Source organism: Burkholderia sp. BCC1985 (assembly GCF_905339915.1).
In the GTDB taxonomy this organism is placed as follows: domain Bacteria; phylum Pseudomonadota; class Gammaproteobacteria; order Burkholderiales; family Burkholderiaceae; genus Burkholderia.
Genome location: NZ_CAJPGY010000045.1, coordinates 1 through 55094, shown reverse-complemented (window position 1 = coordinate 55094; position 55094 = coordinate 1). Strand labels below are relative to the sequence as shown.

Here is a 55094-nt window from a genome sequence, read left to right as displayed (position 1 = left end):
AACCGGTCGCTCTGAATGACGCGGCCGGCACCGGCCGCACCCGACACTGTCGACACACGCGCGTTCGGGCGCCCATCCCCGCCCTGAACGCGTCGCACGCGGCCGCCACCCGGCCGCGCACGTGCGTCCCGCCGCGCCCCACCCTGCGTGCGCGGCTCATGCGACGGACACCGCCACGCGGGCATCCGCCGCATCCCCTTGTTCGATGCATCGACGTACAACAACACTGGAGACACCTCAATGAAAAGCAGAATCGTGATCGGTTGCGCAGCGCTGGCAGGCGCGCTGGCCAGTAGCAGCGGCTTCGCGCAGAGCAGCGTGACGCTGTACGGCAACCTCGACGCCGCGCTGCTGTACACCAGCAAGACACGCGACGCGGCCACCGGCGCGAACGCCGGCCATCAGTTCGCGATGACCGATACCGGCATGACGCCGACGACGTTCGGGATGACCGGCACCGAAGATCTCGGCGGCGGCCTCAAGGCGAAATTCCAGCTCGAGAGCGGCTTCGCCGTCACCAACGGCGCGTTCGCGCATTCGAACGGCAACTTCTTCGGCCGCCAGGCGTGGGTCGGGCTCGACGGCGGGTTCGGCACGGTCAAGGCCGGCGTGCAGTATTCGCCGTTCCTGCTCGCGATCTTCGATTCGGATCCGCGCAGCTTCTCGCACTTCGGCAGCGGGCTGATCAACTACGTCGACAACGTGCTGGTGACGGGCCTGTTCAACCCGAACGCCGTGTCGTACACGAGCCCGACGATCGCCGGCCTCACCGGCAGCGCGATGTTCGCGTTCGGCGGCAAGGCCGGCGACTTCCAGGCCGGCCGCCAGTATTCGGCGAGCCTCAAGTACGAGCACGACGGCTTCATGATCGACGCCGCGTTCTACGATGGCAACGACGGCACCGACCCGACGCCGACGCCGAGCACCGTCGCGTTCGTCGGGCGCACGATCGGCGCCGCCTACCGCTTCGGCCCGGTCACCGCGAAGGCGTCGTTCACGAGCTACAAGGTCGGCGGCTCGTTCAGCAACAACGTGTACGGCGGCGGCCTCGACTACCAGGCGACACCGGCCGTCGACCTGAACGGCGGCGTCTGGTTCACCAGCGATCGCAACGACACGGCCAATCACTCGCTGCTCGCGGCGATCGGCACGACCTACAGCCTGTCGAAGGCGACCGCGCTGTACGCGCAGGTCGCGATGGTCAACAACCACGGTGCGATGAACACCGGGCTGGGGATCACCAACGCGCTTTACGCGGTCACCGGCACGACCGTCGGCGCGAACCTCGGGATCCGCCATATGTTCTGATGCACGGGCGGTGGAGACTGCATCGAACCACCGCCCCGATGCATTCGCACTCCGAATCGTTTTTCGCCGAGTCCGGCCTGCAGCGATGCATCCGGTTCCGGCGCGGCTTCCGTTGCGGGCGGATGCGCGTGCGACGCTCCGGCCGCCCGTCACGTCCGTCTTGCCCGTCACGCCGACACGCCCACACGATCCGCACCGTGCCGCATCCGTCCACGCCGTGATCGCGGCATAGACCGCCGCCGTCGCAACCCGTACCGCCTTGCCGCCGCACACGCGCCGCCGCGCGGCATGGCGACTTGCCCGCCTGCGCCATCCGTGTCGTTTTCGACCGGTTTCCGGGCGCATGACCGATAGTCCGTGTTCCCCGTTTCTCTACACTGATTCACACCAACCCACTTGCCTGGTGTCGCGTGCCGCGCGCCGCATCACCGACATCATGGCGATCCCGAGACAACCGCCTTCGTCCCCGACGGTCCCGCGCCCGCCTCGCCGCGCACCCACTCGGCCGGCCGCGAAGGCGCCTTCCAGGAGCGTTCATTGAGTTCATCGCAAGCGCACCCCGCGAAAGCCCGGTCTTCGCGCAAGGCCCTCAAGCTGGATGACATCACGATCGTCGACCCTGCCGTCCTCAAGCGTGCGGTCGGGGCCATGGCGTTCGGCAACGCGATGGAATGGTTCGACTTCGGCGTCTACAGCTATATCGCCGTCACGCTCGGCAAGGTGTTCTTCCCGTCCAGCAGCCCGTCCGCGCAGCTGCTCGCGACCTTCGGCACGTTCGCGGCCGCATTCCTCGTGCGCCCGCTCGGCGGCATGGTGTTCGGCCCGCTCGGCGACCGCATCGGCCGCCAGCGCGTGCTCGCCGCCACGATGATCATGATGGCCGTCGGCACCTTCGCGATCGGCCTGATCCCCAGCTACGCGTCGATCGGCATCATGGCGCCGATCCTGCTGCTCGTCGCGCGCCTCGTGCAGGGCTTCTCGACGGGCGGTGAATACGGCGGCGCCGCCACCTTCATCGCCGAGTTCGCGACCGACAGGCGCCGCGGTTTCATGGGCAGCTTCCTCGAGTTCGGCACGCTGATCGGCTACACGCTCGGCGCGGCCACCGTCGCGATCCTGACGGCGACGCTGTCGCAGGAAGCGCTGCTGTCGTGGGGCTGGCGCGTGCCGTTCTTCATCGCCGGCCCACTCGGCCTCGTCGGCCTGTACGTGCGGCTCAAGCTCGAGGAAACGCCCGCGTTCAAGAAGGAAGCCGAAGCGCGCGAAGCGGACGAACGATCGCGCCCGAAGCAGTCGTTCGGCACGCTGCTCGTCGAACAGTGGAAGCCGCTGCTGCAGTGCGTCGGCCTCGTGCTGATCTTCAACGTGACCGACTACATGGCGCTGTCGTACCTGCCGAACTACCTGTCGGCGACGCTGCACTTCAACGAGACGCACGGCCTGTTCATGGTGCTGCTCGTGATGGTGCTGATGATGCCGATGACGCTCTACGCGGGCCATCTGTCGGACCGGCTCGGCCGCAAGCCGGTGATGATGTTCGGCTGCGTCGGCCTGCTCGTGCTGTCGGTGCCCGCGCTGCTCTTGATCCGCACCGGCGGGATGCTGCCGGTGTTCGGCGGGATGCTGATCTACGGCACACTGCTGTCGACCTTTACCGGCGTGATGCCGTCCGCGCTGCCCGCGCTGTTCCCGACGCGGATCCGCTACGGCGCGCTCGCAATCGGCTTCAACGTGTCGGTATCGCTGTTCGGCGGCACGACGCCGCTCGTCACCGCGTGGCTCGTCGATCGCACCGGCGACCTGATGATGCCGGCCTACTACCTGATGGGCGCATCGTTCATCGGCATCGTGTCGGTGCTCGCGCTGCGCGAGTCCGCACGCCGGCCGCTGCCCGGCTCCGCACCGTGCGTCGCGAGCCGTGCGGAGGCGCAGGACCTGATCCGCCGCGGTGCCGACGCGGGCCGCGTGCGCGACCGCCAGTTCACGCCGGTCGGCGAACGCGCATGACGCGGTAACGTCGCAACGCAAGTCGTTGCGTCGTCACGCGATGCCGCGCGGCGCCCGCCGCCGGCATCGCGTGCGGCGTTCAGCCCGCCGCGAGCTGCTGCTCGTCGAACCAGTCGAGCAGCGTCCGCGTGACGAACGCGGGATTCTCCAGGTTCGAGATATGGCCGGCGTCCGGCACCAGCGCATGGCGGCAGCCGATCACGCTCGCCATCTTCACCGTCTCCGACGGCGGGCGCGCCATGTCGCCCGCGCCGCACATCAGCAGCGTGCGTTCGGCATCCAGCCCGGCGAGTGCGGCGAGCGTATCCGGCCGCCCGAAGATCAGCCGGCCGAGCGGGACGATCGATTCCCGCAGCCGGTCGGCCGGGAGGTTCGCAAGCGCCGCGCGAAAGGCGCGCGGCACCGGGTCGGCCAGGTTCACGTCCGGCCGGAAGAACAGCGGCACGATCGCATCGAGCAGCGGCGGCGCGATGCAGCCGGCGGCGGCGATCGCGTCGAGCATCCCGAAGTAGCGCAGCCGCGTCGCGTCGGGTTCGGCCTCGAGCGACGCGTCCATCAGCACGAGCGAGCGCACGCGCTGCGGTTCGCGCAACGCGAGCCGCGCGCCCCACATCCCGCCGACGCTCAGCCCCACGACCGCGCACTGCCCGATCTCCAGCGCATCGAGCAACGCGCTCGCGTGCGCGGCGAGATCGTCGAGCGTCTGCGTGCCGGCAGGCAGCGGGCCCGACGCGCCATGTCCCCACAGGTCCGGCACGATCACGCGATACCGGCTCGACAATGCGTCGATCTGCGGCGCCCACATCGCGGCATCCCACAGATAGCTGTGCCCGAACAGCACCGGAAATCCGCTGCCGTGATCCTGGTAATGCAGGGTGCTGCCATGAACGATGTGTGCGGGCATGTCGTCTCCGGATGTCAATGCGGTGGGCGGTGAGCGGCGGCCCGGCAACGGGCGTCGCGATCCGCGGCGTTCTGCGACGAACGCGAAGCGGCGAATCATCGCACAGGTTGCCGCCGTTGCGGGTGACTGCCGCGCGTGCCGCGACGCAGCGCATCGCGCACTTGCGCCGCGCGGCCGGCACGACGCCGATCGCGCGACGCGGCCGGCGCCGGTGCGGCCGCCGCGATGGCGCGCCACGCCGCGCGTGAAGCAACCGCCGACATGACTGCGGCGCCGGACGACCTCGGATCGTCCGGCGCCGCGACGGGTGAAACGCGCGCTCAGAACACCGCGTGCCCGCTGATGAGGCTCGGCAGCCAGGTGGAGAAGAACGGCATGTACGTGACGATGTTGATCGCACTGAAGATCGCGAGGTAATACGGCCACGCCATCTTCGTCGTCTCGCCGATCGACACGTTGCCGATCGCGCAGCCGACGAACTGCACCGAGCCGATCGGCGGGTGCACGAGGCCGAGCGAGCAGTTCAGCAGCAGCATGATGCCGAACTGCACCGGCCCGACGCCGCATGCCATCGCGATCGGCAGGAACAGCGGCGTCGTGATCAGGATGTGCGCGGCCATGTCGACGAACGTGCCGAGGAACACCTGGATGATGTTGATGTACAGCAGCATCAGCCACGGCGCGGCGGTCGACTGCTTGAGCAGCCCTTCGATCGCATCCGGAATCTCCAGGTACGACATCTGGAAGCGCAGCATGTTGGACACGGCGATCAGCAGCAGCACGACGCCCGTCGTGCGCGCCGCATGCGACAGCGCGCGCCGCAGCTTCTCGGCCGTCAGCGTCCGGTAGACGAGCGCGGTCAGCACGAGCGAGTACACGACGGCGATCGCGGCGGCTTCGGTCGCGGTCGCGATCCCCTTCGCGACACACACGAGAATGATCGCGATCACCATCAGGCCCGGCACCGCGCCGACGAAGCTGCGCAGCACCGCATACCAGCCCGGGAACGACGGCAGCGCCGACGAACCGTCCTCGCGGCGCGGATAGCCGTGGCGCACGGCCTGCCAGTATGCGGCCGCGAGCACGAAGCCCATCACCCACAGCACCGGCAGGAGGCCGGAGAACAGCAGGTCGCCGATCGACACGCCGCTCACCGGCTGGCCGTGCAGCACCCCCGTGATCCCCTGCGCGGCGAACGCGTAGATGATCATGTTGGTCGACGTCGGCATCAGCGCGCCGGCGAGCGACGCGTGGGTCGTCACGTTGACCGCGTACGCCGCGCTGTAGCCTTCGCGCTTCATCAGCGGAATCACCACGCCGCCCATCGCGGAGGTATCGGCCGTCGGCGAGCCCGACACGCCGCCGAACAGCGTGCACGCGACGACGTTGGCCATCCCGAGGCCGCCGCGGAAATGGCCGACGGTGGCCTGCGCGAAGCGCAGGATCCGGTCCGCGATGCCGCCGTGCAGCATCAGCTCGCCGGAGAAGATGAAGAACGGCACCGCGAGGAACGAGAACGCGTTCATCCCCGAGATCATCGCCTGCATCGCGGTCGCGATCGGCAGCCCTTCGACCAGGTAGGTCAGCACGCAGGAAATGCCGAGCGCGAACGAGACCGGTACGCCGAGCACGAGGAAAACCAGAAAACTGACGGACAGGATCGCGAGTTCCATGGCGTTATTGTCCCGACGAAGAACGACGAAGCGCGAGCAGGTGCTCGAGCGAGAAGAGGATGATGGCGATCGCCGCGGGAATCGTGATCAGGTAGCGCACGCCTTCGGGCAGCCCGATGATCGGAATGCGGTCGCCCATCGTCTCCGCGGCCATGCTGCCGCAGCCGACCATGATCGCGATCGCGAACGCGATCAGGCTCAGGTGCTGGATCGCGATCACCACGGTACGCGGGCCCGGCGACAGGCGCCGCACGAGCGAGTCGAGGCCGATATGGCCGCCGTCGCGCACCTTCATCGCCGCGCCGAACATCGCGATCACAATCACCAGCAGCAGCGCGATCGGCTCGACGAAGTCGGGCGCGTTCTCGAACGCATAGCGCATCACGACCGCGTAGAACACCAGCACCGTGAGCGCGGCGAGACACAGCGACGCGACCACGGCCAGCGCGCGGAACAACAGGTCGTTCATGCAGCGCAGGCGCGGCGCCGCCGCATGCGGCCGGCACGGCGCCGCACCGTCCGCGGCAGCCGCGTCCGATGCGCCTACGGTCGCCGCGCCGTTCAGGGAAGCGCGACGGGTCACTTGGTGGCCTCGATCTCGTCGACGATCTGCTTCATCTGCGGCGTCTTCTCGTACTTCGCCCACAGCGGCTGCATCGCCTTCACGAATGCCGCGCGGTCGACCTGCGCGGCCGGCAGGATCTTCGCGCCGCCCTTCGTCACCGTCTGCTGCGCCGATGCCTCGCGCGCGGTCCACAGCTTCTGGTAGTACGGCACCGAATCGGCTGCTGCCTTCCTGATCGCGGCCTGTTCCTGCGGCGACAGCGTGTCCCAGATCTTCTTCGAGAACACCAGCACTTCCGGCGTCATCGCGTGCTGCGTCTCCGAGTAGTCGGGCGCCACCTCGAAGTGCTTGGTTTCCTCGTACGACGGCAGGTTGTTTTCCGCCGCATCGACGAGGCCCGTCTTCAGGCCCGTGTAGACCTCGGCGAACGGCATCGGCGTCGGCGTGCCGCCCATCGCCTTGATCTCGTCGACCATCAGGTCCGATGGTTGCACGCGCACCTTCAGCCCCTTCATGTCGGCCGGCGTGCGCACCGGGCGCTTCGCGTAGATCGAGCGCGCGCCGCTCTCGTAGAACGTCAGCGCGATCATCCCCTTCGCCGCGAACGCGTCGAGGATCTTCTGGCCGGCCGGGCCGTACATCGCCTTGCGGAAATGGTCGACGTCGCGGAACAGGAACGGGAACGACGGGATCAGCGACTCCGGCACGATCTCGTTGAACGACGCGCCGTTCACGCGCGCCATGTCGATCGCGCCGATCCGCACCTGGTCGACCGTGTCCTTCTCGGAGCCGAGCGCGCTGTTGCCGAACACCTTGATCGAGTCCTTGCCGCCCGTCAGCTTCGACAGCTCGTCGCCCATGTACTTGACCGCCATGTTGGTCGGGAAGCTGTCGCCGTGCACGTCCGCCGAGCGGAACACGCGGGCCTGCGCGGACACCGCGAAGCCGGCCATCAGCGCGACGGCCAGGGCGGTACGGGAGCGGGTGAATCGGTGCTTCATCGTCAGTCTCCTTGATGGTTGTTCGTCGTCTGGCGGCGATCCGGGCGGCTTGCGCATCAGTCGGGGCACGGCCTTCGCTGAATCGCAGTCATACGTTGTATGACGTGTGGAAGCGAATGTACGTCGGTTAATCGTTTAACTCACTTGGTGCATACCCTATAGGCGCTTCTGTAGCGGGTTTTCGGCGAGGCAAAGGGAAAAGCCTTCTCTGTTCAGCGCGTAGCCGGCGAAACGTTTTCCGGAGATGAGGCTGCGTTTGACCCGGCGCGGTGACGTGTCGTTTTCCGGAGCCGGATACTCTCTTTCGTTTCTATTTCCATAGTCATAGGATGACTGACTGCCGTCGGCGATGGCTGGCTCGAGGCGGGCGCCGTCGTTGTAATGACGACGTGACGATGCCGATGCCCGCGGTCATGCGGAGCGTCGCGTCATCGTTGCCGGCGTGCCTGCTCACGCATGCTGGCGGCACCGCGCGTCGACCACGGCGCATGCCGTCGCGGCAGGCACGCGCGATGCGCGCTTGCCGCGACATCGAAAACACGCAAGGAGGTGTGCGATGCAGACGACCAGAACGCCGGCGGGACAGCGTCAGGACACGCCGTTGAATCCGGGCGACGAAGGGCCGCCCGATGCACCGGGCGTCGGCGAGGATCTATGCGGCGTGTGCCGCGGCACCGGGATGGTCGAAGGACAGCCATGCGCGGTGTGCGGCGGGACGGGCAAGGTATTGCAGGGGATCGGTGGCGGCTAGACGGTCAAACGGAAGCGATACGTGCAGGCCGCCTTCGGCGCCGTGGGGCGCCCGGACGAGCCACGGATCGCATGCGACCGTGCTGCAACGCCGCGATTGACCGGAATCGGGTATCCGCGCGGCGCGCGGCGCGCGAACGACCTCAACGCCCAAGCCGCCGGTCCCGCAGAAACGCATTCAACTCGCCACCCGCATGCTCGATGTGGCGCTTGAGCAGCGACGCCGCCGCGCGCGCATCGCCCTTGCGGCACAGCGCGACGAGTTCCGCGTGCTCGGATTCGGCCACGTCGCGCGCGGCCTCGGACAGCGACAGTTGTACGCGCGTGTAGCGGTCGGTCTGCTGCAGCAGCGACGCGACGATCGCCGCCGTCTTCGGCTGGTCGGCGCGCGACAGCAGCAGATGATGCAGTTCGGTGTTCAGTTCGCCCCAGCGGCCGGACTGGCTCGCGTGCAGCACTGCGCTGTATTCGTCGAGGATCGCATCGAGCCGCGCGAAATCCTCGGCGGTCAGCTTCGGAATCGACTTTTTCAGCAGCACGGGCTCCAGCAGCGCGCGCAATTCGAACAGTTCGGTGATGTCCTCCGGCGACAGCTCCGACACGATCGCGCCCTTGTGCGGCAGGATCTTCACGAGCCCTTCACTCTCGAGCTGCACGAGCGCTTCGCGCAGCGGGATCCGGCTGATGCCGAGCTCGGTCGCCAGCGCATCCTGGCGAAGCTGGTAGCCGTCGACGTATTCCCCCGTCAGGATGCGGCGGCGCAGTTCATTCGCTGCGGCTTCGGCGCGCGTGGCGTAGACAAGAGCGGGGCGTTTCTCGTTCATGTTGCGGTTCGGACTGGGGATGGCGGTCAGGCAAGCGCCGACGCGGCGCTGGATATTGCATACTTTCTACGATATTAGCAGAGCGGCCTTGCGGGCGAGCGTCGGCGGTCGCCGCCACAGGCGACGTCGGCATCGACGTCCGGTGTTCCCGCAATACGGCCACCGGACGCCGGCGCGCTTTCTCGAAGTCGGCACGGCAATGAACCAGGCTGCGGCCGCGCGCTGATCGAGCATGCGCCCTAGCATAAGCGCTCGACGATCATGACGTCCGTGTCGTCCCGCGCCCGCAACATGAGCCACGTTTCATCGCGAACGGCAACACCGTCGCGTTGCGCCAGCCTGATCGGCCCTACGTCCAGCCGGCCATGATCGACAACCAGATAAGCAGAACCGGGCATCGGCAACGCGTGCCGCAACGCCGTGCCTTCACGCAGCGTCGCGATACGCACGCGTGCATCGGCGTGAATCGGCAACGCGCCGGCGCGGACATCCTCCGGATCGCCGCTCGCCAGCGTCACGAATCGGCCCTCGCGACATCCGGACGAACAGACACGCGTCGCACAGCGCGGTGTACCGCCAGGTGTGCGCGGACGCAGCCGGATCTGGAAGTGCCGCGCGGGCATATTCTCGTCGTTGCGCTCGGCGTGATGGATCGCCGTGCCGGCACTCGTCACGTGGACGGAATCGGCGACCAGACGCACGCGATTGCCCGCGTCGTCTTCATGCGTGATGGCGCCCGACCGCACCCACGTGACGATCTCGACGTCGCGGTGGGCATGCGGGCCGAGGCCCGAGTGCGGCGCGAACTCGACGTCGCTCAACATGTAGAGCGGACCGAGCGGCGCATCGTCGGCGCGCCCGGATTCGCCGACGCGGAAATGCTGGCGAATGTCGACACGGCCGCGCCGGATTGCGCCAAGCACAAGAAAAGGCCGATGTTCAATCATGACGGAGCCCGGTTCGAGCACGCCGGGCGCGGATCGCGATCGTCGCAGACGGCGTCTTCCGCACCCGCGCGCCGTGGCTGCGCTCAGATCTGCTGCTGGCCGCCATCGACGAACAATTCGATGCCGTTCACGAAGCTCGCGTCGTCCGAGGCCAGGAACAGCGCCGCGCTCGCGATCTCGCCAGGCTCGCCGAGGCGCCCCATCGGGATCTGAGCAGCCAGATAATCGGCGAGACCCTGGCGCTGCGCGACATCGTCACCGGCGAGATCGAGCAGACCAGGCGTGCGGGTCGCGCCCGGGCTGATCGTGTTCACGCGGATGCCGCGTTCCTTGAGATCGAGAATCCAGCTGCGTGCAAAGGCCCGCACCGCTGCCTTCGAAGCCGAATACACGCTGAACGCCGCGGTGCCCGCGCTGCCCGCCGTCGAGCCGGTGAGAATCACCGAGGCACGCTCGGCAAGCAGCGGCAGCGCTTTTTGTACCGTGAACAGCACGCCCTTCACGTTGCGCTCGAAGGTGTCGTCGTAGTGTGCTTCGGTGATGCTGCCAAGCGGCAGCATCGAACCGCCGCCGGCGTTCACGAACAGCACGTCGAGGCGGCCCTGTTCTTCCCTGATCTGCGCATACAGCGCGTCGAGCTCATCGAGCTTGGTGGAATCCGAACGTACGCCGGTCGCCTTGCCGCCGGCTTCGCGAATGCCCTTCACGGCGGCATCGAGTTCGGCCTGTCGGCGGCCCGTGAGATAGACGTGCGCACCTTCGGCCGCGAAGCGCTGGGCGGTGGCGAGACCGATGCCGCTGGTTGCGCCGGTGACGAGTGCGATCTTGTTGTCGAGTTTGCGTGCCATGGTATTGCTCCTTTCGTTGGGTCGGTGTGGGGTTTCGTTGCATCGCGTACTGCGATGTGAGGAGAATATCGACGGCCTCATCTTTTCGAAATAGAATTGATTGCAAACAAACGTTGCAAAAATGCAAAGATGAGGGAAGATGGCTCAACTACCCGATTTCGAGGGGCTCGCGATGTTCGCGAAGGTGGCCGAGCACGGTTCGTTTGCCGCCGCGGCGCGCGCGACCGGCGTGTCGGTCGCGACCGTCTCGCGCGGCGTGGCCCGCCTGGAGGACCGGCTGGGCGCGCGGCTGTTCAATCGCACGTCGCGTCAGCTCTCGCTCACCGAGTTCGGCCGCACGATCAGCGAGCAAGCCGGCGAGATCTATCGCCAGGCCGAGGAGGCGGAAAGCTCGGCACGCGAAATGTCGGTGCGGCCACGCGGGCTGGTGCGTCTGGCCGTGCCGATGTCGTACGGGCTGCGCTGGGTCGCGCCGCTGCTGCCGGGCTTCTTTCGCGCGTATCCGGAAGTGTCGATCGACCTGCATCTGTCGGATGCGTCGGTCGATCTGGTCGCCGACGGGTTCGACGCCGCGCTGCGGATCGCCGCGCTTCCGGATTCGTCGCTGGTCGCGCGGCGGCTGTGCGCGGTGACGCAATTCGTGGTGGCGTCGCCGGAATATCTGACGCGTGAAGGACGGCCCGCCCATCCGCGGGAACTCGCGGATCGTCCTTGTCTCTCGTACGCGTACCGCGCGCGTAGCGCCGTATGGCGCTTCACGAACGACGCAGGCGAAGAAGAGCCGGTGATGCCGGCGGGCCCGCTGCGCGTGACGAACGCCGATGCGCTGTTGCCCACGCTGCTCGCCGGACTGGCGATTGCCGAACTGCCCGAGTTCATCGCGGGCGATTACCTGGCCGATGGTCGTCTTGAAGCGATCCTGACCGACTGGTCGCTGACGAAGGGCGGTGTTTACTTCGTCACGCCCTCGGCGCGCGCGCGGCCCGCGAAAGTCGCGGCGCTGTCGGATTATCTTGCCGAGCACCTTTCCGAGCCGACCTGGCGATGGCCGAAATGATGTGTCGGCGCGGTTGACCAGCCGGCGTCCATCATTGCATTCATGCAACGATGGTTTTCAAACGATTCCGTTTCGCAAATATTGTCCGGACCGTATTCTCCTTTCCACCGGCTGCACGACATCACGCTGCAAGCCGCCATGCAGCAGATGGCGACTGCGCTGACGACGCGCCTGCAATGAATCGCTTCCATTCACGCTTTTATCGAGCCGATCATGAACAACGCCAAACAACTGCTTTTCGCTTACCTCGAATCGATTCGCGATCCACGCGCGGCTGGCGCACTGTTTGCCAACGACGGTGTGCTGGAACTGCCGTATCTCAAGTCACTGGGTATCGACGCACGCGCGCAGGGGCCCGGTGCGATCGAAGCCTTCATTGCCTCGCTGCTCGCGAAAGTGCCGGATTTTGCGTTCAGCAATGTGCGGCTGCTGATCGAAACGCCCGAGCAGGTATTCGCCGAATATGAAGTCGAAGCGCTCGTTCCATCGACGGGGAAAATCTATCGCCAGTTGTACGCAGGGCGGCTGGTGGCGCGCGACGGCAAAATCCTGCTGTTGCGCGAAGCACTGGATACGATGGCCGCGGCACACGCATTCTCGGCGGCGCAATCCGCTTGAAGCGATGACGATGAAAGGCCGCTCGAGCAATCGAAGCGGCCTGCCGATGTTGCATCCCGACCGGCGCTTCTGGCCGGTAGACGTCACCGTCATATAGAATGACGCGCTTTGCCCGCACGCCTATGTGGTTCAAGAATCTTCAGCTTCACCGTCTTCCGGCACCGTGGGCCGTTACCCCCGATCAGATGGAAGCATGGCTCGCGCCCCACGCGTTTCAGCCGGGCACCAGCGTCGAGATGCAGCGCTCAGGATGGGCGTCGCCGCGTGACGACGGCGCGCTCGTGTATTCGATCAACCGGCAGATGCTGCTGACGTTTCGCGCCGAAAAGAAGCTGCTCCCGGCGTCGGTCGTCAATCAGGTGACCAAGGCCCGGGCGCTCGAGGTCGAGGAGCAGCAGGGTTTCAAGGTCGGGCGAAAACAGCTGCGCGAACTCAAGGAGCAGGTGACCGACGAACTGCTGCCGCGCGCGTTCACCATTCGCCGCGATACCCGCGTGTGGATCGATACGGTGAACGGCTGGCTCGTCATCGATGCGGCCGCACTGGCACTTGCCGACGACGTTCGCGGCCTGCTCGTCAAATCGATCGATCAATTGCCGCTCGCCGGCGTCCAGGTGGCGCTGTCGCCGGTCGCCGCGATGACGGACTGGCTGCTGTCCGGCGAGGCGCCGGGCGGATTCACCGTGGACCAGGACGCCGAGTTGCGCTCGAGCGGCGAAGGTGGCGCCACGGTGCGATACGTCGGCCACGCGCTGGAAGCGAACGACATGCGCCGGCACATCGAGGCCGGCAAACAATGCATGCGCCTCGCGATGACCTGGAATGATCGCATCTCCTTCGTGCTGACGCCGTCGCTGACGATCAAGCGTGTCACGCCGCTCGACGTGATCAAGGAGGCGTCGGATCCCACCGCGCAGAACGACGACGAACGCTTCGACTCGGATGTCACGCTGATGACGGGTGAATTGGCGCGGATGTTGACCGATCTCGTCGATATCCTGGGTGGCGAGCGGCAAGACTCGGTTCAAATCGCGGCGGCAGCCTGAACCTCGTCGGCTGTCGAGGATCGTCGCCGCGCTACGGCGCGGCTTCGCGCTGACGCGACCTGTCGGGGAGGACCGTCGCCGCTCTGGCGGCGGGCGGGGTGCGGCTGCGCGCCGGCGAAGCGCAGGCTCACCGTGGAGCCTCTTGCCGTTCGGCCCGGCGGGTTCGGAAAGTCAGCGGACAAGCTATCCGAACACCCGGGCCCATACCGCCCGAAGGCGTCGCGCGCGGTCTTCGAACAGATATGAGGCTGCCAGCGTCAAGAGACCTGAAATCGCACCCGTCACGATGTGCTCGACATAGGGGATACGGTAGTGACTCGTGTGCGAGTAGGCGTCGCCCAACGTCGTCAGGACGCCGACGATCACCGCATTGCCGTATCGATGCGCGTAGAGTTTCGCCGCGGGCGTGAAAGTCAGCAGTACAGCCAGGAGTCCGGTAAACAGACCGGTATGAAATGCAATCGACCAGTGGGCGAGGCTCATGATGTTGCCCCAGCTCCCCGGCATGCAGGTCATGCACGCACTGGTCGGCTGCCAGAAGCGCTGGATGAACAGTCTGACGCGCTGCTTCCACTCGGTTGACATGACGCACTCCCCTCAATGCCGTCGTCACGGCCGACGCCACCATACGTATCGTTGATGCAGCTTCCAAATCCTTTGACGAGCCTGCCGCCCTCGTCGCGGACGGGTTGGCTATGCGCCGTGGAGGCCAAGCCATAACCTGGACATGGTGGGAATACTACTCCACGATTCGACGGCCGCCGTTTCGACCGGCACCGCGCCGGTGCCTTCTCACGAAACCGGGAATCGCTGCGGATCGCGTACTGCAAATACGCGCATCTTCAATGGACGGAAATCACCGAGCCCATCGTGCAACCGCGCGTTCATCGACATGCATGCGCGCGCGGGTGGTTGATCTGGCTATATATCAGGACTTCTTATTGAAAGTCTTGAGCGCCCTGCAATCCATTCGTGGCCTGCGCTTGCTGAAACCTGTCGCCGGGCGTATGGTTTATTTCTCTATCGCCCTTTTCCGGGAGATACCAAAATGGCTGCCATGCAATCCGCGGCCACGCCCCTCTCCGACGAGGAAGCCCGGCGCCAGTTGCGCCGCGCCGTCATCGCCAGCACGATTGGCACCACGATCGAATGGTATGACTTTTTCCTCTACAGCACGGTCACCGGCCTGGTCTTCGCAAAGCTGTATTTCCCCCAATCCCATCCACTCGTCGGCACGCTTCAGGCGTTCCTGATCTATGCCGTCGGCTTTGTCGCGCGGCCGGTCGGCGCGGCGATCTTCGGCCACTACGGCGATCGCATCGGCCGCAAGGCCACGCTGATCGTGACCCTGTTGCTGATGGGGCTCGCGACGTTCGCCGTGGCCTTCGTTCCGACCTACGCGACGATCGGCATCTGGGGCGCGGTTCTCCTCACGGTGCTGCGCTTCATCCAGGGCGTCGGTGTCGGCGGCGAATGGGGCGGCTCGGTCCTGATGTCGATGGAGTGGGCGCGCACCAATGCGCATCGCGGCTTCGTCGCGTCGTGGCCGCAGTTCGGCGTGCCGGCAGGATTGTTCCTCGCCAACCTCGCCGTGCTGGCCATGAGCTGGTTGTCCGGCAGCAGTTTTCTCACGTGGGGCTGGCGCGTGCCGTTTGTCCTCAGCATCCTGCTGGTCGCGATCGGGCTTTATATCCGCCTGAACATTCTCGAGACGCCGATCTTCGCGAAACTGCTGGCCGAGCGCCGGATCGAGAAGGCGCCGATGCTCGAAGTGCTGCGCAAGCAGCCGACGGATATCGTGCTGTCGGCGTTCGCGCGGATGGCCGAACAGGCGCCGTTCTATATCTTCACGGCGTTCGTGTTCACTTACGGGATCACGGCGCTGGGCGTCACGCGCGAGTTGCTGCTGACGGCGGTTCTGGTGGCATCCGTGGTCGAATTCGTCACCATTCCGCTGTTCGGCCACGTGTCGGACCTGATCGGGCGGCGGCGGATGTACATGATCGGTGCGGTTTCCGTCGGTATATTCGGATTCCTCTACTTCGCGATGGTCGACAGCCGGAATCCGGCGTGGATCTTCGCGGCCATCGTGCTGTCGCTGGTCCCGCATTCGATGATGTACGGACCGCAGGCGGCATTGATCGCCGAGTCGTTTACCGGGCGGTTGCGGTATAGCGGTGCGTCGATGGGTTATCAGCTCGCTTCGGTCATTGCGGGCGGCCCGGCACCGCTGATCGCGACCGCGCTGTTTGCCTACTACCATTCGGGGTATGCGATCGCGGTGTACGTGCTGATATGTGCGGTGTTGAGCCTGGTCGCCGCATCGAAGCTCGGCGACTACACGAACAAGGATATTTCGCGGGAATACGACGACGCGCGAAGTCTGGAGGATCATGGCCACGCGCCGCCGCTGACCTGACGGGTTGGTCGGTTCGCTCGATGCATGGGACGACGAGCCGGCTGCCGGCCCGCTTTCCGCGCGCGGTCCCGGTTCAGGCCAACGCGCGCGCCCGGAACGACACGACAACTGCTTGATTGCGGTCAATTACGCCCACGCCCGCTCAGCCGCGCCTCACTCACGGCTTGTGATCCGCGCGAGCGGCGCCCAGCGCTTCGAGCAATGGTCGGAGCGCATCGAGTTCCGCGCCGAAGCCGGCCCAATCCCCCGCCTTCAGCCGCTCGATCGCACGATCGTAATGGGCCAGCGCGTCGCGGGCGCGCGTATCCGCCGCGCCGCCGGCCGGCGCCGCCCCCGGCCCCGGCCTCGCCTCCTTGAAGAGCGCCGCGAGCGCCTCGCTCAGGTTTTCCTCCATCACGACGCGATCGCCATAGGCCGCAATCACCCGTTTCAACTCGGGCAACTGGCCGGACGACGCGCGCAGATAGAGCGGCGACACGTAGAGAATCGAGTGCTCGATCGGAACGACCACGAGATGTCCGCGGATCACGCGCGAGCCCATCTGGTTCCACAGCGAGATCTGCTGCGAGATTTCCGTGCTCTGCTGGATGCGCGCCTCGATCTGGTACGGCCCGTAGATCAGCTTTTCCTTGGGGAACGCGTAGACGATCAGCTTGCCGTACCCGGGCGGATCGCAACGCGCGGCCAGCCACGCGATCATGTTCTCGCGCTGGCTCGGCACCATCGGCAGCATGAGCACGAAGCCGGCCTGCGCATCGCCGGGCAGCCGCATGATCGTGTAGTACGGCGCCATCTGCCGGTTCGCGGCGTCGCCCCCGTCGATGTCGCCGAGCGCACGAGGAAACTGCCAGAGGTCCTCGCGGTTATAGAACACTTCCGGTGCATCCATGTGATAAGCGCGGTAGAGGTTCGCCTGGATCAGGAACAGATCCTCGGGGTAGCGGATGTGCCGTTGAAGATCCTGCGGCATCGCGTCGAGCGGCTTGAACATGCCGGGGAAGATGCGCGCGTAAGTCCGCACCAGCGGATCGGAAGGATCGCTGACGTAGAAGTCAACCGTGCCGTTGTACGCGTCGACCACCACCTTGACCGCGTTGCGAATGTAGTTGGCGCCATCGCCGGTGCCGGGCGGCGCATACGGAAACCACTGGCTGGTCGTATAGGCGTCCTGCATCCAGAACAGGCGTCCGTTGCTTGCCACGACATAGGGGTCGTGGTCGAGCGCGAGAAACGGTGCAATCGTGCGGATCCGGTCCCGGATGTTGCGGTGAAAGAGGATCCTGCTCTCGTTCGTGATGTAGTGCGTCAGCAGGATGTTGGGATCGCCGAACTGCCATGCGAACAGGCTGCGCCGCACCGCGCCGCCGATCGCGACACCATCGCGCCCGCTGTACGACGTGTAGACGTTGCTGTCCCCCTTCGGGTAGTCGAATTCGCGCACGCTGCCCTTCACGATCACATAGCCCTGCCCGCCTTCGCCGAAGTAGATGCGCGGTTCGTCGATCGCCGGCCCGCCATCGGCGACGGGCGGAATGTCGTGCAGATAGAGCGACGGCAAGCCTTCCGTGGATTTCTCCGTGACCGGCGACATCACGATGCCGTTGCCGTGGGTGAACAGCAGATGCAGGTTCACCCAGGTTCGGGCGTTCTCCGGCAGCATCGACTGCTCCAGTTCGCGCGCCGACAGCATGACCTGCCGGTAGCCGGAGTCGAGACGGTAGCGATCGATATCCACGGAAAAGAACTTGTAGTAAGTCCTGATCTCCTGCAACTGCGCATAGGTATCCATCAGCGGCTGCACATCCCATAGGCGGATATTGTCGACGGTCGCGCGATTGGCCTGCAGCGACGCGATGTTCAGGCCCTGCTCGGCCGCGAACGGCTTGACCTCGATCCGCGCGAGACCGTAAGCCTGCCTCGTCAACGCGATGTTATGCTGGATATAGGGCGTCTCGAGCTGCAGTTCGCTCGGCTTGACGTAGAAGCGCTGGAACAGCGCGGGATAGACGATGCCGAGCGCGAACGAAGTGCCGAACACGAGCAGCATCGCGGCGGCCGGCAACCGATAGCCGGGCCGGCGCAGGTTGACCAGCATCGCAACGGCCGACGCAACGGCGAGGCCGACGAGCAGCCACAGCACCGGCAGCATCACGTGGACATCCGTATAACCGGCGCCGACCACGACCCCGTTGTTGTCGTAGAGCAGCAGAAAGCGTTCGAGCCACCAGGACCAGGCTTTCAGCAGGAAGAACAGTGCCAGTAGCGCCGACCCGTGAACCGCGGCGGCCGACGAAAGCCCCTTCGGCGGGCGGAGCATGATGTCGCCGCGCAGCCAGTAGACGCCGCCCGCGACGATCGCGCAGCAGACGACCAGTTGCAGCAGCAGGTTCTTCAGCAGGATCCAGACGGGCAGCGCGAACAGATAGAAACCGATGTCCTTGCCGAAGATCGGATCGCGCGCGCCGAACGGCACCCGATGCAGGAAACGAAGCGCGACATCCCAGCTCGACATCGCACCGGCGGCGATCGCAAGCCCGAGTATGACCGCACCCGCGGCGATGACCGCGCGCCAGGGAATGCGCGACGCGACCTCCCCCGCCAGCGCCCGCAGGACATCCTCCGCACGCGTCGACGAAGCGTCCGCTACCTGCCAGACATCGACGGGCCTGGCATGACGATGCGCGAGCCACCCCGACGCGCCGATCGCGGCCGCCGACACGGCGAACACCGCGACGAACAGCAGCACCCTCGCGGACAGGATCGTCCAGAAGACGCCGGCATAGCCGATCGACGCGAACCAGAGCCAGTCGACCAGGAGACCGGTGACGCGCCCGACGACGATCAGGCAGGCGACGACGATCGCAGCCGCGATCCCGTAGCGTCTCAGGCGTGGGACGGACGTTGCTTGCGAGCGCATCGAGGCTCCTTTGCCGGGCCGTCATGAGTGGCCGGCCGCGGCCGGACCTGGCGTGCCGCCGATCAGGCAGTGAGCATCGCGGCCGGCCGCATGTCTGAATGCTACGCCCGTTGCCGACACGTCGCCATCCGACGGCATGCGCGACAGCACCGGGAACGAGCACTGCGACAGATTCGATCCCTCCTCGACAAGCACCCGTCGATGGCCGCTGCCGGGCGCAATCAGTGACGACCGTAGTGAACCGAACGCCGGCCGTCTTCCCCGCACTCCCCGGAAATCCTCGATGAAGCACAAAAAAGCCACTCTCGCGGGTGGCTTCCGTGCGTGCAATCAGTCGTCGATCACCCGCCTCACGCGTGCGTGCGCCGACTCGCCTCCGCATCGACCTCGCGCAGCGACTTGCCGCGCGTTTCCTTCGCAAGCCCGACGCACACGATCGAGATCAGCGCGGCCGCGACGAGATACAACGCGATCGGCGTCGACGAGTGATAGCGCTCGAGCAGCGACAGCCCGATCAGCGGCGCAAGCGAGCCGGCCATCAGCGGCGCGACCTGGTAGCACAGCGACAGCGCGGTATAGCGCACGTTGGTCGGGAACATCTCGGTCATCAGCGCCGAATAAGGCGAGTACGTCATCGATTCGATGAACAGGCCGAGCACGATCGCGGCCATGATGATCCAGTCGTTGCCGGTATCCATCATCGGGAACGCGACGAAGCCCCAGCCGGCGGTCAGCACGGCGCCCGTCAGATACACGGGCTTGCGCCCGACGAGATCCGACATCAGCCCCATCAGCGGGATGAAGAAGAAGTGAATCGCGTTGGCGGCGAACATCAGCTTCAGGATCCGCGTGGTGTCGAAGCCGACGACCAGCTTCAGGTAAGTCAGCGAGAACGTGACGACCATGTAATACAGGATGTTCTCGGCGAACCGCGCGCCGATGCCGATCAGCACCTGCCGCCAGTGATACTTGAGCACGTGGCCCACGCCGAGCTGCTTTTCCTGCTTCTGCGCGCGGCGCGCCTGCGCTTCCTTGAAGATCGGCGCATCGTCGACCTTGCGGCGAATCCAGAAACCGATCAGCACGACCACCGCCGAGAACCAGAACGCCGCGCGCCAGCCCCACGCCAGGAAGTCGGCCTCGGACAGCGAGCTCGACAGCACCAGCAGGATGATGGTCGCGACGAGGTTGCCGGCCGGCACGCCGGCCTGCGGCCAGCTGGCCCAGAAGCCGCGGCGGTTGTCCGGGCTGTGTTCGCTGACCAGCAGGATCGCGCCGCCCCACTCGCCGCCGAACGCGAAGCCCTGGATCAGGCGCAGCGACACCAGCAGCACCGGCGCCCAGTAGCCGATCGCATCGAAGGTCGGCAGGCACCCCATCAGGAAGGTCGTGACGCCGACCACGATCAGGCTCACCTGCAGCAGATACTTGCGGCCGAACTTGTCGCCGTAGTAACCGAACACCAGCCCGCCGATCGGGCGCGCGGCGAATCCCACCGCATACAGCGCGAACGCGGCGAGCAGGCCGTCGATCGGGTTGCCGGTCTTCTTGAAGAAGTGCGTGCCGAACACCAGCGCCGACGCCGTTCCGTACAGGAAGAACTCGTACCACTCCGCCACCGAGCCGACCATCGACGCCGCGACGACCCGCTTCAATTCCCGCTTCGACGCCGTGTCCCGCACGGCTGCTGCACTACCGGGCGAGACTGCCTCGCCGACCTGACTTGTCATCTCCGTATCTCCTCTCGTTGTCTTCCATTTCCCTTGGCGGGCCGGGTTCGCGCGTAAGCACGTCGAAAGATTTTATACAATATCCAATACACAATCCATGCAATCTCAAAAAGGTTTCGGCAGAAATGCGACATGCGGGGCGGCATCTGGCCGTCAGGTTCCGAGCCTGCGAGCGCGATGGTTCTGATCAGAGGAAAGTACGGCAGGGATCCGTTTATGGGACGCCGATCGCGGCTCGCGGGCCGACGGGCGGGGCGTGGCGTGGATTTTCCGGCGTCGACGGGATCGTCCGTCGCCCCCGCCCAAAGCCGCTGCGGCGCGGTTCGCCACCGTCCCCGCGGCTCCGGCATGACGACCTTCGTCACGCCCTTTTTATTTTATATTGTATAAAATATTCGAACTGGCTAGAATGACTTCCGTCGATGGCTGACTCTCGGGCGAAACCGGAGGCAACGTTTCGGCACCGAGGCAAACAAGAGGCGGCCAGCCGCCGTCCGGATCGCATGCAGCACCGACGAGACGGCGAGCGCGCGTACAGCCCACGTTGCCAGCAATGGCAGTGACCCTATCTGAATGTGAGGAAACGAGATGAGCGACAACATTTTTACCGGCACCATTCCGGCCCTGATGACGCCGTGCACCGCTGACCGTCAGCCGGATTTCGACGCGCTGGTGAAGAAGGGCAAGGAACTGATTGCACTCGGCATGCGCGCGGTGGTGTACTGCGGCTCGATGGGCGACTGGCCGCTGCTGACCGAAGCGCAGCGCCAGGAAGGCGTCGCGCGCCTGGTCGAAGCCGGCGTCCCGACGATCGTCGGCACCGGCGCGGTGAACTCGAAGGAAGCCGTGTCGCACGCCGCGCATGCCGCGAAGGTCGGCGCACACGGCCTGATGGTGATCCCGCGCGTGCTGTCGCGCGGCGCGTCGCCGGCGGCCCAGAAGGCGCACTTCGCCGCGATCCTGAACGCCGCGCCGAACCTGCCGGCCGTGATCTACAACAGCCCGTACTACGGCTTCGCAACCCGCGCCGACCTGTTCTTCGAACTGCGTCGCCAGCACCCGAACCTGATCGGCTTCAAGGAATTCGGCGGCGCCGCCGACATGCGCTACGCAGCCGAGAACATCACGTCGCAGGACGACAGCGTGACGCTGATGGCCGGCGTCGACACGCAGGTCTTCCACGGCTTCGTGAACTGCGGCGCCGCAGGCGCGATCACCGGTATCGGCAACGCGCTGCCGCGCGAAGTGCTGCAACTGGTCGACCTGTGCAAGAAGGCCGCGCAAGGCGACGCCGTGGCGCGCGTGCGTGCGAAGGAACTGGAAGCGGCGCTGGCCGTGCTGTCGTCGTTCGACGAAGGCTGCGATCTGGTCCTGTTCTACAAGCACCTGATGGTGCTGAACGGCGACAAGGAATACACGCTGCACTTCAACGAAACCGACGCCCTGAGCGACGCGCAGCGCAACTACGCGGAAGCGCAGTACACGCTGTTCCGCAACTGGTACGCGAACTGGTCGAAGAGCATCGCGTAAGCGCGTACGCACGAAACCGTTCGATACGCAGCCATGCAACGGCTGCGTGACGAAAACAAAAAGCCACGGAACCCTCCGTGGCTTTTTTCATTCGCGCGCTGCGCCGCAGTCGCGCATCTGCCGAATCAGTGCTGCTGCACGGCCGCCCCGCTCGCGCGCTCCTGTTCCGTGATCTCCGTGCGGCAATGGCCGATCATGTACAACGCACCGGCCGCGGCGAGCGCCGGCACCGCCAGCAGGCTGAACACGTCGCCGAAGTGCCAGCCGAGCCCCATCAGCATCGCGCCGGCGAATGCGCCGGCCACGCCGCCGATTCGTCCGATGCCGAGCATCCATGCCACGCCCGTCGCGCGGCAGCGCGTCGGATACAGGCTCGCCGCATAGGCCGACATCGACGTCACCGCGCTCGTCACCACGGTGCCGCACAGGAAAATCAGCGTGCCGAGCCACGCGGCATGCCCGATCGTGCGGCTCGCCACGAGCACCAGCAGCGCCGCCACGACATACGCGCAGACGATCGTCCGGTTCGGATTGAAGCGGTCCATCAGCCATCCGGCGCCGAGGTTGCCGAGCACGCCGCCGAGCGGGAACAGCGACGTCATCAGCGCGCCGCCTTCGGCGCTGAAGCCCGCGTCGCGAAGCAGCGTCGGCATCCAGTTGGTCAGCAGGTAATAGATCAGCAGTCCCATGAAATAGGCCGCCCACAGCATCAGCGTGCGCGAACGGAACTGCGCGGATACGACCTGCGCGAGCGCGGACGCCCCGCCCGTTTGCGCTCGCGCGCCGGCGGCCACGAACGTGCAGTCGTCGAAGCGCTCGCGCGGTGCGATCCGCGCGAGGATGCGCGCGATGCGCGCATGCGTGCCCGGTCGCGCCGCGAGATACTGCGCGGACTCGGGCAGCAGCATCACGAGCGCGACCGCCAGCGCGAGCGGCCCGATGCCGCCCGCGGTCAGCACGCTTTGCCAGCCGAACTGAGGAATCAGCCACGCGGACGTGACGCCGCCCACCGCGAGCCCGCACGAGAAACCGCAGAACATCGCGTTGACGGCCACACCGCGGATCCGGGCCGGCGCGTACTCCGACATCAGCGTGACGGCGTTCGGCATCGCCGCGCCCAGGCCGAGCCCGGTCAGGAAGCGGAATGCAGTCAACGCTTCGATCGACTGTGCATGCGCGGACACCATGCTCCATGCGCCGAAACACGCGACCGACAGCACGAGCACGGTCTTGCGGCCGAGCCTGTCCGCGCACGGTCCGGCGGCGAGTGCGCCGATGCCGAGCCCGGCCAGCGCCGCGCTCATCACCGGGCCGAGCGCGCTGCGCGCGATGCCCCAGTCGTGTGTGAGCGCGGGTGCGATGAAGCCGATCGCGGCCGTGTCGTAGCCGTCGGCGGCCACGACCAGGAAGCACAGGATCAGGATCAGCCACTGACAGGGGGAAAAGCGCTCGGCGTCGATGAACGACTGCACGTCGAGCGTACGCGGGGGGGTTTTCATCGTATGTCTCCTTCGGTCCGGTCGCACGACGGTGCCGATGCACCGCCCGCGCGCGGACCTGTTCATGGTCATGGTTTCGTCGTGAACCCGGTGCCCTTGCAGGCCGGCGAGCGCGACGCGGCAGTCCGTGGCGGCGAACCGCATCGCGCATGCCCGGCCGATGCCGTCCGCGCCGCCCGTGACGATCGCCACGCGCGCGGGGTGTCGTCCGTATCGGGTCCGGATTTCATCGTCATCGGTTCAGCGCGTCAGGTACGCGAGGCTCGGGAACTCGACGCGGCGGATGATGCGGCTCTCCTGCGCGACGATCAGGTGGCCGGACGCCTGCAGATACGCGGGCCAGTCCGGATCGGCATCGCGCGCGGTGCGCCGCGCGTCGTAGTCGGCGATGCTGTCGTAGCCCCACAGATGGACGACCTGGTTCAACGCGCCGATGTCGCTCATGTAGAAGCCGACGGGCGCGCCGAGATACTTGACCTGGATCGGCATCGCGAGCCGGTCGAAGATCTCGATGAACTCCGCCATGCCGCGCGGGCGGATCGTATAGATGCGATGGTCGATGAAGGATTTAGCGGTAGTCATGGTCGGCTCCGGGTTCAGGCGGTCACGCGTGCGGCGGCGGGTGGTGTCGGCTCGGCGGCGGATGATGTCGGCTCGGCAAGATCGAGTCGGTCACGCAGGTCGGGCAGGTCGCCGAGGTCGGCAAGCCCCGCGATATGGCGTGCGCTCAGATAGCCGAACGTCATGATCGGCCCGAGCGTGATCCCCGCGCCCGGATAGTTGCCGCCCATGATGCTGGCGCGATCGTTGCCGACCGCATACAGGCCGGCGATCGGCCGGTCGTCGGCGGCGAGCACCTGGCCGACCACGTTGGTCCGGATGCCGTCGAAGGTGCCGAGGTCGCCCATCACGACCTTCAGCGCGTAATACGGCCCGTCGCCGAGCGGCGCCACGCACGGATTCGGACGATGGTCGGCGTCGCCGAGATAACGGTTGAACGACGTCGTGCCGCGGCCGAATTCGGGATCCTCGCCGCGCACGGCATCGCGGTTGTAGCGCCGCACGGTCGCTTCCAGATTCGCCGCATCGATGCCGGCGCGCTGCGCGAGTTCGGCCAGCGTGCGCCCCTGCACGAGATAGCCGTTGCGTAGCAGCGGCCCGAGCGGCACGGGTGCGGGCTTCGCGAAGCCCAGCCCGTATTTGCGGATCGTCGCGTGATCGCACACGAGCCACATCGCGGTTTCGGTCTCGCCTTTGCATGCTGCGATCATCGCAGCGCCGACGTCGTGATACGAATTCGATTCGTTCGTGAAACGCGTGCCGCGGCGGGTCACGCCGATGACGCCGGGCTTGTAGCGATCGAGCAGATGCGGAAACACACCGAAGCGGCCGTCGCCGAGCGGCACGCGCGAGACGGGCATCCATGCGGCCGGCTGCGGATAGCGGATCTCGACGCGGCCGCCCGCGCGCTCGGCGAGCGTCGCGCCGTCGCCGGTGTTGCCGGCCGGCACCGGCGATACATGCTCGCCGCCGCGCGCAACGTGCGGATAAGCACGCGCGATGCGCGCGACGTCGTGCGAGAAGCCGCCGCTCGCGAGCACGACCGCACGGCGCGCGGTGATGCGATACGTCGCGCCGTCGGCCCCGACCGTCGCGCCGGCGATGCGCGCGCCGTCCGCGACGAGTTCGCGTGCGGGCGTGTTCGTCAGGATCGGAATGCCGAGATCCAGCGCGGACTTCGCGAGGCGCGCGGCGAGCGCGTTGCCGCTCGTGATCTGCACGCCGCGCCGGTACAGCGCGAGATCCCTCAGATGCGCGGCAAGCCGCTTCGTCACGTACCACGCCGACCGACGCGAGCGCGTCGCGTTGAAGAAGTGCTTCAGGTCCGCGTTCGACGAATTGAACATCATCCCGATGAACGTGATCGTCTTCAGCGGCGGACGCAGGCGCTCGAGATCGCGCCCGAGCCCGCGCGCATCGTACGGCGCGGCGACGACCGAGCGGCCGATGTCGACGCCGCCGGGCATGTCCGGGTGATAGTCGGGATACAGCGTCGGCACGAATTTCACGTCAGTCTCGCGCTCGAAGAAATCGAGCATGCGCGGGCCGTGCTCGAGAAACGCGTCGATCGCCGCATCGTCGTAGAACGCGCCCGTCTCGCCGCGCAGATACGTGCGGGCCGCTTCGCGCGTATCCTGCACGCCGTTCGCGCGCGCATGGCGATTGCCCGGGATCCACAGCACGCCGCCGGAAAACGCGGTCGTGCCGCCGAAACATGCTTCCTTCTCGACGACGATCACGTCGAGCCCCGCCTTGCGCGCGGTAATGGCGGTGGACAGGCCGCCCGCTCCCGATCCGATCACGAGCAGATCGCACGTGACGTGCTTCGAACGCTGCTGATCGTTCATCATGTCTTCCTCCGTCTCTTGAATAACTGTGCGTCGCCGGGCTCGCGCTGCGCGTCGTGGTGCAGCACGGCAAGGTCGCCGAATCAGCGTGCGCCGGCACCGGCCTCGTAGCCGGGCCGCGGCACGAGATCCATCAGCATCGCGTCGAGGCCGCCGTCGACCACCAGCTCCGCGCCATTCACGTATGCCGCACGCGGGCTCGCGAGAAACGCGACGACGTTCGCGATGTCGTCGGGCCGGCCGATGCGGCGGCTCGCGGTCATCGCGCTGCGGCGTGCCTCGATGTCGCCGCTCGCATAGAACGACTCCGACAGCGGCGTGCGGATCATGCCCGGGCACACGGTATTGCTGCGGATGCCGCGCGGCCCCCACTCCGCCGCCAGTTGCCGCGCGAGCATCGCGACCGCCGCCTTGCTCGCGCTGTAGGCGCCGCTGTACGTCTGCGGGTGGCGCGCCGCGATCGACGCGACATGTACCAGCGCACCCGAGCCGCGCGCGAGCATCGCGCGCCCGAACGCTTGCGAACACAACATGTAGCCGGTGAGATTGACCTGCAGCATCGCGTTCCATGCGTCGAGGCCGATGCTCTCGATGCCGCCGGCACGCAACAGGCCGGCGTTGTTCACGAGCACGTCGGCGGGACCGAGGTCGCGCTCCACGCGTTCGGCGGCCTGCGTCACGCTGGCGGCATCGCCGATATCGCAGCCGATCGCGACGACGTCGCCGCCGGCCGCGCGCAGCCGCTCGGCGATCGCGATGGTGCCGTCCGCGTCGCGGTCGAGCAGCGCGACCCGCGCGCCGGCCGCCACGAACGTTTCGACGATCGACGTGCCGATGCCGCCCGCGGCCCCCGTCACGACGCAAACCTGCCCGTCGAGACGAAGCCAGTCCTGCTGTTGAGTGTTCGCTTGCGATATCATTAGGTATCCTCTTGAAATGAGCTTTAGAGATCCGGCTCGATCCGGCACACGCTACCCGAACGTCGCGCGCTGCGTCAGTGGCAAGCGCTACGTCGATGGGAAAAGTATAGAAGCGCGCATCGCGCGAAAATTGGACAAACGCCGCAAGCAACAGGACAATTTGTACACAGGAGGCCGTGCGGCATGAGGAGAATCCCTAACTACGATCTGTATGGCGAATCGGCGCGTCCGCCCTGGTACGACGCGTTCAACTTCGAATGGATACCGGAGCGCAGCCAGCCGAACGACTGGCATATCGCCGCGCACCGTCACGACGCGCTATTGCAGATTTTGTACATCCGCGGCGGGCAGGGGCATGTCGTGATCGAGAGCGGGAAGCACACGTTCGCGCCGCCGTGCCTCGTGGTGCTGCCCGCGCAGACGGTCCATGCGTTCGAGTTCTCGCCGCAGATCGACGGCCTCGTGATCACGGTCGTGCAGCGCGCGCTCGAAACGCTGGTCAAGACCGCCGCGCCGGGCGCGCTGTCGATCCTGCAACGCGCGGCGGTGATTCCGGTCAAGGAGCCGGACGCGAGCGCGTCGATGCTGATGCCGCTGTTCGCGTTGCTAGAACAGGAATTCCGCAGCACCTCACGCGGGCGCGGCGCGGCCGGGATGGCGTTGCTGGTGGCGTTGATCGTGCATGTCGCGCGCCTGAGCGATCTCGCGGCCGCGCCGTCGCATGCCGGCACCGATCGGCGCGCCACGTTGCTGCGGCGGTTTCGCGAACTGATCGACACGCATTTTCGCGAGCATCGGCCGGTGGAATTCTATGCGGACCGGCTCGGCGTGACGGCCGCGCAGCTTGCGCGCGTGTGCCGGGAGGAGTTGGGCATCTCGACGACGGCGGTCGTCAACGCGCATCTGATTCGCGAAGCGCAGCGCGACCTGGTTTATTCGAATCTGAGCGTGAAGCAGATCGCGCACGAGATGGGGTTTGCGGACAGCGCATACTTCAGCCGCTATTTCCGCAAGCAGACCGGCCTGACGCCGGGCGAGTTCAGGGAAGCGGCCCATCGCGACCTGATGCCGGGCCGCTCGTAAACGGGCGCGGTGCGGGCGATGCGCGCGGTCGCGGCTCCCGAAAGCCCCGACCGCAACAGCCGGCTCGATCGCCGCGCGTCAGACCGCGACCGCGCCGACGTAGTTTTCGGCCATCGCCATCGCCGCCGGGCGCGACGTCGTCACGTGCTCGAGTTCGGCCACCTGCAAACGCTGCTCGAACGGCGACGCGTCGTCGAGACGATGCATCATGCGCGTCATCCAGTACGAGAAGTGTTCGGCGCGCCAGATCCGGCGCAGCGCGGTTTCGCTGTACGCGTCGAGCAGGTCGGTGCGCGCTTCGTCGTAGAACGCCTGCAGCGCGGACGTCAGGATGCGCACGTCCGACACCGCGAGGTTGAGGCCCTTCGCGCCGGTCGGCGGCACGATGTGCGCAGCGTCGCCGGCAAGGAACAGGCGGCCGTGCTGCATCGTGGTCGACACGAAGCTGCGCATGCCGACGATGTTCTTCTGGAAAATCCGCCCTTCCACGACCTGCCGGCCATCGGCGGAGTCGACGCGCGCGTGCATCTCGGCCCAGATGCGATCGTCGGACCATTGGTCGACCGAATCCTTCGGGTCGCACTGGAAATACATGCGCTGCACGTTCGGCGAGCGCGTGCTGACGAGCGCGAAGCCGCGTTCGTGGCGTGCATAGATCAGCTCGTCCGACGACGGCGGCGCCTCGACGAGAATGCCGAACCAGCCGAACGGAAACACGCGCTCGTAGTCCTGCCGCAAGGCGGCGGGGATCATCGTGCGCGACACGCCCTGCGAGCCGTCGCAGCCGATCACGAAGTCGCAGTCGAGCGTCTGTTCGACGCCGTCGTGCACGAAGCGGATCGACGGCGCATCGGTCTCGATGCCGGCAATCGTCGTCCCGGACACGTTGAAGTACAGCGCGCCGCCGGCCGCCACGCGCGCGGCCACGAGATCCTTCAGCACCTCGTGCTGCGCATAGACGGTGATCGCCTTGCCGGTCAGCTCGGTCAAATCGATGCGGCGGCGCTTGCCTTCGAATGCCAGTTCGAACCCGTGATGCAGCGCGCCTTCCGCTTTCATCCGGTCGCCGACCCCCGATTCGGTCAGCACGTCCATCGTGCCCTGTTCGAGCACGCCGGCGCGGATGGTGGATTCGATCTGTTCGCGGCTGCGCGACTCGAGCACGACCGACTCGATACCACGCAGATGAAGAAGATGGGAAAGCAGCAGGCCCGCGGGCCCGGCGCCGATGATGCCGACTTGCGTACGCATGAATGTCTCCGGTTGGGATTGATTTTGCGCAAGTGTGGCGGCGATGCGCGCTATCCCGCAACGCGATATCCGGAATATGGACTATCTCGATAATGGATAAAGGCGGGCGCGCGCGGCGCGTCCCGGGCCGCGCGTGTCCATCCGCTCAGGGCTTCGCCGGCGCCGGCCGCGACTCCATCCCGTCGATCTTCGCGAGCAGCGCATTGCCGAGCTTCGTCAGATGGCGCGGCATGCCGGGGATCGCCAGCAGCGCCTCGATCCGCTCGCGCCAGTAACTCGGGTGACTCACGCGCATCGCAACCGGCATCACCGCCGCGCCGGTATCGGCATCGCTTTCCAGCAGCGCGACCATTCTCTCGATATGAGAGAGCTCGCGCTCCACATAGTCTCTCGTCAGCATGTGCTTGCCACTCCCCGAAACACAGCACCCGGCCTGTCTTCATCGGCGCATCGCCGCATGGTCCTTTCGCTCGACGCGTCGTCCTCGTTTCGCTTCACGGTACGCGCGTCGTATGTCAGAAAAACGCCCGGCATCACGACGATTTTCTTCATATCGTCGGATCGATGTCGTGCCGCACGCATCACGTCCATGGCCCCTCTCTTCGTTGCCGATCGTAGACACTCCGCGTCGCGGCGGCATCCCCAAAATTGAGGATCCTGCCGAAGTCGATCGCACCGCATCCGTGCGACACGCCGGCACGCCAGATCCGCCGAACGCGATGCGGCAACACGCGCAACGTAGCGCGTGCGGCAAACGGGGAACGGGGACGCGAGGATTTGCGCGGCCGACGAGTCGATCGCGGCGCTCTGCACGGCCGCCGTTCGATCCCGAACAGTCGGACGCCGCGCTCGAGGCCCTCATGGCGCTCGCCGACGCGCGAGCGGCGAGCTGCTTCGTGCGCGACGCGCGCACCGGCACCGGCGTCCGTTCCCGCTCACCCGCGCGGAACCGGCCGTCGCGACCGGCATTGCCGGCGGCCTGGCGCCGGCCGAGCACGCGGCATGCAACGGCGTACAGATCCGCACCGTGCGCAGCCAGAGCAAGGCGGTCTTCGCGAAGACGGGCGTGCGACGTATTGCCGATCTCGTCGCGCCGTTCGGCGACCGAATACTCAGCGGCGCCGGCCGCGCGCACCCTTGATCGTGCCGGTGCCCGCGGGCTCGGCCGCGGTCATCCGGTCGAGTTGCCGGACGATCTCCGCGCGCAGTTCCGCCGAAATCTCCACGCTGTCGAGCAGCTCCGAGATCCACAGCCCGTCGGCCGCGAGCCGGCAGATCATCAGCGTCGCCGCCCGTTCGAGCGGCACCGGGTCCGGCCGCGTCCACTCGCGCATCGGCACCGACCAGCGCGCACGCGTCTCCTGCTCGGTGATCATCGACGCGACCAGCACGCGCAGCACGTCGGTGCTCGCGGCCGGCTGCGCGGTGTCGAGCACCGCATGCAGATACGCGCGCGCCGCCGCGCCGTCGCCGTGCGAATCGGCCGCGCGGCGTGCGGCCATCTGCGTCGCGAAGCGCCCGGTCGCCTGCCCGAACAGCGCGTCGAGCAAGCCCTGCTTGTTCGCGAAGTGATACTGCAGCGCGCCTTTCGTCACGCCTGCACGCTCGGCGACCGCGTCGAGCGTCAACGCGGCCACGCCGTGATGGGTCGCGATTTCCGACGCGGCTTCCAGCAGTTGCGCGCGCACCTGTTCCGGCGCCTTTTTACGCCGCACGCCGGCGACGGGCGCGGAATCAGGCGCGGAACCGGGCGCAGAACCGGGCACAGCCGGTGCGCCGGACGCCTGCGGGCCGGCCGGTTCGGCCGTGTCGACGGGCTCGGGGATGTCGTGCAAAGCGGGTTCGGGGCGTTTCTTCATGGCGGCGATGTTAGCACCCGCGGTCTCGATATAAACATTCCGGCTGGATGGTATGATCCGCCGCATGAATAAACCCGCCCCCTCCTCCTGGTCCGCGCTCGACACCGCGATCGCCCGCGGCCGCGACGCGCTGATGCGTCTTCAGCAGCCCGACGGCAGCTGGTGTTTCGAACTCGAATCCGACGCGACGATCACCGCGGAATACATCCTGACGATGCATTTCATGGACAAGATCGACGACGCGCGTCAGGAGCAGATGGCGCGCTACCTGCGCGCGATCCAGCGGCTCGACACGCATGGCGGGTGGGATCTGTACGTCGACGGCGATCCGGACGTGTCGTGCAGCGTGAAGGCGTACTTCGCGCTGAAGGCCGCCGGTGACAGCGAGCAGGCGCCGCACATGGTCCGCGCGCGCGACGCGATCCTGAAGCTCGGCGGCGCGGCACGCGCGAACGTGTTCACGCGCATCCTGCTCGCGACCTTCGGCCAGGTGCCGTGGCGCGCGGCGCCGTTCATGCCGGTCGAATTCGTGCTGTTCCCGAAGTGGGTGCCGATCTCGATGTACAAGGTCGCGTACTGGGCACGTACGACGATGGTGCCGCTGCTCGTGCTGTGCTCGCTGAAGGCGCGTGCGCGCAACCCGCGCAACATCGCGATCCCCGAGCTGTTCGTCACGCCGCCCGACCAGGAACGCCAGTACTTCCCGCCCGCGCGCGGGATGCGCCGCGCGTTCCTCGCGCTCGATCGCGTGGTGCGTCACGTGGAGCCGCTGCTGCCGAAACGCCTGCGGCAACGTGCGATCCGGCATGCGGAAGCGTGGTGCGCGGAGCGCATGAACGGCGAGGACGGGCTCGGCGGGATCTTTCCGCCGATCGTGTACAGCTACCAGATGATGGACGTGCTCGGCTACCCGGACGATCATCCGCTGCGCCGCGACTGCGAGAACGCGCTCGAAAAGCTGCTGGTCACGCGGCCCGACGGCAGCGTGTACTGCCAGCCGTGCCTGTCGCCGGTATGGGACACCGCGTGGAGCACGATGGCGCTCGAGCAGGCGCGTGGCGTGGCCGCGCCCGACGCCGGCGAGCCGGCAGGCTCACTGAATGAACTCGACGCACGCATCGCCCGCGCATACGACTGGCTCGCCGAGCGCCAGGTGAACGACCTGCGCGGCGACTGGAGCGAGAACGCGCCCGCCGACACGCAACCGGGCGGCTGGGCGTTCCAGTATGCGAACCCGTACTACCCTGACATCGACGACACCGCGGTCGTCACCGCGATGCTCGACCGCCGTGGCCGCACGCACCGCAACGCGGACGGCTCGCACCCGTATGCGGCGCGCGTCGCGCGCGCACTCGACTGGATGCGCGGGCTGCAATCACGCAACGGCGGCTTCGCGGCGTTCGACGCCGACTGCGACCGCATGTACCTGAACGCGATCCCGTTCGCCGATCACGGCGCGCTGCTCGATCCGCCGACCGAGGATGTATCCGGCCGCGTGCTGCTGTGCTTCGGTGTCACGAAGCGCGCGGCCGACCGCACGTCGCTCGCGCGCGCGATCGACTACGTGAAGCGCACGCAGCAGCCCGACGGCAGCTGGTGGGGCCGCTGGGGCACGAACTACATCTACGGCACGTGGAGCGTGCTGGCCGGGCTCGCGCTCGCGGGCGAAGACCCCGCGCAGCCATACATTGCCCGCGCGCTGGCCTGGCTGCGCGCGCGTCAGCACGCGGACGGCGGCTGGGGCGAGACGAACGACAGCTACATCGACCCGGCGCTCGCCGGCACCAATGCGGGCGAAAGCACGTCGAACTTCACCGCGTGGGCGCTGCTCGCGCAGATGGCGTTCGGCGACTGCGAATCCGACTCGGTGAAACGCGGCATCGCGTATCTGCAATCGGTGCAGCAGGACGACGGCTTCTGGTGGCACCGCTCGCACAATGCGCCGGGCTTTCCGCGCATCTTCTACCTGAAGTATCACGGCTATACCGCGTACTTCCCGCTGTGGGCGCTCGCGCGCTATCGGCGTCTGGCCGGCGCTGCACTGGCCGGTACGTCTTCGTCCAGCGGGGCCGGCGTGTCGACCTCCCGCACTACGGATACCGCGCTCGCCTGAGCGTGTGCGTGTGCATTAGCACGAGCGCAAGCACGAGTCCGAACTCGAGCGGCAACGCGTACGATCGTCCCGCCCGCGCGCGGGAGGTGCCGCGCGTTCCTCGCGCTCGATCGCGTGACGCGCCGAGTACATGAACGGCGAGGACGGGCTCGGCGGAAGCTTTCCGCCGATCGCGTCCTGCTACCTGATGTAGGGTATGCCCGCCCTCTCGGACGATCATCGGCCGCAACGTGGCTGCGAAAACGCACGGGAAAAGCGGTTGATCACGCGGTCTGACAGCGAGGTAATCGATCGCCGGCGGAAGATAAGATCCTCGTACAGAGCGTTTTCGCCGCACCCTGCCTTAAACGCTTCGACTCGATCCGGAATTCCGGAGCAAATCTCGCAATTTCGTCAATCACCGTTGTGGACGCTGTCTGGTCTACGATTTCAGGCTGCTGCGCTGCCGCCATACGCTGAATAACCGCAAGCCTCGCTTCATCTGAAAGATGTTGCAAATTTGCGCTCGTCTGTTTTCTTCCCAACCCGGCGTCGTGGTCACCACAAGAACCTTGAGCGCGAAATCCGGGCCCCGTTCGTAAAGCAATTTCGCCAACAGAGCACGAAAGCCCGCCGTTCGAGTAAGCGCAGCCGCCCCGCTGCCTTTGGCGGAGTTCATAAGCCAGGTGTCCTCTTTAGATCATCTTTCGTTTCGCGACGTTATTGCCGGCTTTCCGTTGCCATTCGGTAACTATGTTGTAGCCTTCTGGTCCTGCTCCGCTTTTGGTGACATTCATGATCGATCTGCTTGTCGTGACGATGGCGTGAATTGCTCGCCGAGCATGATGACAAACGGATTCATCGCCGATTTCCAGTCGTAGGCAGTGCGATCGGCAGCGAAACTCACATCATATGAAAATAGAATTCGATAGCCGGACAGTTCCTCGCGCCGAAGGCAAGGGAGATCCAAAGTTCAATTTGCTTTAAACTTGGCGAATTAGGCATAGCCAATCATTATCATTTCGGCAAAAAGCCGCATATCATGTTTGCAGTACAACCCGCGGAGGAAAGCATGGCTACATACAAGGAACTGAAGGCTCAAATGGACGCACTGGCGGAGAAAGCGGAAACCGCCCGTCTCACCGAGCTCCAGGCTGTAATCGAAGACATCCGTACCAAGGTCGCGGAGTACGGAATTACCGAAAAAGACATCTTCGGTGTTCGTCGGGATCGAGCGGCGGCAAAAAAGCCGGCGACCGTGAATGCGAAGTATCGCGATCCCAAGACTGGCGCAACCTGGTCGGGCCGTGGCCGCGCGCCCGCATGGATCAAGGATGCCAAGAACCGGAATCGATTCCTGATTCAGGAATGAATCATTCCGGATAACGCCGCGGCTCGATCAGCGGCAACACGCTCATCGAGCGCCGATCATGTGCTTCGGCAATGCACGTCATCGCGTCGATGAAGCCGCTCGCAAGGAGCGCTGAAGCGAGCGTAGTGGCACCCTACGCTCGCTTGTGTGCTCGCCCGAGCAACCGCAACACGCGAACACTCCGCTACGTGTGGGCAAACACCCGCCTGCATTGCGATATGGGCCACGCATGATCGACGGGTAACGCCCAATCGGTGCGGCGCAATCGCGATCCGCTCCCCCGCTCTCCCCGCTCATGCGTCGCGCCGATCCCGCATCCGCGCAAACGCCTCCCGCAAATCCGTGCAGAACGCGTCGCCGATCATCGACAGCGGCTGCGACGCGGACGTCACCAGGTAGAAGTGATCGGGCACGGCCGGCTCGAACGGTTTGACGGCCACGCGATGGCCCGCATACGCGGCCGTGACCGGATCGATCAGCGCGACGCCCGCACCATTCGCGACGAACGCGACGATCGTCTGCGACAACTGCGCCTCGATCGACAGCACACGCGACACGCCGGCCTCGACGAACACGCGGTCGATCGCGCTGCGCGCCTCGAAGCTCGGCGGAAACGAGATGAACGATTCGTCGCGCAGGTCGGCCGGCTGCACCACGCGCTTGCGCGCGAGCCGGTGCCCGCGCGGCACGATGCAGCACATCGCGCTTTCCGCGAGCCGCTCGCCGCGCACCGCCGGATGCGGCACCGGCTCGGCGATCAGCCCGACGTCGCATTGCCCCGACGCAACCTTGTCGACGACCGTCGACGCGCTGTGCGCAAGCAGCGTGATGTCGACACCCGGATGCGCACCCGCGAAGCGGGTGACGAGTTCCGGCAGCAGGTCGAGTGCGAGCGCCGGCGAGCCGGCCACGCGCAGCGTGCCGCGCCGCATCGCGCGGATCTGCTCGGCGGCCTGCGCGACGCGATCGAGCCCGACGAATGCGCGCTCGACTTCCTCGTACAGCACGCGCGCCTGCGCGGTCGGCGTGAAGCGCCCCTGCTGGCGCTCGAACAGCACGAAGCCCACGCGATCCTCGAGGTCGGCGATCAGCCGGCTCACGGCCGGCTGCGAGATATGCAGATCGCGCGCCGCGCGCGTGACGGTATGACGCTGCATCACCGCGCGGAATGCTTCGATCTGACGAATCCTGAGTGAAGGCGTGGTCATAACACTGGATTATGGATCGTTGATCAAGCTGTATTGGACAGTCTATTTTGCCTGCCCGAACATCGGTTCAGCAACGTCATACACGCAAGGAACCGCGCCACCATGCCCCATAACACGCACACATCGACCCGATGCCGCCGGAGCCGCACATGAGCGTGCGCGGCTTCGACGTCGTCGTGGCCGGCGGCGGCCTCGTCGGCATGGCGCTCGCGTGGGGCATCGCGCGCGTCGGCAAGCGCGTCGCCGTGTGCGACGGCGACGACATCGCGTTTCGCGCGGCACGCGGCAACTTCGGGCTGGTGTGGGTGCAGGGCAAGGGCGGACGCTGCCTGCCCTACGCGCGCTGGTCGCGCGAATCGTCCGCGCGCTGGGGCGCGTTCGCCGCGCAGCTGCGGCGCGAGACCGGCGTGGACTGCGGGTTCGAACGCCCGGGCGGCATCGAACTGTTCGAGCACGACGCCGAGCTGGCCAGCGCGACCGATCTGCTCGCGTCGCTGCATCGCCAGGATGCGGCGCTGTCGTACGAAGTGCTCGATCCGGCCGCGCTGCGCAAGCGGATTCCCGCCGCGTCGCCGGCGCTGGCCGGCGCGCTGTGGTCGCCGAACGACGGTCATGCGAATCCGCTCTACACGCTGCGCGCGATGCTGCAGGCGTTCGTGCAGTGCGGCGGCGTCTATCTGCCGCGCAACGCGGTCGACGAGATTCGTCCGCGCGCCGGACACTTCGAAATCGACACGCGCGAAGGCCGCCTCGAGGCCGGGCGCGTCGTGCTCGCGGCCGGCCTCGACAACGCGCGGCTCGCGCCGATGGTCGGCCTGCGCGCGCCGATCTCGCCGCTGCGCGGCCAGATCATGGTCACCGAGCGGCTTGCACCGTTTCTCGACTATCCGACGCTGGTCGTCCGGCAAACGCCGGAAGGCTCGGTGCTGCTCGGCGACTCGGCGGAAGACGTCGGCTTCGACGACGGCCAGACGCGTCCCGCGATGGTCGATATCGCGCGCCGCGCCCGCGCCGCGTTCCCGGCGCTCGCGCAGGCGCGCGTCGTGCGCGCGTGGGGCGCGCTGCGCATCATGACGCCCGACGGCCTGCCCGTCTACGAAGCGTCGGCCACGCATCCCGGCGCGTTCGTCGCCATCTGCCACAGCGGCGTGACGCTCGCGGCCGCGCATGCCGATCTCGTCGCGCCGTGGATCGCGGGCGCCGCCGCGCCCGCCGACCTGTCCGCCTTCAACACCGCGCGCTTCGCCGCGCCCACGGCTACCCGGCATGTTTGATTCCATCGTCCCCGCCGCCGCGACGCGCGAACGCGTGCGCATCCACATCGACGGCGCGCCGCACGACGTGCCCGCCCATTACAGCGTCGCGGCCGCGCTGCTCGCCGCCGGCACCCTCGCCTGCCGCGCGAGCGCCGTGAGCGGCGCGCCGCGCGGCCCGTTCTGCATGATGGGCGTGTGCTTCGACTGCCTCGTCGAAGTCGACGGCGTGCCGAACGTGCAAGGCTGCATGACGCCCGTGCACGACGGCATGCAGGTGCGTGCGATGCACGGCAAGGCGAGGCTCGCATGACGCGCCGCCAGTGTGACCTGCTGATCGTCGGCGCCGGGCCGGCCGGCATGGCGGCAGCGGCGGCCGCGCGCATGGCCGGGCTGTCGGTCGTCGTCGCCGACGAGGGCCGCGCGCCCGGCGGCCAGATCTATCGCAACGTCGCCGACGCGCCCGCGGATCTCGCGCGCTGGCTCGGCAACGATTACGCGGCCGGCCGGCCGCTCGTCGACGGCCTGCTCGCGAGCGGCGCGCTGTATCTGCCGCGCAGCACGGTGTGGCAGGTCGCGTTCGAACCGGAGCCGGTCGCGATGCTCACGCAGAGCGGTCCATCGGGCGGCACGCTCGACATCGGCGCACGCGCGGTGCTGATCGCGACCGGCGCGCAGGAACGCCCGTGGCCGGTGCGCGGCTGGACGCTGCCGGGCGTGATGGGCGTCGGCGCCGCGCAGACCTTGCTGAAATCGGCGGGGCTCGCGCCGGCGGCCGACACCGTGCTCGCGGGCAGCGGCCCGCTGCTGTGGCTGTTCGCCGCGCAGTTGCTGAATGCGGGCCGGCGCGTGCGCGCGCTGGTCGACACGACGCCGCGCGATGCGTGGCGCCGCGCGCTCCCGCATGCGCTGCCGGCGCTGCGCGGCGCCGATTACCTGCTCAAGGGCTGGCGCATGCTGCGCGCGGTGCGCGCCGCAGGCATTCCCGTCCATCGCGGCGCAACCGATATCGGTATCGACGGCGACGGCCGCGCGGAACGCATCCGCTTTCGCGACGCGGACGGCATCGTGCAATCGCTCGATACGTCGCTCGTGCTGCTGCATCAAGGCGTGATTCCATCGACGCAACTCGCCCGCTCGCTCGGCTGCGCGCATGAATGGGACGAACACGCCGCATGCTGGCGGCCGACCTGCGATGCACGCGGCCGCAGCAGCGTCGCGCAGGTATGGATCGCCGGCGACGGTGCGGGCATCGGCGGCGCGCAAGCCGCGGCCCGCGCGGGCGAAGTGTCGGCGCTCGACATCGCGGCCGCGCTCGGCGCACTCGATCGTCGCCGGCAAGCCGAACGCGAGCGCCCGGCGCTGCGTGCGTGGCGCCGCCATCTCGCGGTGCGCCCGCTACTCGACGCGTTGTACACGCCGCCCGCCGCGCTGCGCCGCCCCGACGGCGACACGATCGTCTGCCGCTGCGAGGAGGTCACGGCCGGCGAGATCCGCGCGCTCGCGGCGCTCGGCTGCCAGGGGCCGAACCAGATGAAGGCGTTCACGCGCTGCGGGATGGGCCCGTGCCAGGGACGCTGGTGCGGCACGACGGTCGGCGAACTGATTGCCGACGTGCAGCAGCGCGGCGTCGGCGATGTGGGCCATTACCGGATCCGCGCGCCGATCAAACCGGTCACCGTCGGCGAGATGGCCGACACCCTCGAACTGTCGAACGATTTCCGGCGCGGCGAATTCCCGAGCTGAAGCGCGGCCCGCGCACACCCACGCTTGCCCACACGAACGGAGCCTGACCATGAAGAACAAGACGCGCATCACGATCCTGCTGTCCGCGGCCGCGATGGCCTTCGCGACACTCGCCTCGGCGAAGGAATGGACGACGATCCGCATCGGCGTCGACCCGACCTACCCGCCGTTCGAATCGACCGCGACCGACGGCAGCGTGCAGGGCTTCGACATCGATCTCGGCAACGCACTGTGCGCGAAGCTCAACGCGAAATGCGTGTGGGTGTCGAGCAGCTTCGACGGGCTGATTCCCGGGCTGCAGGCGCGCAAGTTCGACGTGATCCTGTCGTCGATGGCCGCGACCGAACAGCGCCGCCAGCAGATCGACTTCACCGATCGCCTGTACCGCAACCAGACGCGCCTGATCGCCCGCACCGGCTCCGGGCTGCTGCCCGACGCCGCGAAGCTCGCCGGCAAGCGGGTCGCGGTCGAACAGGGGACGATCCAGGAGACCTACGCGCGCGAAAAATGGGCGGCGGCGAAGGTCGAGGTGGTGCCGTATCCGAGCTACGACCAGGCCTATGCGGATCTCGTGACCGGCCGCGTGGACGGCGTGCTGATGGATGCGGTGCAGGGCCAGCTCGGCTTCCTGGCGACGCCGCGCGGCAAGGGCTTCTCGTTCGCGGGCGGGGTCGTGTTCGACCCGAAGATCATGGGCAACGGCGATGCGGCCGGCGTGCGCAAGGCCGATGCGGACCTGCGCGACGCACTGAATCGCGCGATCGCGCAGATCCGCGGCGACGGCACGTACAACCGGATCCAGTCGAAATACTTCGACTTCGACATGTACGGGAATTGACGACGGACATCACGGGCCGCGTCGCGTGCGGGGCCGCTTCGCCGCACGCGCGCGAACCGGTTCTGCATTAGCGATCCTCAAGATCGTTTTCGGCCCGGCAGGGCTATAATCGCCGCTTTCGGTTTGGTCGTCGCCATGAAACCGCTGGCCGTTCCCTCTCTCGCGAACATCGCGTCGCGCCTTCGCCTGAAGCAGCTCAAGCTGCTGATCGCGCTCGAAAACCATGGCTCGCTGCACAAGGCCGCCGAAGAAATCGCGATCTCGCAGCCCGGCGCGACCAAGGTGCTGCGCGAGATCGAGGACATCCTCGGCATGCCGCTGTTCGAGCGGCAGCCGAAAGGCCTCGTCGCGAACGACCTCGGCCGCTGCGTCACGCGCTATGCGCGCCTCATCTACAGCGACCTCGAACACCTGCATACCGAAGTGCTCGCGATCACGCAGGGGCATGGCGGCCATCTGGCCGTCGGCGTGATCATGGGCGCGGTGCCGCTGCTCACGCGCGCGCTGACCGACCTGCGCCGCCGCCAGCCGCACCTGTCGGTCGAGATCGTCGAAGGCACCAGCGCGAGCCTGCTCGCCCTGATCGACGACGGCCGCATCGATCTCGCGATCTGCCGCAACGGCAACAACCGGCGCCCGGAAGCCTACGACTCTATCCCGCTGCAGTCCGAACCGCTCGCGGTCGTGACCGCGCGCACGCATGCGCTGGCCGAACGCGACGCGCTGACGCTGCGCGATCTCGCCGACGCGGAATGGGTCGCGTATCCGGTCAACACGCCGATGCGGCTCGCGCTCGAACGTGCGCTCGCGGATGCGGGCATCGAGGTGCCGAGTTATCCGATCGAGACGGCGTCGACGTTCGCGACGCTGACGCTGCTGCAGGCGAACCCGGAACTGGTCGCGGTGATCCCGCGCGAAGTCGCCGAGTTCGGCGAGCGCTTCGGCCTCGTCGCGTGCCTGCCGGTCGCGATCCCCGCGCTCGACGAGCCGTTCGGCGTGGTGGCCCGCACCTTCGCGCACCTGACACCCGGTGCGCGCATGCTCGTCGAGACGCTACAGCAGCCGCTGCCTACCTGATCGGCGAGAACGCGGCCGGACGCAGCAGCTTCGACTCCATTTTTTCCAGCATCGGGAACGCCCTCGGCACGAACTTCTCGAGCCAGTCCGGATCCTCGTACAGCGCGGTGCGCCGCTTGATGCGGTCGTCGAGGCTGTCGTACGCCCAGATGTGGACGACCTGGTTCAGCTCGCCGATTTCCGTGTACCACCAGCCGACCAGCGTCGCATAGCGGGAAATCACCGGCAGGCCTTCCTTCTCGAAGTGCCGCAGGTATTCGTTCATCTTGCCGATCTGGACCGTGTAGGTCCGCATTTCGTAATACATGACTGCTCCTGGTTGAATCGAATCGGGGAATCGGGGAATCGGAGGCGCGCGCATGAAGCGCCGCGCGATCAGATCTCGCCGGCGTATGCGGCGCGGATGATCGCTTCGACGTCGCGCGCGGTCGTCAGGCGCGGATTGACGAGCACATTGCCGCTGCGCATCGAGTCGGCCACCATCTGCGGCAGGTGCGCGAGATCGACGCCGAGTTCGCGGATGTTCGACGGAATCGCGAGCGCGCGATTGAGTTCGACGATCTGCTCGACCAGCGCGCGCGCGGCCGTTTCCGCATCGAGGCCGGCCACGTCGCCGCCGAGCGCTTCCGCGATGTCGCGGAACAGCGCCGGGCACGCCGGGCGGTTGAAGTCGATCACGTACGGCAGCAGCGCCGCGTTCGCGATGCCGTGGGCAATGTTGAACACGCCGCCCATCGTGTGCGAGATCGCATGCACGTTGCCGAGCTTCGACTGCGAGAACGCGACGCCGGCGAGGAACGAGCCGAGCAGCATGTCTTCACGCGCGGCGAGGTCGGATCCGACGTAGAACGCGGTGCGCAGGCTGCGCCCGATCAGGCGGATCGCACCGAGCGCGAGCGACTGGCTGACCGGGTTCGCCTGCTTCGACACGTACGATTCGATCGCGTGGGTCAGCGCGTCCATCCCGGTGGCCGCCGTGATCGGCGCGGGCAGCTTCAGCGTGAGTTCCGCATCGAGAATCGCGAGCTTCGGGAAAATCTTGTGGCTGACGATCACGGTCTTGAACAGCGTTTCCTGGTTCGTGAACACCGTCGATGCCGTGCACTCGCTGCCGGTTCCCGACGTGGTCGGGATCGCGAAGATCGGCAGCGGTTCGTCGGGAATCCTGTTGTAGCCCTCATAATCGAGGATCGTGCCGCCGTTGGTCGCCATCGCGGCCACGCCCTTCGCGGTGTCGATGCTGCTGCCGCCGCCGACGCCGATCACCGCGGTGCAGCGGTGCTCCTTCAGGAACGTCAGCGCGCTGTCGAGCACCGCGGTGCTCGGGTTCGCCTCGACACCCGAGAAGATTGCGTACGCAACGTCCGCGTCGCGCAGCGACGCGAAAAATCCTTCGAGCACGCCGCTCTTGATCAGGCCTTCGTCGGTCACGACCAGCAGCTTGCCGTCGAACAGCGGCTTCAGCAGTTCGCCGGCCTGGCGCGCGAGGCCGTTGCCGAATTTCAGCGTGGTGGGAAAGAAGTATTGGAATGGGTTCATGGTGCTTTCTCCGTGTGAAGTCTCCGCACCAGACACTACAAGCGGCCGATCGCCGCCGGTAATGAAAAAACCGGATCGCCCGATAACGGCCGCTTATTCCCCCGCACGCCGCGCCGTTTGGTTATCACGCGATCACGAAGCGTCATTAGGCAAGACGCGGCGGCCGCCCTACAGTCGCTGCACGGAACGCGTCATCGCACCGCAACCATAACGACGGAGACAACCATGCCCCTCTCGCATTCCCCTGCCGCATCGGCCGCATCGGCGCCGCTCGACGCGGCGGCCCGGCCGACCAGCGTCCGCTGGCGCATCTTCCTGCTCATGCTGCTGCTCGTCGCGATCAACTACATCGACCGCGCGTCGCTGTCGGTCGCGATGCCGCTGATCGCGCCGGAATTCAACCTGTCGCCCGCGCTCGAAGGGCTGATGCTCAGCGCGTTCTTCTGGTCGTACGCGCTGATGCAGATCCCGGTCGGCGTGATGCTCGACCGTTATCACACGCGCGGCATCATCGCGACCGCGACGCTCGCGTGGGGCGCGTTCCAGGCGCTCGGTGCGGCCTCGCACAACTGGTTGCTGCTGATGCTCACGCGCATGGGCCTCGGCTTCTCCGAATCGCCGGTGTTTCCGGCCGGCGCGAAGCTGATCGGCTCGTGGCTCACGCCGCACGAGCGCGGCCGCGGCGCCGTGCTGGTCGACGGCGGCGCACCGCTCGGCAGCGCGCTCGGCGCGATCCTGATCTCCGCGCTGATCGCGTGGTTCGGCTCGTGGCGCATCGCATTCGTGATCGCCGGTATCGGCACGATGCTGGTGGGCGTGCTCGTGTGGCGCTATATCCGCAACCATCCGTCCGAGCATCCGGGCGTCAACGCGGCCGAGCTCGAGCACATCACGCGCGCGAACCCGCCGGCACCGGCCGCGGCCGAACGCGTGCCGCTGCGCGAACTCGTGAAGGATCGTTCGGTGCTCGCGATGTTCGCCGGCTACAGCTGCATCCTCGCGGTGTTCTACGGGCTGCTCACGTGGATGCCGAGCTACCTGCACAAGACCTACGGCTTCAACATCGCGACGACGGGCGGCGCAACGTTCGTCATCTTCATGTCGGGCTTCGTCGGCGAACTGATCGGCGGGACCATCGGCGACCGCTGGAAAGCGTCGGGGGCATCGCCGAACCTCGTGATGCGCACGATGTTCAGCGGCTCGTCGCTGATCGCCGCCGCGTGCATCCTGGCCGCCGCGTACATCGCGAACGCCAATGCGGTCGTGCTGCTGCTCAGCATCGCGATGTTCTTCATCCGCTTCTGCGGGATGTACTGGAGCCTGCCCGCGATCGTCGGCGGCCCCGAGCGCGCGGGCGTGCTCGGCGGCACGATGAACTTCTGCGGCAGCATGGTCGGCGTGGTGGTGCCGATCCTGATCGGGCTGATCGTCCAGTGGTCGGGCTCGTACTTCCTCGCGCTGCTGTTCTTCGTCGCGATGGCCGTGCTGATCGCGGTGTTCTCCAGCCTGATCGACTACCGGCCGCGCACGCACGGCTAGGAAGCTCCGACAAAATGAACTGATGCGGCTGCTCACCTGCCGCACGCGCCGTTCACCTCTTCGTTGTTTCGCTGACGAGGAGGTCATGGCAACACCGATACTCGATGGCGAACTGTGGTCACTGATCCAACCGCTGCTGCAACCACCGAAACCACGTCGCGCGCGATACCCGGGGTGCTGACCAGCATTCTGTTCGTGCCGCAGTCCGGCATTTCCTGGAAGTTGCTTCCGCAGGAAACGGGCTGCGGCTCGGGCATGAGCTGCTGGCGCAGACTGCGCGACTGGCAACAGCCTGGCTGCACAACTTCGGGCGACTGCACATCCGGTTCGAGCGCCTCGCGGCGATCCACGAAGCGTTCATGAAGATCGCCGCTTGCATCATCTGCTGGCGACGGCTTCCAAACTCATTGTGTGAGCACTTCCTGGAGCGTTGCGGCATCGCGCAACTCGCGAAGGAGAAAGCGCTGCAAGGCCTGTACCGCCGACATGCGATCGCTGCCATCCGCATGGCTGAACAAGCCGAATTCCGCCGATGGCGGGTGCGGCAATCCGGTGGCAGCCGGATCGAGCGCGCGCATCGAATCGCGCCGGACGTTCCATTCGAGCAGGACCGTGACCCCCAGCCCTGCCTCGACTGCGGATTGAATGGCGGCCAGGCTCGTGCTCGTGCAGATGACTTTCCATGCGACCCGAGCATCGCGCAATGACGCATACAGCCTGTCTTGCCACGGACACGCACCGCCGAATGCGACGAACGGCAATGGAGCGTGGCGGACATCTCCGTCATACGCAAGGCCAGCCGCCCAGAACAGCGGATGCCGCCACCGCACGAGCGGTTCCGCATGGATGAACGTCGGGTCGATGATCGCGAAATCGAGCGAGCCATTCATGAAATCCTGCGACAGCGCCTTGCTCGAATCGACGACGATCTCCACGGCGACATTCGGGAACGAAGCGCCAAAATCACGCAGCGTGTGCGGCAGATGGCCAACAGCGATGTCCTCGAGGAGGCCGAGCCGGACCGTCCCTGAGATCTCACCTGCATTCAGCGCAGCGCGCGCCGCGATCCCGATGTCGAGCATGCGCTGCGCGTAAGGCAGCAGCACGCTGCCCGCCGCGGTCGGCTTGATGCCGCGTGGCGAACGTTCGAGCAGGCGCTGCCCGACCGATTCTTCCAGCCGGCGCAATGCCATGCTGACGGCGGCCTGCGTGCGATGCAGCGCCTGCGCCGCCTCGCTCACGCTACCGGTTTCGATCACGATCAGAAAGGTGCGCAACAAGCCGCTGTCGAGATCCCGAGCCATAAATATTCTTGAAGCGCCCATAAAAAATTCGAGCTTATACCAAACGAACATGCGTGGTTAACATCGCCGCATCGCCATCATGGAGCACTGCATGAACGAAGAAACCGGAAGCATCCGGGCCGGCCGGCACACGACCGCTTCCACACCGGTTGCGCGCGACGCGTTCACGGCGAATGCGGCGTTTGGCGCGTCGCGGACACGACGCTTCCAGGCGGCTCTGGCACCCGGGTTCGCCGTGGTGTCGATGTGCAGCGTCCAGCTCGGCGCTGCGCTGTCGCGGCCCGCGATGATCGAGTACGGAACGTTCAGCACGACCTGGCTGCGCCTGTGTTTCGCCGCCTTCGCGCTGGCCGTGATCGTGCGCCCGCCCGTCCGGCGCTATTCCCGGCAGCGCTGGATCGCCGCCATCGCGCTCGGCTGCGCGATGGCCTGCATGACATTGTGCTTCTTCGAGGCGGTCAAGCGCGTGCCGCTCGGGCTCGCCGTCGCGATCAATTTCTTGGGGCCGCTGTGCGTCGCGACCATCGGCGTACGCAAGATCCGGATGCTCGCGTGGCCCGCGCTCGCCCTGGCAGGAATCGTGCTGCTCGCGCGCCAGGACGACATGTGGATCGTGCCCGTTGCGGCGCTCGTATTCCCGCTCGGCTCGGCGCTCGGATGGGCCGCCTACATCCTGATGATGAAGCGCGTGGGGTCGCTGTTCGATGGTCTGCAAGGCCTGTCCACGTCGCTGATCGTCGCGGCGCTCGTGACCGCGCCATTCGGCCTCACAGAAAGCGGCGGGCATTTTCCGGCCGGGCAATTGATCGACGCTGCCGGTCTCGCCGTGCTCGTCCCGCTCTTGCCTTATGTTCTGGAGATGATTGCGTTACGGCGCATGACGGCGTCGGCGTTTGGCATCCTGATGAGCGTCGAGCCTGCGATTGCCTCGGCAATCGGATTTGCGGTACTCGGCCAGCCCATGACCCTGCTGCAAAGTATCGGCACGTTGTTTGTCATCGGTGCCAGCGCAGGCGCCGTGATGCAGCAGTAGCCGGCTCCACAAGGCTTGGCTGGCATGCGCTTCGTCGCCTCGCCATCGGAGTCGGAGTCGGAATGACAAGACAGGCGCTGGCCGCGATCGACGATTCGAGTGCAGGGTGATGTTGAGCGACCTGTTTGTCCGCCAAACGCCTGCTCCGGGCAGCTCCAGGGTCTGTTTACATTTGTGCGGGTTGTCGGGTCATCCGGTCCGCTCGGTTCGGGCGACTATTCGCCGGTGATTGCGTCACATGCTGGTAGGATGAAGTTCGTTTCTGCTTGCATTGATGATCTGACCTGTAACCGCCTCATTCTCGGAGTAGACATGGTTGATATTTCACGTGAGACCGTCGAACAAACTGAGCGTCGCCTTCGACGAGTCATCACCGAGGCACGCCTACGGATTTACTCCGGCACGTACACGTTCATTGAATTTCCGCTGGATCAATTCCCAAGCGCTGTGCGGGCCGACGCACTTGCCTTGGTGCGAGACGACAACGTGTGGAGTCAGCTTGTGCCGAGTGACGGTTCACACCAGGAACAGTTCGGCATCTTTCGATTCCACTTCCCGGCAGGGGCAGACAATAGTGGCTTCGTTGGCTGGCTGGCTGGCTACCCATCTCAAGAATCGATTTGGCACCGGCGTATTTGTGACGTGCGGACAGAATCATGCGGATGGCGGTATCTTCGATTACTGGGGCGTACCCGAGACGCTGGCAGACGAGGTGATCGAGGAAGTCAAGCGGCTTGTTCAGGGGCAGAGCGATCATCGATAAAGCTCATCCGATACGGCACGCGGCTATAGCGACGCTTGGTTTTTCTGTTCGAGCGAAGCGGGATGACTGCTTTCGCACGCGGAGAGTGGATACTCGTCACAAAGGCGTTCGAGTCGTACCTTTGTCAGCGATGACCGCAACGGCACGCAAGTGCTAAACCAGTCATTCGCGCACGAAATATCGCAGCGGTTGGATCAGTGACCGCAATTCGCCATCGAGTATCGGTTTTGCCGTGCTCTCGTCGTCAGCGAAACAACGAAGTGGTGAGCAGAGCGTGCGACAGGTTGGCAGCCCCATCCGTTCATTTTGTTAGAGATTCTAATTGAACGGCCAAGCGCGCGCCCGAACGGTGCGCCGCACCGCACCGTCCCGACGATGCCCGCTTGCGCGGGCATTTTTTATCGACTCGCGTCGACCGGCCCGATCAGCGATCGATCGGCAGCGGCGCGTTCGCGGCGACGAGCCCCTGCTCGCGCATCTCGCGCCAGAAGTCGGCGGGAATCGTCGCGTTCAGCGCGTCGACATCTTCCGCGATGCGCGCCGGACGGCTCGCACCGGGAATCACCGACGCGACCGCGGGATGCGCGAGCACGAACTGCAGCGCGGCCGCCTTGACCGGCACGTCGTAGCGTGCGGCGATCGCCTTGATGCGTTCGACCTTCGCGACGATTTCCGGCGAAGCCTTCTGGTATTCGAAGTGCGCGCCGCCGACCAGCACGCCCGAACTGTACGGCCCCCCGACGACGATCCCGACGCCTAGCGCGGCTGCCACCGGCATCACGCGCTGCAGCGCGCGCTCGTGATCGAGCAACGTATAGCGGCCGGCCAGCAGCATGCCGTCCGGCTGCGGTTCGGCGAGGTCGAGCACGAGCTCGATCGGCTCGACGCGGTTCACGCCAAGGCCCCACGCGCCGATCACGCCCTCTTCGCGCAGCTTGCCCAGCACGCGGAACGCGCCCTTGCGCGCGACCTCGAACTGCGCGAGCCATTCGTCGCCGTAGATGTCCTGCGCGATGTCGTGCACCCATACGATGTCGAGGCGATCGGTACGCAGGCGCTTCAGGCTGCCCTCGATCGAGCGCAGCGTCGCGTCGGCCGTGTAGTCGCTGACGAGCCGGTTCGCGCGGCCATGCGCGAAGATTCCGGTCTTCTCGCCGTAGTCGCGCGCGCTCGCGTCTTCCATTTCGTCGAGCACGACGCGGCCTACCTTCGTGCTGATCACGTAGTCGTCGCGCCGATGGCCGGCGAGCACGTCGCCCAGACGCGACTCGGCCAGCCCCGCGCCGTACGACGGCGCGGTGTCGAAGTAGCGGATCCCGCGCGCCCACGCGGCTTCGACGGTCGCGGCGGCTTCGTCGTCGGGGATGTCGCGGAACATGTTGCCGAGCGGGGCGGCGCCGAAACCGAGCGTGTTGTCGGCCGGCAGCGTGGCTTTGAGACGCATGCATTTCTCCACAGGTCACGGAAAGTGCGTCCAGTCTAGGTTGCATGGTTATGTCTGTCCAAGACATAATTCATCAAACTTGAGTCCTACGAGGTCTTATATGCTCGACATCCGTCAGCTTCAATATTTCATCGCGGTCGCGGAGGAAGAACACGTCGGCCGCGCCGCCGAACGGCTGCACATTTCGCAGTCGCCGCTCAGCCGCCAGATCGCGCAGCTCGAGGAAAAGCTCGGGCTGACGCTGTTCGAACGCAGCCAGCAACGCATTCGTCTGACGCGCGACGGCCGCACGTTCCTCAGCGAGACGCAGGCGTTCCTGCGCCATGCGCACCGGCTGGAATCGCTCGCGCGCCGGCTCGGCCGCGGCGACGAAGGCGGGCTCTGCATCGGCTACCTGGAAACGGCCACGCACTCGGGCGTGCTGCCGCGCGCGCTGAAGACGTTGCGCGCGGACCGCCCGGCCGTCCACATCGCGCTGTACAACTACACGTCCGCCGCGCAGCTCGAAGGCCTGCGCGAGCGCAGTCTCGACATCGCGCTCGTGACCGAGCCGCCCGCGCCCGACGATCCGGAACTCGAATCGATGCGCGTGCTGAACGACCCGATGCTGCTCGCGCTGCCCGAAGGCCATCCGCTCGCGAAGAAGAAGACGCTCGTCGCCGACGATCTCGCGACGCAGCCGTGGATCGGTGTCACGCAGCAGGAAAGTGCACCGCGCCACGGCGCGTTCGTCGCCGCGTGCGCGAAGGCCGGTTTCTCGCCGGATATTTCCGTCGAGGCGAGCGAGCCGCTCGCGGCGCTCGGGCTCGTCGCCGCCGGGCTCGGCGTGACGATGATCCAGCAGAGCCTGCGTCACCAGGTGCCGGAAGGCGTCGTGCTGCGCGAGCTGCCGTGGTTCAGCTATCGCACGCCGCTGTGGGCCGCGTGGCACAAGGTCAACCTGCGGCCGCTGGTCGGCGTGTTTCGCGAGATTCTGACCGGCGAGGATGTGGTCGCGACGGTCGAGTGACGTGACGGGGGGCGCGATCGCCGGCAAAGACAAAGAATCTATCGTGCCGTCCGCATTCCCGCACACGAATCCGGCTGAAATCGATCGAGCCGGCATCGGTCCGCATGCGATTGCATGCGCGATACCTGATGCCGGCTTCCCCCCGCTCGCGCGTCAGTTCGCGAGCGTGACCTTCCCGTCCATCAGCCGGTTGATCGCCAGCGGATTCGATGTCTTCAGCGCCTCGGGCAGCAGCGCCTCCGGCATGTCCTGATAGCAGACCGGCCGCAGGAAACGACGGATCGCGAGACTGCCGACCGACGTCGTACGCCCGTCCGCGGTGGCCGGATACGGGCCGCCGTGCACCATCGCATGCGCGACTTCCACGCCGGTGCCGAAACCGTTGACGAGCACGCGGCCCGCGCGCCGCTCCAGCGCCGGCAGGAACGTGCGCGCGGCAGCGTAGTCGGCTTCGTCGATATGGAGCGCCGTCGTCAACTGCCCTTCCAGCGACTCGATCAGATCGCGCATCGTGTCGAGGTCCGGACAGCGGACGATCAGCGACGCCGCGCCGAACATCTCCTCATGCAGCGCCTTCGACTCGCGGAACGCGTCCGCGCTCGTCGAGAACAGTGCGCCCTGCCCCTGATTCGCGCCGGCCGGCGCATGCGCACGCGCGACGGTGCGCACCTGCGGATGCTGCGCGAGCGCGGCCACCGAACGCTCGAAGGCCTGGTGAATGCCCGGCGTGAGCATCGTCGCCGCCGCGGCCTGGGCGAGCCGCTCCGCCGCCGCGGCGGTAAAGCGCTCGAGTGCCGGCCCGTCCACGGCGAGGATCAACCCCGGATTCGTGCAGAACTGCCCGGCACCGAGCGTCAGCGACTGCACGAACTGCTGCGCGATCGCGTCGCCGCGCGCGTCGAGCGCGTTCGGGAACAGCAGCACCGGATTGATGCTGCTCATCTCCGCGTACACGGGAATCGGCTCGGGCCGCGCGTTCGCAAGCGCGATCAGCGCGGTGCCGGCATGGCGCGAACCGGTGAAGCCGACCGCCTTGATGCGCCGATCGCGCACGAGCCCCTGCCCGATCTCGAGGCCGGTGTCGAACAGCAGCGAGAACGTGCCTTCCGGCATCCCGCACGTCTTCACCGCCCGCTGCACGGCGATCCCGACCAGTTCCGACGTGCCCGGATGCGCCGGGTGCGCTTTCACGATCACCGGGCAGCCGGCCGCGAGCGCGGCCGCCGTATCGCCGCCCGCGACCGAGAATGCCAGCGGGAAATTGCTCGCGCCGAACACCGCGACCGGCCCGAGGCCGATATGACGCAGGCGCAGGTCGGGACGCGGCGCCGGCTGACGCGTCGGCTGCGCCGGATCGATGCGCGCGTCGAGGTAGTCGCCCGCGCGCACCACGTCGGCGAACATCCGCAGCTGGCCGATCGTTCGGCCGCGCTCGCCTTCGACGCGGGCGCGCGGCAGGCCCGTTTCCGCGACGCAGCGCTCGACCAGTTCGTCGCCGAGCGCGAGGATGTTCGCCGCGATCGTCTCGAGGAACGTCGCGCGCGCGTCGGGTTGCGTTTCGCGATACGTGTCGAACGCGGCCCAGGCGAGCGCGCATGCTTCATCGAGATCGGCGCTGCTCGCGCCGCCGAAGGCCGGCGCCATGCGTTCGCCGCTGGATGCGTTGACCGCGTATGTGTCGCCGTTCGTGCCGCGCCGTGCGCGCGAGCCGATCAGCAGGTTGCCTGCGAGTGTCATGTTCGTTTCCTCTGTAGATGGATCGGGGGCGAACGCCGTGCGATCACGGGCTCGTATAGGTGTTGTGTGTTGTTAGTCGTGCCGGCGCGCCTGTCGCATCGCCGTGAGTCGGCCGGGCGGTTCGAATCCGTGCGGCGGGGCGCTCGATGCCGGGCTCGCATCACCCGGCCCCGACAACGCGTGCATTGCCGTCGAGCCGCATCGCCGGTGCGTCGGTGGCCGCCTGGAACGATCAGAACGTACCCGGATACGCGCCGCCGTCGAGCAGCACGTTCTGCCCCGTCAGGTAGCCCGCGTGCGCGCTGCACAGGAACGCGCACACCGCGCCGAACTCGTCGGCCGTGCCGAAGCGTCCGGCCGGCACGGCCTGCCGCTTCGCTTCGCACATCGCTTCGTAATCCTTGCCTTCCGCCTTCGCCGACGCATCCGTCGCCTTCTTCAGGCGATCGGTGTCGAACAGCCCCGGCAACAGGTTGTTGATCGTCACGTTGCGCGTCGCGATGCGCTTTTGCCGCGCGATGCCCGCGACGAAGCCGGTCAGGCCCGTGCGCGCGCCGTTCGACAGGCCGAGCACGTCGATCGGCGCCTTCACCGCGCTCGACGTGATGTTGACGATGCGGCCGAAGCCACGCTCGGTCATCCCGTCGACGGTCGCCTTGATCAGCTCGATCGCGGTCAGCATGTTCGCGTCGAGCGCGGCGATCCAGTCGTCGCGCGTCCATTCGCGGAAGTCGCCCGGCGGCGGGCCGCCCGCGTTGTTCACGAGGATGTCGATGTGCGGCGCGGCCGCGAGCGCCGCCGCGCGGCCCGCGCTCGTCGTGATGTCGCCGGCCACCGCGATCACCGTGACGGCCGGATTGAGCGCGCGCAGTTCCCGGGCGGTCGCCTCGAGCGCGTCGCTGCCGCGCGCGGTGATCACGACGTTCACGCCCTCGGCGACGAGCGCCTGCGCGCACCCCTTGCCGAGCCCCTTGCTCGCTGCGCAAACCAGCGCCCAGCGGCCTTCGATGTTCAGGTTCATCAGTTGCTCCGAGAAACCCCGTCCGTCAGGACGGGGAGGAAAGGAGTGCTGTTGACAGGCAGCTTCTTCCACGAGTTAGGACGTGCATCGCCAGGTGTGGGAATCCTTTCCCTTTAGGGAGAAGAGGACGTCAACTGCGTTGTTCCTGGAATGCGGTGCACGCCGCCGTGCTGCCGCGTGCGCCGGCCGGCACGGTCACGCGCCGGCGCTGCCGTGCGCGCGCCCGCGTGGCGCGTGCCGGCCGGCGGCGCACCGACTGACGCGCACGTCCGAAATGCGCGGGAAAGCCGCGCAATGGGCCAGCATACGGAGTCCGCCCCCGCGCGACAATTGACAGGATGTGATACCGGTATAACCGCGCGTTATCGGTCGTTGCCCCGCCGCCGCATGCGGGCGCGTTCCGCGTCCATCGCATGCCGCCGCGGCGGCCGGACGACGAACGGTGCGACCGCAACGCCGACGACGGCTCGGCACGTTCATACGACGATTGACGATGCACGCGCGGTGGCGCGGGTGCCGACACGACCGGCACCCGTTCACCGCGCGCGACATCGTCACACCGTCACGCGATCGCGCCGCTACGCCACGACACCGTCACGCCGCGAACCGCTTCGCCAGTTCGGCGAGACCGTCCTCGTAGATGCCGCGGAAGAGGCTGATCGCTTCGTCGTCGGTCGCGCCGTGCGGCGTGAACGTACCCGACCACTCGACCGTCGCGGCGTTCGCGCCGTTCTCGCGCACGCGCAGCGTGGAGCGATAGTTCACGACCGGGAACGGCGCTTCGAGGATCGCGTACGTGTAGCTGCGTGCCGCGTCGTCGAAGGCGACCAGCCGCTCGACGATCGCGTCGCCGTCCGGGTTCGCGAGGCTGCGCACGCGACCGCCCTCGCTCAGCTCGCTCGCCGGGATGTACGACAGCCAGTCGGGCAGCGACCCGAAGCCGCCGATCAGTGTCCAGACCGTGTCGGCCGAAGCCGCGATCTCGATGCTTGCATTGGCCTGTGCCATGTCATCACCTTTCAGGATCAACGATCGGTCGGCAGCGGCGCATTGGCCGCAATCAGACCTTGTTCACGCATTTCGCGCCAGAAGTCGGCCGGAATCACCACGTTCAGCGCAGCCTGGTCTTCGGCGATCCGCTCCGGGCGGCTCGCGCCCGGAATCACCGCGACGGTGGCCGGATGCGACATCGAGAACTGCAGCGCGGCGGCCTTGATCGGCACGTCGTAGCGCGTGGCGATCACCTTGATGCGCTCGACCTTCGCGAGGATTTCCGGCGAAGCCTTCTGGTATTCGAAGTGCGTGCCGCCTGCGAGCACGCCCGAGCTGTACGGGCCGCCGACGACGATCCCGACGTTCTGCGCGGCAGCCGCCGGCATCACGCGTTGCAGCGCGCGCTCGTGATCGAGCAGCGTGTAGCGGCCGGCGAGCAGCATGCCGTCCGGTTGCGGTTCGGCGAGGTCGAGCACCAGTTCGATCGGCTCGACGCGGTTCACGCCGAGGCCCCACGCCTTGATCACGCCTTCTTCACGCAGCTTGCTCAGCACGCGGAATGCGCCCTTGCGCGCGACTTCGAACTGCGCGAGCCATTCGTCGCCGTAGAAGTCCTGTGCGATGTCGTGCACCCAGACGATGTCGAGGCGGTCGGTACGCAGGCGCTTCAGGCTGTCCTCGATCGAACGCAGCGTCGCGTCGGCCGTGTAGTCGTTGACGATGCGGTTCGGCCGGCCGTGTTCGAACAGGCCGCCCTTCTCGCCGAGATCGCGCGCCGACACGTCCTCGACTTCGTCGAGGATCACGCGGCCGACCTTGGTGCTCAGTACGTATTCGTCACGCGGGTGATTCGCCAGCGCGTCGCCGAGGCGGATTTCCGCGAGGCCGGCGCCATAGAACGGGGCCGAATCGAAATAACGGATACCGTGTTGCCATGCCGCTTCGACGGTGGCCGCCGCTTCCGCGTCCGGGATGTTGCGGAACATGTTGCCGAGCGGGGCAGTACCGAAACCAAGGATCTTGTTACCGGGCAGCTTGTCTTTGAGACTCATCATTTTCTCCAGGGGTGAGGGAAAGCGAGTTCAGTCTAGGCAGACGGGTTAAGTCTGTCCAAGACGGAATTCGACACAGTTGAGTCCCTGGAGGTCTAAAGCGTGGTCTGAAGGGGTGGGCGGATATCGCGTCCGGAGGGTCCGTTCGCGCGGCGGCCCCGCCCGACAAGGCTGGCGACGGAATCGGCCGCCGATTCGTGATTTCAGATCAAAAGTGATTTCGCCGGTGAGCACGATCGGCAACGCCGCGCGTGCCCCCAATTGCCGCACGCCTGCAACGCGTCGCGCAAAGGAATCCCCGTTGCGCCTCTTTCGAAGGCGCAACGGGGAAAAGCCGCCTGTTGATCGAATCTGCGTTCCGTCGCAATGCGCGGCTCATGCCCTCAGGCGCGACCGTCCCCTTGCGTATCCCGGGCATCGCCCAGCATCGTGACGAGGACGAGCGCTGCAATCAGGCCCAAGTGCTCGAAGAAACCGTTGAGCGCCATGAAGCGCGCTGCGCCCGTCTGGTTCCAGAAGTCGTTCGCCACCAGCATCGCGACGACGGTCAGCACGCCGAGGCTGCCGGCGCCGAGCCACGTGAAGCGGCGAAACACCACGCACAGCGAACCGCCGATCTCGACGACAATCGCCAGTGCAGCCCATAGCGCAGGCGGATGAAGGCCGAAATGCGCCTGCTCCGCGACCGCGCCGTCGAAGTCGAGCGCCTTCGCGACGCCGCCGATCAGAAAGGCGGAAACGAGTGCAAGCCGGACCAGCGCGCCGACCCACGGCTGCGCGAGCAGGACACGGATCCACGCGGGGCTGTACCGGCCGATCGTCGTCGACATGTCAGACCGCCCAGCACGAACAGCCGAACGCGCCCCAGAAGCCCTTCGCGTCCGACGTCGGCAATGCGCTGCCCCATGCA

General features: G+C 66.8%; 48 protein-coding genes and 2 pseudogenes. 22 read left to right on the top strand and 28 right to left on the bottom strand.

What is annotated here, in order from left to right:
- Nucleotides 1–240 precede the first annotated feature (240 nt).
- Entirely contained in the window at nucleotides 241–1308 is a 1068-nt protein-coding gene (locus U4Z31_RS30840; RefSeq protein WP_321812313.1) for a porin, read from the top strand.
- A 537-nt stretch (nucleotides 1309–1845) separates the two neighbouring features.
- Nucleotides 1846–3315, top strand: coding sequence for a glycine betaine/L-proline transporter ProP (gene proP / locus U4Z31_RS30835; protein ID WP_321803823.1), 1470 nt, complete (start codon nucleotides 1846–1848; stop codon nucleotides 3313–3315).
- Between the two features lie 79 nt (nucleotides 3316–3394).
- On the opposite strand, the gene U4Z31_RS30830 is transcribed toward proP, so the two are convergent.
- From U4Z31_RS30830 to U4Z31_RS30815, 4 genes are all read right to left on the bottom strand, one after another.
- Nucleotides 3395–4219, bottom strand: coding sequence for an alpha/beta fold hydrolase (locus U4Z31_RS30830; protein WP_321812312.1), 825 nt, complete (start codon nucleotides 4217–4219; stop codon nucleotides 3395–3397).
- A gap of 320 nt (nucleotides 4220–4539) precedes the next feature.
- Nucleotides 4540–5892 (bottom strand): TRAP transporter large permease, encoded by a 1353-nt coding sequence (locus U4Z31_RS30825; protein WP_044847171.1) that lies wholly within the window; start codon nucleotides 5890–5892, stop codon nucleotides 4540–4542.
- 4 nt (nucleotides 5893–5896) lie between these two features.
- The gene (locus U4Z31_RS30820; RefSeq protein WP_321812311.1) at nucleotides 5897–6475 is read right to left on the bottom strand and encodes a TRAP transporter small permease; all 579 of its coding nucleotides are present in this window, start codon (nucleotides 6473–6475) and stop codon (nucleotides 5897–5899) included.
- Complete coding sequence (locus U4Z31_RS30815; RefSeq protein WP_124646702.1) at nucleotides 6472–7458, bottom strand: TRAP transporter substrate-binding protein; 987 nt, start codon at nucleotides 7456–7458, stop codon at nucleotides 6472–6474. Before U4Z31_RS30815 ends, U4Z31_RS30820 begins: the two co-directional genes overlap by 4 nt.
- Before the next feature lie 556 nt (nucleotides 7459–8014).
- On the opposite strand from U4Z31_RS30815, the gene U4Z31_RS30810 reads away from it, so the two are divergent.
- Nucleotides 8015–8209 carry a hypothetical protein gene (locus U4Z31_RS30810; RefSeq protein ID WP_124489389.1) on the top strand — a complete coding sequence of 65 codons (195 nt, stop codon included), beginning with the start codon at nucleotides 8015–8017 and terminating at the stop codon, nucleotides 8207–8209.
- A 142-nt stretch (nucleotides 8210–8351) separates the two neighbouring features.
- On the opposite strand, the gene U4Z31_RS30805 is transcribed toward U4Z31_RS30810, so the two are convergent.
- The 3 genes from U4Z31_RS30805 to U4Z31_RS30795 all read right to left on the bottom strand — a co-directional run bounded on the left by U4Z31_RS30805 (nucleotide 8352) and on the right by U4Z31_RS30795 (nucleotide 10827).
- Nucleotides 8352–9032, bottom strand: coding sequence for a GntR family transcriptional regulator (locus U4Z31_RS30805; RefSeq protein ID WP_044847167.1), 681 nt, complete (start codon nucleotides 9030–9032; stop codon nucleotides 8352–8354).
- Between the two features lie 239 nt (nucleotides 9033–9271).
- Nucleotides 9272–9979, bottom strand: coding sequence for a pirin family protein (locus U4Z31_RS30800; RefSeq protein ID WP_321812316.1), 708 nt, complete (start codon nucleotides 9977–9979; stop codon nucleotides 9272–9274).
- An 83-nt stretch (nucleotides 9980–10062) separates the two neighbouring features.
- The gene (locus U4Z31_RS30795; RefSeq protein ID WP_321812310.1) at nucleotides 10063–10827 is read right to left on the bottom strand and encodes an SDR family NAD(P)-dependent oxidoreductase; all 765 of its coding nucleotides are present in this window, start codon (nucleotides 10825–10827) and stop codon (nucleotides 10063–10065) included.
- A gap of 139 nt (nucleotides 10828–10966) precedes the next feature.
- On the opposite strand from U4Z31_RS30795, the gene U4Z31_RS30790 reads away from it, so the two are divergent.
- From U4Z31_RS30790 to U4Z31_RS30780, 3 genes are all read left to right on the top strand, one after another.
- Nucleotides 10967–11884: a LysR family transcriptional regulator gene (locus U4Z31_RS30790; RefSeq protein ID WP_321812309.1), complete on the top strand. Its 918-nt coding sequence runs from the start codon at nucleotides 10967–10969 to the stop codon at nucleotides 11882–11884.
- A 213-nt stretch (nucleotides 11885–12097) separates the two neighbouring features.
- Entirely contained in the window at nucleotides 12098–12502 is a 405-nt protein-coding gene (locus tag U4Z31_RS30785; protein ID WP_321812308.1) for a nuclear transport factor 2 family protein, read from the top strand.
- Between the two features lie 122 nt (nucleotides 12503–12624).
- On the top strand, nucleotides 12625–13548 hold the full coding sequence (locus tag U4Z31_RS30780) for a recombination-associated protein RdgC (protein WP_321812307.1): 924 nt from the start codon (nucleotides 12625–12627) through the stop codon (nucleotides 13546–13548).
- Between the two features lie 183 nt (nucleotides 13549–13731).
- On the opposite strand, the gene U4Z31_RS30775 is transcribed toward U4Z31_RS30780, so the two are convergent.
- Nucleotides 13732–14133, bottom strand: a complete 402-nt coding sequence (locus U4Z31_RS30775; RefSeq protein WP_124489393.1) for a hypothetical protein — start codon at nucleotides 14131–14133, stop codon at nucleotides 13732–13734.
- Nucleotides 14134–14596: 463 nt separating this feature from the next.
- Between U4Z31_RS30775 and U4Z31_RS30770 the strand changes: the two genes are divergently transcribed.
- Nucleotides 14597–15967: an MFS transporter gene (locus tag U4Z31_RS30770; protein ID WP_321812306.1), complete on the top strand. Its 1371-nt coding sequence runs from the start codon at nucleotides 14597–14599 to the stop codon at nucleotides 15965–15967.
- A 157-nt stretch (nucleotides 15968–16124) separates the two neighbouring features.
- On the opposite strand, the gene U4Z31_RS30765 is transcribed toward U4Z31_RS30770, so the two are convergent.
- Both U4Z31_RS30765 and abaF read right to left on the bottom strand, forming a co-directional pair.
- Nucleotides 16125–18884 carry a UPF0182 family protein gene (locus tag U4Z31_RS30765; protein ID WP_321812305.1) on the bottom strand — a complete coding sequence of 920 codons (2760 nt, stop codon included), beginning with the start codon at nucleotides 18882–18884 and terminating at the stop codon, nucleotides 16125–16127.
- 350 nt (nucleotides 18885–19234) lie between these two features.
- On the bottom strand, nucleotides 19235–20614 hold the full coding sequence (gene abaF, locus U4Z31_RS30760) for a fosfomycin efflux MFS transporter AbaF (RefSeq protein ID WP_321812304.1): 1380 nt from the start codon (nucleotides 20612–20614) through the stop codon (nucleotides 19235–19237).
- Between the two features lie 588 nt (nucleotides 20615–21202).
- Between abaF and U4Z31_RS30755 the strand changes: the two genes are divergently transcribed.
- Entirely contained in the window at nucleotides 21203–22144 is a 942-nt protein-coding gene (locus U4Z31_RS30755) for a dihydrodipicolinate synthase family protein (protein WP_124523839.1), read from the top strand.
- A gap of 125 nt (nucleotides 22145–22269) precedes the next feature.
- Here U4Z31_RS30755 and U4Z31_RS30750 read toward each other — a convergent pair whose 3' ends face one another.
- The 4 genes from U4Z31_RS30750 to U4Z31_RS30735 form a co-directional block, all read right to left on the bottom strand.
- A complete protein-coding gene (locus U4Z31_RS30750) occupies nucleotides 22270–23643 on the bottom strand; it encodes an MFS transporter (protein ID WP_321812303.1) in 1374 nt (457 codons plus the stop codon).
- A gap of 240 nt (nucleotides 23644–23883) precedes the next feature.
- Nucleotides 23884–24225 carry an NIPSNAP family protein gene (locus U4Z31_RS30745; protein ID WP_124489399.1) on the bottom strand — a complete coding sequence of 114 codons (342 nt, stop codon included), beginning with the start codon at nucleotides 24223–24225 and terminating at the stop codon, nucleotides 23884–23886.
- 14 nt (nucleotides 24226–24239) lie between these two features.
- A complete protein-coding gene (locus U4Z31_RS30740) occupies nucleotides 24240–26054 on the bottom strand; it encodes an FAD-dependent oxidoreductase (RefSeq protein WP_415750313.1) in 1815 nt (604 codons plus the stop codon).
- Between the two features lie 80 nt (nucleotides 26055–26134).
- A complete protein-coding gene (locus U4Z31_RS30735) occupies nucleotides 26135–26971 on the bottom strand; it encodes an SDR family oxidoreductase (RefSeq protein ID WP_321812302.1) in 837 nt (278 codons plus the stop codon).
- Between the two features lie 183 nt (nucleotides 26972–27154).
- Here U4Z31_RS30735 and U4Z31_RS30730 point away from each other — a divergent pair, with 183 nt between their 5' ends.
- Nucleotides 27155–28054 carry a helix-turn-helix domain-containing protein gene (locus tag U4Z31_RS30730; RefSeq protein ID WP_124489401.1) on the top strand — a complete coding sequence of 300 codons (900 nt, stop codon included), beginning with the start codon at nucleotides 27155–27157 and terminating at the stop codon, nucleotides 28052–28054.
- A 78-nt stretch (nucleotides 28055–28132) separates the two neighbouring features.
- Here U4Z31_RS30730 and U4Z31_RS30725 read toward each other — a convergent pair whose 3' ends face one another.
- The 3 genes from U4Z31_RS30725 to U4Z31_RS30715 all read right to left on the bottom strand — a co-directional run bounded on the left by U4Z31_RS30725 (nucleotide 28133) and on the right by U4Z31_RS30715 (nucleotide 31164).
- On the bottom strand, nucleotides 28133–29305 hold the full coding sequence (locus tag U4Z31_RS30725) for a 4-hydroxybenzoate 3-monooxygenase (protein WP_044847152.1): 1173 nt from the start codon (nucleotides 29303–29305) through the stop codon (nucleotides 28133–28135).
- A gap of 145 nt (nucleotides 29306–29450) precedes the next feature.
- Entirely contained in the window at nucleotides 29451–29705 is a 255-nt protein-coding gene (locus U4Z31_RS30720) for a hypothetical protein (protein ID WP_044847151.1), read from the bottom strand.
- Between the two features lie 712 nt (nucleotides 29706–30417).
- On the bottom strand, nucleotides 30418–31164 hold the full coding sequence (locus U4Z31_RS30715; protein ID WP_321812301.1) for a TetR/AcrR family transcriptional regulator: 747 nt from the start codon (nucleotides 31162–31164) through the stop codon (nucleotides 30418–30420).
- Nucleotides 31165–31216: 52 nt separating this feature from the next.
- Here U4Z31_RS30715 and shc point away from each other — a divergent pair, with 52 nt between their 5' ends.
- Nucleotides 31217–33277 (top strand): squalene--hopene cyclase, encoded by a 2061-nt coding sequence (gene shc / locus U4Z31_RS30710; RefSeq protein WP_321812300.1) that lies wholly within the window; start codon nucleotides 31217–31219, stop codon nucleotides 33275–33277.
- A 421-nt stretch (nucleotides 33278–33698) separates the two neighbouring features.
- Here the strand turns inward: shc and U4Z31_RS30700 are convergent, their stop codons facing one another.
- On the bottom strand, nucleotides 33699–33935 hold the full coding sequence (locus U4Z31_RS30700; protein ID WP_321812299.1) for a hypothetical protein: 237 nt from the start codon (nucleotides 33933–33935) through the stop codon (nucleotides 33699–33701).
- A gap of 393 nt (nucleotides 33936–34328) precedes the next feature.
- On the opposite strand from U4Z31_RS30700, the gene U4Z31_RS30695 reads away from it, so the two are divergent.
- Nucleotides 34329–34628, top strand: a complete 300-nt coding sequence (locus U4Z31_RS30695) for an H-NS family nucleoid-associated regulatory protein (RefSeq protein ID WP_044847198.1) — start codon at nucleotides 34329–34331, stop codon at nucleotides 34626–34628.
- 293 nt (nucleotides 34629–34921) lie between these two features.
- Here U4Z31_RS30695 and U4Z31_RS30690 read toward each other — a convergent pair whose 3' ends face one another.
- Nucleotides 34922–35836, bottom strand: coding sequence for a LysR substrate-binding domain-containing protein (locus U4Z31_RS30690; RefSeq protein ID WP_321812298.1), 915 nt, complete (start codon nucleotides 35834–35836; stop codon nucleotides 34922–34924).
- A gap of 149 nt (nucleotides 35837–35985) precedes the next feature.
- On the opposite strand from U4Z31_RS30690, the gene U4Z31_RS30685 reads away from it, so the two are divergent.
- The 5 genes from U4Z31_RS30685 (at nucleotide 35986) to U4Z31_RS30665 (ending at nucleotide 40750) form a co-directional block, all read left to right on the top strand.
- Nucleotides 35986–37110, top strand: a complete 1125-nt coding sequence (locus U4Z31_RS30685; RefSeq protein WP_321812297.1) for an FAD-dependent oxidoreductase — start codon at nucleotides 35986–35988, stop codon at nucleotides 37108–37110.
- The gene (locus U4Z31_RS30680) at nucleotides 37103–37402 is read left to right on the top strand and encodes a (2Fe-2S)-binding protein (protein ID WP_124668320.1); all 300 of its coding nucleotides are present in this window, start codon (nucleotides 37103–37105) and stop codon (nucleotides 37400–37402) included. The genes U4Z31_RS30685 and U4Z31_RS30680 overlap by 8 nt, the downstream gene beginning before the upstream one ends.
- Nucleotides 37399–38835, top strand: coding sequence for an NAD(P)/FAD-dependent oxidoreductase (locus U4Z31_RS30675; protein WP_321812296.1), 1437 nt, complete (start codon nucleotides 37399–37401; stop codon nucleotides 38833–38835). The genes U4Z31_RS30680 and U4Z31_RS30675 overlap by 4 nt, the downstream gene beginning before the upstream one ends.
- 49 nt (nucleotides 38836–38884) lie before the next feature.
- Nucleotides 38885–39673: an ABC transporter substrate-binding protein gene (locus U4Z31_RS30670; RefSeq protein ID WP_044847144.1), complete on the top strand. Its 789-nt coding sequence runs from the start codon at nucleotides 38885–38887 to the stop codon at nucleotides 39671–39673.
- 135 nt (nucleotides 39674–39808) lie between these two features.
- On the top strand, nucleotides 39809–40750 hold the full coding sequence (locus U4Z31_RS30665; RefSeq protein ID WP_044847143.1) for a LysR family transcriptional regulator: 942 nt from the start codon (nucleotides 39809–39811) through the stop codon (nucleotides 40748–40750).
- Here the strand turns inward: U4Z31_RS30665 and U4Z31_RS30660 are convergent.
- A complete protein-coding gene (locus U4Z31_RS30660; RefSeq protein ID WP_321812295.1) occupies nucleotides 40743–41057 on the bottom strand; it encodes an NIPSNAP family protein in 315 nt (104 codons plus the stop codon). The genes U4Z31_RS30665 and U4Z31_RS30660 overlap by 8 nt on opposite strands.
- A gap of 68 nt (nucleotides 41058–41125) precedes the next feature.
- A complete protein-coding gene (locus tag U4Z31_RS30655; RefSeq protein WP_321803764.1) occupies nucleotides 41126–42289 on the bottom strand; it encodes an iron-containing alcohol dehydrogenase in 1164 nt (387 codons plus the stop codon).
- A gap of 225 nt (nucleotides 42290–42514) precedes the next feature.
- On the opposite strand from U4Z31_RS30655, the gene U4Z31_RS30650 reads away from it, so the two are divergent.
- Complete coding sequence (locus U4Z31_RS30650; protein ID WP_321812294.1) at nucleotides 42515–43828, top strand: MFS transporter; 1314 nt, start codon at nucleotides 42515–42517, stop codon at nucleotides 43826–43828.
- A gap of 85 nt (nucleotides 43829–43913) precedes the next feature.
- Nucleotides 43914–44125 (top strand): annotated as a pseudogene (locus U4Z31_RS30645) (transposase); the annotation flags it as partial.
- A 107-nt stretch (nucleotides 44126–44232) separates the two neighbouring features.
- Here U4Z31_RS30645 and U4Z31_RS30640 read toward each other — a convergent pair.
- A complete protein-coding gene (locus tag U4Z31_RS30640) occupies nucleotides 44233–45132 on the bottom strand; it encodes a LysR family transcriptional regulator (RefSeq protein WP_321812314.1) in 900 nt (299 codons plus the stop codon).
- 91 nt (nucleotides 45133–45223) lie between these two features.
- Between U4Z31_RS30640 and U4Z31_RS30635 the strand changes: the two genes are divergently transcribed.
- From U4Z31_RS30635 to U4Z31_RS30630, 3 genes and pseudogenes are all read left to right on the top strand, one after another.
- Nucleotides 45224–46165 carry an EamA family transporter gene (locus U4Z31_RS30635; protein WP_415750312.1) on the top strand — a complete coding sequence of 314 codons (942 nt, stop codon included), beginning with the start codon at nucleotides 45224–45226 and terminating at the stop codon, nucleotides 46163–46165.
- Nucleotides 46166–46414: 249 nt separating this feature from the next.
- Nucleotides 46415–46708: pseudogene (locus tag U4Z31_RS37230) on the top strand (DUF6196 family protein); the annotation flags it as partial.
- A gap of 31 nt (nucleotides 46709–46739) precedes the next feature.
- Nucleotides 46740–46928: a DUF6196 family protein gene (locus tag U4Z31_RS30630; protein ID WP_321812293.1), complete on the top strand. Its 189-nt coding sequence runs from the start codon at nucleotides 46740–46742 to the stop codon at nucleotides 46926–46928.
- A 424-nt stretch (nucleotides 46929–47352) separates the two neighbouring features.
- On the opposite strand, the gene U4Z31_RS30620 is transcribed toward U4Z31_RS30630, so the two are convergent.
- Nucleotides 47353–48372: an aldo/keto reductase gene (locus U4Z31_RS30620; protein WP_321803758.1), complete on the bottom strand. Its 1020-nt coding sequence runs from the start codon at nucleotides 48370–48372 to the stop codon at nucleotides 47353–47355.
- Between the two features lie 100 nt (nucleotides 48373–48472).
- On the opposite strand from U4Z31_RS30620, the gene U4Z31_RS30615 reads away from it, so the two are divergent.
- The gene (locus U4Z31_RS30615; RefSeq protein WP_124646688.1) at nucleotides 48473–49381 is read left to right on the top strand and encodes a LysR family transcriptional regulator; all 909 of its coding nucleotides are present in this window, start codon (nucleotides 48473–48475) and stop codon (nucleotides 49379–49381) included.
- A 153-nt stretch (nucleotides 49382–49534) separates the two neighbouring features.
- On the opposite strand, the gene U4Z31_RS30610 is transcribed toward U4Z31_RS30615, so the two are convergent.
- The 5 genes from U4Z31_RS30610 to U4Z31_RS30590 all read right to left on the bottom strand — a co-directional run bounded on the left by U4Z31_RS30610 (nucleotide 49535) and on the right by U4Z31_RS30590 (nucleotide 55014).
- Complete coding sequence (locus tag U4Z31_RS30610) at nucleotides 49535–51118, bottom strand: aldehyde dehydrogenase (NADP(+)) (protein WP_321812292.1); 1584 nt, start codon at nucleotides 51116–51118, stop codon at nucleotides 49535–49537.
- Nucleotides 51119–51350: 232 nt separating this feature from the next.
- Entirely contained in the window at nucleotides 51351–52139 is a 789-nt protein-coding gene (locus tag U4Z31_RS30605) for an SDR family oxidoreductase (protein WP_321812291.1), read from the bottom strand.
- 594 nt (nucleotides 52140–52733) lie between these two features.
- Nucleotides 52734–53147, bottom strand: a complete 414-nt coding sequence (locus U4Z31_RS30600; protein ID WP_321812290.1) for an SRPBCC family protein — start codon at nucleotides 53145–53147, stop codon at nucleotides 52734–52736.
- A 17-nt stretch (nucleotides 53148–53164) separates the two neighbouring features.
- Nucleotides 53165–54184, bottom strand: a complete 1020-nt coding sequence (locus U4Z31_RS30595; RefSeq protein WP_321812289.1) for an aldo/keto reductase — start codon at nucleotides 54182–54184, stop codon at nucleotides 53165–53167.
- 383 nt (nucleotides 54185–54567) lie between these two features.
- The gene (locus U4Z31_RS30590) at nucleotides 54568–55014 is read right to left on the bottom strand and encodes a DoxX family protein (protein ID WP_124489415.1); all 447 of its coding nucleotides are present in this window, start codon (nucleotides 55012–55014) and stop codon (nucleotides 54568–54570) included.
- Nucleotides 55015–55094: the final 80 nt, after the last annotated feature.

Excerpts from the sequence above, each read along its gene's own strand:
- U4Z31_RS30590 (WP_124489415.1), bottom strand. The coding sequence starts at position 55,014 with ATGTCGACGACGATCGGCCGGTACAGCCCCGCGTGGATCCGTGTCCTG.
- U4Z31_RS30685 (WP_321812297.1), top strand. The coding sequence starts at position 35,986 with ATGAGCGTGCGCGGCTTCGACGTCGTCGTGGCCGGCGGCGGCCTCGTC.
- U4Z31_RS30620 (WP_321803758.1), bottom strand. The coding sequence starts at position 48,372 with ATGCGTCTCAAAGCCACGCTGCCGGCCGACAACACGCTCGGTTTCGGC.
- U4Z31_RS30615 (WP_124646688.1), top strand. The coding sequence starts at position 48,473 with ATGCTCGACATCCGTCAGCTTCAATATTTCATCGCGGTCGCGGAGGAA.
- U4Z31_RS30740 (WP_415750313.1), bottom strand. The coding sequence starts at position 26,054 with ATGATGAACGATCAGCAGCGTTCGAAGCACGTCACGTGCGATCTGCTC.
- U4Z31_RS30785 (WP_321812308.1), top strand. The coding sequence starts at position 12,098 with ATGAACAACGCCAAACAACTGCTTTTCGCTTACCTCGAATCGATTCGC.
- U4Z31_RS30680 (WP_124668320.1), top strand. The coding sequence starts at position 37,103 with ATGTTTGATTCCATCGTCCCCGCCGCCGCGACGCGCGAACGCGTGCGC.
- U4Z31_RS30655 (WP_321803764.1), bottom strand. The coding sequence starts at position 42,289 with ATGAACCCATTCCAATACTTCTTTCCCACCACGCTGAAATTCGGCAAC.
- U4Z31_RS30600 (WP_321812290.1), bottom strand. The coding sequence starts at position 53,147 with ATGGCACAGGCCAATGCAAGCATCGAGATCGCGGCTTCGGCCGACACG.
- U4Z31_RS30830 (WP_321812312.1), bottom strand. The coding sequence starts at position 4,219 with ATGCCCGCACACATCGTTCATGGCAGCACCCTGCATTACCAGGATCAC.
- U4Z31_RS30610 (WP_321812292.1), bottom strand. The coding sequence starts at position 51,118 with ATGACACTCGCAGGCAACCTGCTGATCGGCTCGCGCGCACGGCGCGGC.
- U4Z31_RS30790 (WP_321812309.1), top strand. The coding sequence starts at position 10,967 with ATGGCTCAACTACCCGATTTCGAGGGGCTCGCGATGTTCGCGAAGGTG.
- U4Z31_RS30750 (WP_321812303.1), bottom strand. The coding sequence starts at position 23,643 with ATGAAAACCCCCCCGCGTACGCTCGACGTGCAGTCGTTCATCGACGCC.
- U4Z31_RS30755 (WP_124523839.1), top strand. The coding sequence starts at position 21,203 with ATGAGCGACAACATTTTTACCGGCACCATTCCGGCCCTGATGACGCCG.
- U4Z31_RS30690 (WP_321812298.1), bottom strand. The coding sequence starts at position 35,836 with ATGACCACGCCTTCACTCAGGATTCGTCAGATCGAAGCATTCCGCGCG.
- U4Z31_RS30670 (WP_044847144.1), top strand. The coding sequence starts at position 38,885 with ATGAAGAACAAGACGCGCATCACGATCCTGCTGTCCGCGGCCGCGATG.
- U4Z31_RS30730 (WP_124489401.1), top strand. The coding sequence starts at position 27,155 with ATGAGGAGAATCCCTAACTACGATCTGTATGGCGAATCGGCGCGTCCG.
- U4Z31_RS30765 (WP_321812305.1), bottom strand. The coding sequence starts at position 18,884 with ATGCGCTCGCAAGCAACGTCCGTCCCACGCCTGAGACGCTACGGGATC.
- U4Z31_RS30810 (WP_124489389.1), top strand. The coding sequence starts at position 8,015 with ATGCAGACGACCAGAACGCCGGCGGGACAGCGTCAGGACACGCCGTTG.
- U4Z31_RS30795 (WP_321812310.1), bottom strand. The coding sequence starts at position 10,827 with ATGGCACGCAAACTCGACAACAAGATCGCACTCGTCACCGGCGCAACC.
- U4Z31_RS30770 (WP_321812306.1), top strand. The coding sequence starts at position 14,597 with ATGGCTGCCATGCAATCCGCGGCCACGCCCCTCTCCGACGAGGAAGCC.
- U4Z31_RS30735 (WP_321812302.1), bottom strand. The coding sequence starts at position 26,971 with ATGATATCGCAAGCGAACACTCAACAGCAGGACTGGCTTCGTCTCGAC.
- U4Z31_RS30720 (WP_044847151.1), bottom strand. The coding sequence starts at position 29,705 with ATGCTGACGAGAGACTATGTGGAGCGCGAGCTCTCTCATATCGAGAGA.
- U4Z31_RS30695 (WP_044847198.1), top strand. The coding sequence starts at position 34,329 with ATGGCTACATACAAGGAACTGAAGGCTCAAATGGACGCACTGGCGGAG.
- U4Z31_RS30665 (WP_044847143.1), top strand. The coding sequence starts at position 39,809 with ATGAAACCGCTGGCCGTTCCCTCTCTCGCGAACATCGCGTCGCGCCTT.
- U4Z31_RS30700 (WP_321812299.1), bottom strand. The coding sequence starts at position 33,935 with ATGAACTCCGCCAAAGGCAGCGGGGCGGCTGCGCTTACTCGAACGGCG.
- U4Z31_RS30725 (WP_044847152.1), bottom strand. The coding sequence starts at position 29,305 with ATGCGTACGCAAGTCGGCATCATCGGCGCCGGGCCCGCGGGCCTGCTG.
- U4Z31_RS30805 (WP_044847167.1), bottom strand. The coding sequence starts at position 9,032 with ATGAACGAGAAACGCCCCGCTCTTGTCTACGCCACGCGCGCCGAAGCC.
- U4Z31_RS30605 (WP_321812291.1), bottom strand. The coding sequence starts at position 52,139 with ATGAACCTGAACATCGAAGGCCGCTGGGCGCTGGTTTGCGCAGCGAGC.
- U4Z31_RS30675 (WP_321812296.1), top strand. The coding sequence starts at position 37,399 with ATGACGCGCCGCCAGTGTGACCTGCTGATCGTCGGCGCCGGGCCGGCC.
- U4Z31_RS30660 (WP_321812295.1), bottom strand. The coding sequence starts at position 41,057 with ATGTATTACGAAATGCGGACCTACACGGTCCAGATCGGCAAGATGAAC.
- shc (WP_321812300.1), top strand. The coding sequence starts at position 31,217 with ATGATCCGCCGCATGAATAAACCCGCCCCCTCCTCCTGGTCCGCGCTC.
- U4Z31_RS30745 (WP_124489399.1), bottom strand. The coding sequence starts at position 24,225 with ATGACTACCGCTAAATCCTTCATCGACCATCGCATCTATACGATCCGC.
- U4Z31_RS30650 (WP_321812294.1), top strand. The coding sequence starts at position 42,515 with ATGCCCCTCTCGCATTCCCCTGCCGCATCGGCCGCATCGGCGCCGCTC.
- U4Z31_RS30780 (WP_321812307.1), top strand. The coding sequence starts at position 12,625 with ATGTGGTTCAAGAATCTTCAGCTTCACCGTCTTCCGGCACCGTGGGCC.
- U4Z31_RS30840 (WP_321812313.1), top strand. The coding sequence starts at position 241 with ATGAAAAGCAGAATCGTGATCGGTTGCGCAGCGCTGGCAGGCGCGCTG.
- U4Z31_RS30595 (WP_321812289.1), bottom strand. The coding sequence starts at position 54,184 with ATGAGTCTCAAAGACAAGCTGCCCGGTAACAAGATCCTTGGTTTCGGT.
- U4Z31_RS30815 (WP_124646702.1), bottom strand. The coding sequence starts at position 7,458 with ATGAAGCACCGATTCACCCGCTCCCGTACCGCCCTGGCCGTCGCGCTG.
- U4Z31_RS30715 (WP_321812301.1), bottom strand. The coding sequence starts at position 31,164 with ATGAAGAAACGCCCCGAACCCGCTTTGCACGACATCCCCGAGCCCGTC.
- U4Z31_RS30640 (WP_321812314.1), bottom strand. The coding sequence starts at position 45,132 with ATGGCTCGGGATCTCGACAGCGGCTTGTTGCGCACCTTTCTGATCGTG.
- U4Z31_RS30635 (WP_415750312.1), top strand. The coding sequence starts at position 45,224 with ATGAACGAAGAAACCGGAAGCATCCGGGCCGGCCGGCACACGACCGCT.
- U4Z31_RS30775 (WP_124489393.1), bottom strand. The coding sequence starts at position 14,133 with ATGTCAACCGAGTGGAAGCAGCGCGTCAGACTGTTCATCCAGCGCTTC.
- abaF (WP_321812304.1), bottom strand. The coding sequence starts at position 20,614 with ATGACAAGTCAGGTCGGCGAGGCAGTCTCGCCCGGTAGTGCAGCAGCC.
- U4Z31_RS30800 (WP_321812316.1), bottom strand. The coding sequence starts at position 9,979 with ATGATTGAACATCGGCCTTTTCTTGTGCTTGGCGCAATCCGGCGCGGC.
- U4Z31_RS30825 (WP_044847171.1), bottom strand. The coding sequence starts at position 5,892 with ATGGAACTCGCGATCCTGTCCGTCAGTTTTCTGGTTTTCCTCGTGCTC.